Raw genomic sequence first — 57,671 nt, forward strand, 5'->3', positions numbered from 1 at the left:
AGACTATGTGGTTCGCTCAGTAAAAGCTGGTGCAAAGGGTTACGTGTTAAAAGATGTGGGCTCTGAAGAGTTGGTTATGGCCATTAATCAGGTGGCTCAGGGGCGATCGTATTTGTGCCCTCAGGCTTCCGATCGTCTTCTAGAACAAATCAACGACAAGCCAGAGCCAAAAGACAATGAGCTTTCCAAGCGTGAATCTGATGTCCTTAAACTTATTGTCAGTGGCGCATGTAATAAAGATATTGCCGATACTCTGCACATCAGTGTGAGAACTGTTGAAACTCACAGACTGAGAATTAAGAAAAAACTCGGCGCTACCTCTACAGCAGCGCTGGTTAAGCTCGCGTTAGATAAAGGGCTGGTAAGTTGATGACAGGAAAATTGTTGTCCAGTCGCCAACCTATCTTGGATAAGATCGTCTTCTTCTGTGCGGTATTGAGAACAGGTTCATTTCGCGAAGCAGCTCTTCAACAAGGACTCTCTCCTGCAGCGGGAAGCCGCTGGGTGAAAGAGCTTGAAGAAGCCATGTCCGTTGAGCTTATTAAAAGAAGTACCCGACAGCTGGTGGCGACTCAGGCAGGGCAGCTTCTTTATGAACGCTTTTCACCGCTGCTGCCGGATATCAATAACTTGTGCGAAGAGGTACAGAATCTTGCGGCTGAGCAGCAAGGTGAAATCAAGATCTCCTCAACGCCTTTGTTTGCGCGCCAATATCTGACCAAAATTGTGGCGGAATATATGGAGATGCATCCTCAGGTGCATTTTCGCATCTTTATTGAAGCAGGAGACTTTGACCCTCTCACAATCGATTTTGCCTTTAGAGCCACAGCCAATTACGATGGTGATATCTCCCCTGATTCTTTGCTTGTGCGAAAGCGCGTTCTTACTGAGCCGCTTTATCTCTGCGCTTCAAAACAGTATTTGCAGGAACATGGTGTGCCTGAAACCCCTGAGTTTTTAACACAGCATCGTTGCCTGTATGCGAGAACCTTATTGGGGGGAACACGCTGGAGCTTTGAACTCGGTGGCAAGCAAGAGTTTGTCACTATTCAGGACACTCTAGAGTGTGACAACAGCGAAATGCTGCTCGATTTCGCAATGGAACACGCGGGAATTGCCTATCTGCCTCATTCATTGGTGCACAAATGCATTGAAAGCGGCGATTTGATTCAGATCTTGCCTGACTATCGCTGTGCCAGCTTTGATATTGATCTTTTGTATCGTCCTCGTTCGCCCATGCCGGAGCGTTGCGCTCGCTTTAAGCAGTACTTACTTGAGCGTGTTGACTCGATGCGAAATGAGAACATATGAGGTTAAGTATGATTGTTTCAGATTCGAAATTCACAATCTCTATATGTGCAATTATCAAAGTGCTCCTTTATGTCTAACCTGAAATTCATCGAATCAAGGAAGGTGAATTGTGGTTACGAAACTTACAGCAGATCAAGCAGCTCAATGGATTGAAAACGGGCAGTCAGTCATGCTCGGAGGCTTCATTGGTAGCGTGGTGCCAGAAGCCATCGAACGTGCGATTGGTGAACGGTATCAACAGTCAGGTTTGCCGAAAGATCTCACTCTGGTTTTTGCTGCCGGTCAGGGCGATGGTAAATCACGAGCGATTAACCATCTTGCACAGCAAGGTTTGGTGAAAAGAGCCATTGGCGGACACTGGGGGCTTGTACCTAAGCTGCAACAGCTGGTGGTCGATAATCTGATCGAAGGTTACAACCTACCCCAAGGCGTAATTTCTCATTTGTTGCGTGATAGCGCAGCCGGAAAGCCCGGTTTGTTTACCAAAGTTGGATTGGGCACTTTCGTTGACCCGCGTATCGAAGGTGGCAAGCTTAATTCTATTACTTCTCAAGATTGGGTTCGATTGATCGAAATCGACGGTGAAGAATATCTGTTCTATAAAAAGCTTCCTATTGATGTCGCTATTTTACGTGGCACCACCGCTGATGAAAACGGCAATATCACCATGGAAGATGAGTGTCTGATTGTTGAAAGCCTCGCAGCGGCGCAGGCTGCGACCAACAACAATGGCAAAGTGATTGTTCAGGTTAAGCAAATTGTGCCAGCGGGTACGCTAGACCCACATCTGGTCAAAATTCCGGGCATATTCGTTGATGCGGTTGTGGTGTGTGAAGACTTAAGCGAGCACATGCAGACGTTCGCGACCCAAATGAATCCTGAGTTTATCGGACGTGGTAACAAACCATCTCACAACAACATTAACGCCTCGATTGTTGAACCAACGGTTGAACCTGTCATCGACGCGAAAACCATTATTGCCCGACGTGCAGCGTTGGAGCTCAAAGCGAACTCAGTACTTAATCTTGGCATTGGTGCGCCTGAATATATTGCTAAAGTCGCTCAGCAAGCGGGCATTCTGGAGAAATTCACTCTGACGGTGGAACCGGGTGCCGTGGGTGGTTCTCCAGCCAGTGGATTAGATTTTGGTGCTTCCGCATTTCCTGACGCCATTATCGGACAAGATCAAATGTTCGACTTCTATGATGGTGGTGGTGTCGATCAAGCGTTTTTGGGGCTTGCTCAATGTGATGCCAAAGGTGATATCAATGTCTCCCGATTCGGCACCAAAATCGCCGGATGTGGCGGCTTTATCAATATTACGCAAAACGCCAAAGAGGTGTATTTCTGTGGCACTTTCACCGCCAAAGGTTTGGATGTTCAGGTGGAAGGTGGGCAACTGCAAATCACTACTGAAGGTAGCCAAAGCAAGTTCATCTCCAAAGTCGAGCAAATCACCTTCAGTGCCAATCAGGCATTAAAAGCGAATAAGCCAGTGCTTTATATCACTGAAAGGGCGGTATTTAGAATGGTTGCGCAAGGTATAGAGCTGATAGAAGTTGCTCCGGGTATTGATGTAGAGCGCGACATACTTGGTCACATGGCGTTTAAGCCTTTGATTAGCCCTGAGTTAACAACAATGGATGGCGTAATTTTCCAACCTCAATTTTTATTAGATCTGCACTCTGACTAGATATCAGAAGCGGATTAAATCCCTACATTTCAATAAGAAAGATAAAACAAAAGGTCAGCAAATATGTTTCAAAACAAGATATGCATTGTCACAGGTGCCGCACAAGGAATCGGTAAAGCAGTGGTTGAACGTTTTTATACTCAGGGCGCTGAAATGGTCTATGCATTGGACATGAATGATAAGGCGTTGATGGAAGCGTATTCCCATATTGAGCGAGTGGTGCCTGTCACTATTAATATCTGTGACAGAGCGGCGATAGCAGAGCTTATCACCAGTATTCAAGCACAGTTTGGAAGAGTGGATGTATTGGTAAATAACGCAGGTGTCACGCGAGATGCACTTATCGAAAAAATGACAGAAGCGGAATGGGATTTAGTCATTGATGTCAATTTGAAGGGGGTGTTTAACGTTACTCAAGCGGTTGCCCCTTTAATGATGGAAAACAATTATGGTTCGATCGTCACTATGTCTTCTGTTGTTGGTACCGATGGCAACATTGGCCAAAGCAATTACGCAGCAACCAAAGGTGGCGTGATTGCAATGAGCAAAAGCTGGGCGAAAGAGTTTGCACGCAAAGGTGCGCAAGTGAGATCAAACTGTGTTGCACCGGGCTTTATCGAAACACCAATGACGGCGGATCTGCCTGAAAAAGTTCTCAACATGATGAAAGAGAAAACACCGTTAGGGCGTATGGGAACCACCGAGGATATCGCCAATGGCGCAGAGTTTTTGGCAAGTGATAAGTCGAGTTTTATTACCGGACAAGTACTAAAAATCGACGGTGGATTGGTGCTCTGATTGGGGAAATAAAGCTATGAATAACAAAGTTTATATTGTTGCAGCGAAACGCACCGCAATCGGCACTTTTATGGGAAGTTTGTCGCCACTGACAGCGGTAGAACTAGGCTGCGCCACAATTAAAGCGGTGTTGGAACAATCGGGTGTTCAACCTGAGAGCGTGGATGAAGTTATTGCGGCAAATGTGCTCAGTGCAGGGCAAGGACAGGGTGTAGGGCGACAAGCCGCAATGTACGCAGGTATCCCTGCCGAAACACCTGCATACACACTCAACATGATTTGTGGCAGCGGTATGAAGTCCATTTTGAATGCGGTGAACGCTATTCGATCTGGCGACGCAGAGATTGTCGTCGCTACAGGAATGGAGAGCATGAGTAATGCGCCCTTTGTCATGAATGGCAACCTGCGTTCAGGTAATAAAATGGGCGACTTCTCAGCCATCGATACCATATTAAAAGATGGATTAACGGATGCGTTCAGCGGCATTCATATGGGCATTACAGCCGAAAATATTGCTAAGCAGTTTTCTATTAGTCGCGAAGAGCAGGATAAGTTTGCTTTAGCCAGCCAGCATAAAGCCGAAGCTGCAATTAAAGCAGGGCGCTTTAGCCAAGAGATAGTCCCGCTAGAAATCAAGACTCGTAAAGGTTCTTTCACGGTAGAAACTGACGAACACCCTCGCTTTGACGCAACACTTGAAGCGCTTTCTCAGCTTCGCCCCGCGTTTGAAAAAGAGGGGACAGTGACCGCTGGTAATGCTTCAGGTATCAATGATGGCGCGTTTGCTGTTGTCGTTGTTAGTGAGAACGCGGTGAAGCAGCATGGCTTGAAACCGTTAGTAGAAGTTGTCTCGACAGGACAGGGTGGTGTCGCTCCAGAAGTCATGGGTCTAGGTCCAGTTCCAGCGATTAAACAGGCGTTAACTCGCGCCAAATTGAACCTGTCAGATATCGATAAGGTGGAACTCAACGAAGCGTTCGCTGCGCAGGCGATTGGTGTGATGAAGAATCTTTCAGAGCAGCACAATCTGGAGCAATCTTGGTTTGATGAACACGTGAATGTGAATGGCGGTGCTATTGCACTGGGGCATCCTATTGGCGCTTCCGGTGGCCGTATCGTCACAAGCTTGATCTATGAAATGCTGCGTTCCCAATCTAAGTTTGGGCTTGCATCCTTATGTATTGGTGGCGGTATGGGAACTGCGTTGGTGTTGTCTCGCTATCATTAAGCGTTAGTTGCCTGCTCATAAAGCTCCGGTTAGGAGCTTTATGACTTTATATGAATCAGTATTTTCATATTCAAGACTTCAGTTGTGTATGGGTACGGTGTGTTTGCTCAGTATTTATGCCGAAATATATCAATCTAATCCAATATCTCGTTTCATGTGTTCGCTAAGCTCACATTTACTACGTAGATTGATTCTATTCTTGTTGTGGCGAACTCTTAACTCATCACCAAATAACTTAATAAACACTTTTGTATAAAACTGGGTAGCGTTATATAAAAGGTTTAAAGCTTTGTTTCCATTTTTATTATTTATATCTGTATTCATAGTTTGATTTCTCATGGTTAATTGTCCAATGCAGAAATATAGAAAGAATTGTTAGTTTCTTACTATTTATCAGTTTTTCTAAAGCTATACTTAATGGTTTATTAATGGAGTTGCTCTTTATTAAAACTTTAATAAAGTTTTTTAGTTGTAATTTTTTATTATTTAAACCAATGGAGATTGATCTTTTTATTTGTGCGAGAATATTTTTTCTTATAGTGGTTAAATATCCCTTCCATGCTCCGATGAAAGATAGTTATACTAAGTGAGCATTTAAAAGACAACGTGACTCAGAGTTGCAAATAGGTAACAATCATGGAAATGATGAACAATGAATTAATCTGCTTTGCTTCGGTTTGCAAGCATCTTTCCCTGACGGAGGCAGCAAAGGAGCTGGGATTGTCAAAGGCTCAAGTTAGCCGCCAATTAATGACTTTAGAGAAACAGCTTGGCGTCACGCTCGTCCACAGAACGACCAGAAAACTAGTTTTGACGGATCATGGAGAAAGCATTAAAGAGCTTGCGATTGAATCTTTAGATAAATTAAAAGAACTCAACTACAGAGCGAAATCACTGAGTGACTGCATTAGTGGTAAATTTAAAATAACAATGCCTAATTCAATTGCTTCTTCTATTTTTGGTGAAATACTGAAAAGCCTTAAAGAGCGTTATCCAGCTGTTAACTTTGAAATATCTTCAAGTAACAATGTTGAGAATTTATTAGAAAGTAAAGTGGACATGGCAATTAGACTTAATAATATTGTTGATGAGACTCTGATTGCACATAAGGTAGGCAGCTATCACGATATTTTAATATCGAAATCGGATAACGCTAAAAAAAATACACTACTCATCTATAAGAACCACTCTAATAAAGAGGCTATAAAGACCAATTACAGTGATGTTATTGAGGTTGATAATACGTCTATTTTGATGAACTTTGTTGCCAACGGTATCGGCGTGGGTGTTATTCCTAACTATCTGATGAAAGGAAGTAATGTAAATAATCTTCACGTTACTCAAACGTTTGATACGGAAAGGTCGATGTACATCGCTTATCCGTATCAACATCCACTTCCCAGAAAGTTGGCCGAGATATCAACTTTTATTAGAGAGGAACTAACCAGTATCTTAAGCAACAAATAAAGGGTTGTTTCTTATCCATTCAACCTGCTTACTCAGAGCTTAAATTTCTATAACTGGTTGTTCCGTTCAATGTACACACTGCTGAGACCGTTGAAATGATGAGTCTGGTATTAATCGCATGTAGCCCTAATATCTTCGGAAATACGATGCAAGCAACGTTTGGCACTCTCACTTACGCCCGACAACTGATGAAAACCATGTATCACACCTAAGTATCTTTCACAATATGCCTCAACTCCGGAATCCAACAACTGCTTATACAGTTGTTCACCTTCATCCCGCAATGGATCGAATTCTGCGGTGATGATATACGTTGGCGGTAATCCATTTAACTCGGCGCACGCTAAAGGATGGAGATCTGGATTGGTGTTGATTGAGCCTTTATCCATTTCACCCGTGTACATAGAGAAACCAGAAAGCAGCATATTCGCTGTGATGATGTAGTCAGTACCGTTTTGAACATAGCTCTGTGACTTGCCGAAAGGATCAAGCATCGGGTAAAGCAAAATTTGTTTCTTCGGTAGCCATTTTTGATTTTGCTTTAAGCGTAAAGTCGTGGTTAATGCTAATTGTCCACCAGCACTATCACCAACAAAGACGATGTTACTGGTATTGCCACCGTACTGAGTTGCTAACTCTTTTATCGCCACTACTGCGTTGTAAACATCATCGTGTGCAGCTGGATAAACGTTTTCAGGCGCTAAACGATATTGAATACAAATTACGATACTGTGTGACAACTTGGCTATCTGTCTGAGTTGTTGTTCGTGTGTTTTGAATCCACCACTGATAAAACAACCACCATGAAAATAGATGGTAATCGGCAATCCTTCATCGTTGCTCGGTTTGTAAACTTTCAAAGTGATACCGTTGAGTTGATCGACGAACTCGTCAAACATCTCAGGGCTGCTACCCGATAGAATCGTACTGGAAAGGTAGCCAGCTCTTCGATTTTCAATGTCATGTGCCGAGGGGCAAGGTTTTCCGTCTGCAATAAAAGCTTCAACAAGTTCTCTTATTCCTTTTTCTAGTTGATTCATCATCTAAGCCACCGACTTGTTTCATATGTTAGGCTTCAATTGTGCATTTTTACTGTGTATTTGTACAGTGAGATGTTTTTAAAAACACACACACAACAACTGTTTTTTTTGGAATCAACAAGTATAAATACTACTAAGCCTTTGTAGGGAAGGGGCAATGAAGTGATAGGGAAGATACCTGAGTCATTGCGTATTGAACAATCGCTGTTTTTACTAGAGAAAATACCTATGTAAGTAGCTTATGAGTTTTATATCAATAGGTTATGGTTAAATATCTAACACGTCCTTATAGTGTTTATGTGTGTGAGTAACGGCTTCTGTTCGGCGACCACTTATATAATATTAAGTTATTAGTAGTATAAAAAAGTAACAATCAAAATTAGTGAGTCGTTAGAATAAGATTGTAATAAGAATTAATAGTTGATTATTAAAGGAAAATAATTTAATTCTAAAAGTATTTTAAGTAGTTATTTAAAAAATAATCTGTAACTTCATAATAATAAAAGAAATTTAAATTATTGAATGCATGTGTTTGTTAATTATATATTTATTTTTCATGTTGTAGTGTGTTTATATGTTTTTATACCTAACATTATGTTTATTAATGACTTAATTTGTCATTATGCTTATAAGTAATATTGTATGTTAATATTTTATTAACTGATTTACTTTGTTTTACGAGAAATTATATTATAAAACTTGATCTAAATCATAGTAATACTAAAGTGTAAGTGTATGACCAGAAATACCTTGGCTTACGTTTACCATAGAAATTATTTATATTGCTTATAAGTTGCTAAATTTCTTGGTAATAGGAAGGTAAAGCAAGTACCAATACTACTTACGATACTTTCATTGGTTAGTTCATTGTAAGGAAATATTATGAAAGCGTTAATCACCTTAGCATGCTCTATGCTAGTTGCGTTTACCGCTACAGCAGGGCCCCGTGAAACAATCCATAGAGATGCAACTCTGTATTCCGATTCGTTCGCTTCCAAACAAGAAGCAATCGATGCTGGTTTTAACATGTATGAGGCGCTAGAAACGGCAAGCGATAGCGATTTACGATGGAAACTAAATACGACCGGAGATACTGTAATCGGTGGCACTATGGTAGTTGAAAGTGCACAAGTCAAAATTGAGGAGTTCCCTGCAAGCAGAGACACCATGCAATATCGTGCGATTGTAGAAGTCGATTACAACTACGAAGCAATTTCAGATAATTAATTAATTTTTATCTCAACTCTGTTTAATACAGAGAATATAGTTACATCTATATCGATGAGTAAGTTATGGTTAAGCATGAGTTGTTTGATTGCTATGCTGAAATAAAAGGTGATTGTAGTTAATCACCTTTTCAGTATTTATTGTGGGTAATTTTATCGATATACATTAACGATAAACAAAATTCTCTTGTTTGTCGTTTTTTCTTGCAGATTTAAACTGGTCAGAAATTCTATCCAGCTCTAATAAAGCATAGCTATGTTCACTGTAGTTAAATACATTTAGTGATAAAGCAAGTTTATATACACATAGTGCTCTTTTAATATCACCATTAGCCATGTAGCTTTTACCTAAATAAAAGTAAGCCTCGGTGAATTTTTGAGCCATTACTGTATTGTTCGCGGTGCTGTTGACGATATAGTTTGAGATATCCTCTTCATTTACCTGATTTAATATAACGCCTACCAGCATCCATTCCCATTGGTCAGTTTTATTTTCATAAGTCGATTTTAGTCGGGTAAGAGCGGCGTTTTTATCTGACTCAGATTCAATAATATAGAGCCACAATGCGCTGAAAGGATCACTTGGATTACTTTCGTAGTAAGTTTTCATGTCTTCTAACGCGAGATCTGGTCTTTTTCCATAGTACTGAGCAACTGCTCGGTTAAATACGGCACCTAAATTTGAAGGGTCAAGTTCGATGGTTGAATCGAAAGCTTGATAGGCCGTATCAAACTTACCGATTTGCGTGTAGTACATACCAAGTAAGTTATAAACATCGGCTTGTCTTGGATTAATTTCTAATGACTTAAAATAATCCATTCTGGCAAGGTCTCGTAGGCCCATACTGTCGTAAGAACGACCACGATCTAGGTATATCTGGGCTTTATCGGCAGCCTTAACTTTGTCTCCAGACAGGAGTTGGGTCAGCTCTGCGATATTGTTTTCTGCTAATGCATTCGGCTGTAAAGGTACTGCCATTGCAGGATAGCTCTCTTGCTGGGCAGTACTTGCTGTATTAACAGGTGTATCGACTGAACTGACCGGATTACACCCAGCAATAGCAACAATACTTACACACAAAAAGCCGAACTGTTTAAACATAAATCTACTCCTTTTTACTTCCGCATACCCGTTGGAAGTAACTTCGGCACCTTTATAGCACAAAAAGTAACCAGATAGTCAACTGTTGAGTGTTTAATCATTAGTGCAATCACAGTTCCTGGGTTTCTGAACTTAAAAAGGACACCTAACAATATGAAATTAAAGAAAATATTTTAAGTGACTGATATCGCTAGATATTGTGCAGATTGCTAAAAGTGTAGGGTAGATTCATTGTCGTTAGCACAGTCGTTTAGGTGGCTTATCTGTCCACCTAAACGTTCCTTAACGGTCACTTTTTGCTAAGCAGCGACAGCGACCAGTAATGAGACATTAAAAGACGTGTATATGTGCAGAGTAGTTAATCTGCCAAATTTCGATTGTTTTGCTCGATGGAACTTACTCAAACTCTAAACTTCGACACTTGGTTGTTCAGCTCAATGTATACACTATTGAGGTCGTTAAACTGTTGGCGAATCTCTTTAGAAGCTCGGTCAACTCCGTCAGTTTGGTCTTTCATTGAGATTAGATTTTGATTGATCTCATTGGAGACGCTGGATTGTTCTTGTGTAGCCAGTGCGGTCTGCTCGGACAAATCTCGTACTGAACTGAGAGAATTGTTCAGCGCATCGAATACCTGAATAACGCTGTCAAAATTACTCACTGCGCTGTTGGCGTTGTCTTTACTTAGCTTGATTGCGGTAAACGCGTCAGAAACGCTGTCGGTCAATTGGCTAATCATCTTCTCAATCTGGTTGGTACTTTCACCTGTCTGAGTTGCAAGTTTGCGAACTTCATCGGCGACAACTGCAAAGCCTCGTCCAAATTCGCCTGCACGTGCAGCTTCAATTGCAGCATTCAAGGCGAGTAGGTTGGTTTGTTCGGCAATCCCACGAATGACTTCGAGAACAGATGAGATGGCCTCTGAGTTTTTCTCTAGCTCTTCGGCTTTGGTCATCGTCACATCAATATTGTCGACAAGTGAATCAATACTGGCGTGAGAAGACGTCACTACATCTCGGCCACGGTCAATGTGCTCGGCTGCGGATGTGGATTCATCAGACGTATTGGCTGCGACATCCGCCATCTGCGCATTCGCCATCGACATTTCGCTGGCAGCACTAACAATGGAATCGCTCGATTCCACTAATTTTTGCGTGATATTACTAACTGAGTTAGCTACAGCCTCCAAGCGATGAGTCGAGTCACCCAATGCTGAACTTTTTGATTGGATAGTCTTCATTATCGTTTGCAGATTTCCAACGAAGGTATCGAACTCTTGCGCCAAATCTCCCAACTCATCTTTTGCATTAGAGTTGATTCGCGCTGTCAAATCACCATCACCCTCTGAGATTTCACGAATTCGTTGCGAGATATTGTTTACATTTTTCGTAATGTTTTTCGGTATGTAGTAGCTGATCAAGAACGCAATCAGAAAACCGATGACGACTATACCAATGGTGACTTGTTGATAACGTTGAATCTCCTGAGCCGTCTCCTGTTCTTTTATCCGACCCTGATTCTTTACCGCTTCTCCGGCTTTATCGAGCACGTCTCTAATGCGCTCAAACTTCTCGTCGGTAGCGGATAAAACGTCTTTCTGACTGCCAGCTATTTTTATTTCATCAGAATCCATGAGATCTGAACTCTCTTTAAACCAGCCTGAAAAAAGGTCGTCAAATTGTTCATAGGGAGTAACAAATTCAGGTTCGGGAGACATCAAGGTTCTGTAAGATTGAAAACGGTTGTTTGCTTGGAGAGCGTTTTCTTGGAAATCGTTGAGGTTTTTCTCTGCATCACCAATACCAGTGACAAACTTTTGCTGAGCTAAACGTGCTTGATATAAATCGCGGTCAGCATTGAGCACTTCTGCCAGCGCATCGAGGTAGCGTTTAAGTATCTGACGGTCGGTATTATCTTTACTCCAGTCTGACGCATGGGTGCGAAGCTTCGCCTCTGCCTGATCGAGTAAATTACGCATGGTAAAGAAATCTTTATCGATATCAGCCAAACGATCATTCACGAACTGGCTTGCAACATAGATAGAAGAAACATTTTTGCTGCTTTGAAGCCAATCATCGTAGAGGGCGTCAAAGTTATTAAAAGGCTCTACTAATTCTGGTTCATCGACCAGATACTTGCGGAAACTTTGGAAGCGATCATAGACTTGTTGCGCATTCTCATCGAAGTCTTTTTGTTGCTGTTGTTTGTCTCCGTAGTCCGAGAGCATCTCTGCCTGAGCTAAACGCGCTTGATAGATATCCCGATCCGCATTGAGCACGACTGCTATGGCTTCAAAGTAGGACTTGGTTTGTTTCTCCATCGCCCGATCTTCTATCTTGATGATGACCTGCATAAAGACAAAAATTGAAATCACTAGCACAGTGAGCAAGATAATGGGCAACATCATTTTTAATCGAATCGAATGAAGTCTCATACTAACCTCTTAAAGAAATAAATGTTGACCACACTAAAGTGGCACTTTCCGTTAAGATTTAGTGTAGTTCACCGTTGCATATGCGCAAATTTGAATCCAACCAAGAGCATGTAAAAGGCTTACGATTAATTAGAGAGAACACGTAAAGAAAGGAGTTAATATCCCTATTCAAACATCTAATATAGATTTATGACTGAGTAGCAACAACCTGCAATTTAAAGCCTAGTGTGTAATCACGCTGGGTGCGTTTAACGTAGAAATTATGTGAAGTAGTTATAATTCGTCCTCAATGTGTAAACACATTTTCGGCCGAGACATATTTTAAGTTAAGCAAGTCTACAGCTATGCGTTTAGGTGCAAATATATAAAAACGCAAGTATTATCAATCAACATTAATAAATATTAGAGAGCTAGGTGATGAACGGTAGTCGTTGGGTCAGTAACTTTGAAAATCATGCGTTTAGGCAGATCTGGAACCAGATTTTGGAGTATGTAGATGAAGAACCAGAAGCATTTGACAAAACAATTGCTGTAGATGTTCAAGAGATAGCGAGACTGGTAAAAGCCGTTACTTATTTAAATGAGCTACTTGATGGATGTGACCCTGAGCTAATTCCTTTATCAACTTGGGATAATTTTGGAGCTCAGTGTCAAGAGTGTTGGAAGCAAATCAATGCTTACAAAAGTAATAAGAACATTGGTCACATTAGAAACGCAAATAATCATCTCGATAACCTTCTTTCATATCTACGACCATATATGCAAGTTAAGGGGAATCAAGCCAAATCAATGAGTGCCTCTCTAAATGCTTATCAGAAATCTATAGATAACCAACTAGAACAATATCTAAAGAAACTATCTGAGTTGAATAGTGAGATCAACTCTATAAAGAAAGAGGTAGAAGAATCACTTACGATAACAAACTCCGCAAAAAATAGGATATCAGAGTATGAGGAGGAACTATTTGAGGGTGAAGGTAATCTTCGAGATCAAATTAGCTCACTGACTCAACATCTAGAATCTACCAAAGAAAATTTCGATTTATATAAAAAGGAATTGCTTGAAGAACATGGTGGTGATAGTTCAATAGAAGCAAGTATTACCAAAGCTCTAGAGGACGCTAAAAAAGATCGAAAATCGATTAATGAAGATTTGGTGGAAGTCCGTAAAGAAACAGAGTTTCTCTACGATGTATATAAAAAGGTGCATGGAGTAGAAGACGAAAATGGAGAGGTGACTGGAGGATTGCTAAGTGAGATCACCGATAGACAAACTAAGCTGGACGTATTTAGAGATAAGCAAGAGCAAAGATATAAAGCCTTAAACGAACAAATAGAAAAATTATTACCTGGGGCTGCCAGTGCTGGTTTAGCTAGTGCGTATCATGACTTAAAAAAAGGTTGTAAAGGTCCGATAAAGACTTACAGTCTGCTGTTTTATGGGAGCATGGTAGCTCTTGTTGCGGCTGGATTATTGTTGTTAATCAAAGATTTATCTTTTTCACCATTCACAATATCTTTTATGGAAAGCTCGACCGATTGGGTTAGTATTTCTAAAAGTTTGATACGTAAGTTACCTGTAATAGTTCCTATCGTTTGGTTTGCACTGTTCGTATCAAAACGAAGAAATGAGTTTAGCCGTTTACATGAAGAGTATGCTCATAAGGAAGCATTGGCTAAATCTTATCAAGGCTTTAAGCAGCAAATTGAAGAGCTATCAGACAATGATGACAAGCTATTAAAAGAACTACTGTCTGAAGCAATTAAAGCAATATCATTTAATGCATCCACGACTCTTGATAAGAAACATGATGAAGGAACCCCAGCCAAAAGCTTGGTTGATTCGATCTTGAAACTAAAAGATATGGGGGTGCTTAAATAGCGACTGAATACATTAAAAATAGATATTTTTCAGTTACTTGGGAGAGGTTAAGGTGAATGACTGGCATTTTCTATGCGGGCTATCAGCTGCTTTATTTCCTAGGACAAATGGCAATTTATTTATCCCATATCATTCTCTCATTCGTTATTTTGCTGGAAATGTAAGACGAGTTTTAGGTTATATCTTGCTCACTCTTAATATGCAACAGTGCGGGTTCAGTGAGGTTGGCTTGCTTTGCTAACGATGTTATCGATGCGAGTACGGCTTACTAAACGATTTTAAGCGCGATAGAAGAAATAGAAGAAAAAGCGGTTGTGATGTCTACATTTTCAGAAGGAATAAAAGACCACCAGCATTGCGCTGGTGGTCTTTCGGTTACTCGCCGGCGCTGAGTATTTTATTCAGCTCTTGGCGTTCATCGTCGGTCATTTCTGTTTTATTGAGGAACGGCATATCGCCACTGACGACAGCGCGAGCAATAATGCGGGATTTCCAACGTTCTACATCTTGCCATGTATCGAATACCGCGCCACTTGGTGCCACTTTAAACACATCATCTGTAGGTGTTGAACTGTGGCACTGGCTGCAGCGAGCTTCAATAATGCCTAACGCTGAGTGCTGCTGTTCTGTGAGTTGAGGTGCAGCTTCTACGGAAGCAGTCGCCACTGTTTCCGTAAACGCAGATTCAGAACCTTGTACCGCAACCACTTTTGGTGCGTGTAGCTGTGATGTCGCTTGCCAACTAATGGCAACTGCCAGTGCAAACATAGCGCCAGCACCAACATACATCACGCTCGGTTTTGACTGACCAGAGTGCTTGAGGTTGAAGTAATGGCGAATGCAAGCACTGATAAGCATAATTAAAAGCCCAATTAACCAGCTTTGTGCGTGCTGGTAAATCATCGGATAGTGGTTACTGATCATCAAAAAGATGATAGGCAGCGTGAAGTAGTTGTTGTGGATAGAACGGCGTTTGCCTTCTAAGCCCGGAGCTGGATCTACAGGTTCACCGGCGGCCACTTGTTTTACCATTTTGTGTTGGCCAGGAATGATCTTATGGAAAACGTTGTTCACCATTATCGAACCGATCAGCGCACCCATGTGAATGAAAGCTCCACGGCCACTGAACATATGGGCGAAAGCATAGAAGAATAGTGCGCCGAATAGCACTAACACGCCAATAAACAGAGGTGTTGAACGGTTCAATGGAGAACGCATTAATCCTTCGTACACAACCACGCCAAGAAAGATAGTTCCTATTCCTAAACTCACAGCTTGAAGCGTGCTCAGTTCCATAACACGAGGGTCAATAAGGTAAGCTTGCGCGTTGAAGTAGTACATCCAAATTAACAACGCAGTGCCTGTCAGCCAAGTGGAGTAGGCTTCCCATTTAAACCAGTGTAGCTTTTCAGGTATTTGTTCTGGGCCAACTTGATATTTGGCGACTTCATAGAAGCCCCCACCGTGGATCGCCCAAAGATCGCCTTTGATTCCTTTGTCCTGTTTCCACTTTGGCGGCGTTTCTAAAGAGTTATCTAACCAAGTGAAATAGAAACTTGCGCCAATCCATGCAACACCGCAGATTACATGGAACCATTTGATAAATAACGCAATCCATTCGTAGAGTTGTGGCCACATAACATCACATCCTTTTGATAAACTAAATTTCCATGAACATAGGTTTTCTCGATCACTCGCTCGTCACCCATTGTGACCAAAGCGAAAAGCTGCTCTGACAATTCCTGACAACGCAAAATGCGCTGTTTGAGCATCGGAAATGCTGTGAGATCGAGTTCTACGAAATCGGCTTCAGTGCCGATATTAAAATTGCCGATGAGGTGGTCGAGCCCCATGGCTGCCGCAGCTCCCTGAGTGCAGAGATAGAGAGATTCAAACGCATCTAAGCTCACGCCCTGCAGCTGACAAACTTTGTAAGCATCACTTTGGTTGCGCAGCAGACTCAAACTGGTGCCAGCACCGACATCACTGGCGATAGCGACTGGGATTCCAGCCTCTTTTGCTTTTCGATAGTCAAACAAGCCACTACCTAAAAACAGATTCGATGAAGGGCAGAAGGCAATAGAAGCGCCGTTTGCCGCTAAAGACTTAAACTCTCGGTCATTGAGATGCAGAGCATGCCCAAACAGGGCGCGGTCGCGCACAAGGTTGTAGCGCTCATACACGGCTAGGTAATCGTTGTCTTCAGGGAAAAGATCTTTTACCCACGCCATTTCACCGTGGTTTTCACTCAAATGGGTCTGAATGAAAGTGTCCGGATGTTCTTTGGCAAGTTGTCCGGTTTTAGCTAGTTGCTCTGGTGTGCTGGTTGGCGCAAAGCGAGGGGTAATCGCGTACAGTGCACGCCCATTTTTGTGCCAGCGTTCAATCAGCTCTTTGCTGTCTCGATAGCCGGATTCCGGCGTATCTTGCAGCTCGTCAGGACAGAAACGATCCATCATTATTTTGCCGCATATCATCCGCGCATCATGTCGTTCCGCTGCGGCAAAAAGCGCGTTAACCGACTGCGGATGAACGGTGGCAAATACGCTGGCTGTGGTTGTGCCATGAGCAAAAAGTTGCTTGATGAAGAACTCTGCCTGAGCATTACAGTAGTCTTGATTAGCGAACATTAGCTCTGTTGGAAAAGTATATGTGTTTAACCAATCCAACAGTTGCTTACCATAGCTGGCAATCATCTCTATTTGAGGGAAATGCACATGGGCATCAATCATCCCCGGAATAAGCAGCCCGTGATGCTGAGTCACATGTCCTTGAATCAACAACGCTTTATTAGCTGAGATTGAAAAGAATTCTTTGGCATCTCCTACATGGGTAATACGCCCATTTTCCTCCACAAGCACGCCGTCATTCCAATACTGATAGTTCTCAGACGGTGACGATGTCACTTTTGGGAAGTGGAGTAAGCTTCCTCTATGTACCTTTAACGTCATACTAACTACCTCGATAGCTGGAGTATGAGTAGGGCGAAAGAAGTAGCGGTATGTGGTAGTTTCTGTCGTCGCTCACGGTGAAATGCACATCGATCATTGGGAAGAAAGACGCTCCGAATTGTTCTTCACAGTAAGGCTGAACGAGAAAGCGCAAAGTAAAGTTATGTTTATCAAGCGTAATGCCTTCAAAAACGGCACGACCATCTTCGTTTGTGGTTTCCTCAGCAAGGCAATCGAAACTGCCCAAGCGATAAAGTTTTACAACGATATTTGCAGCGGGATGACCATTAGCGGTGTCCAGTACATGGCAACTGAGTTTGTTCATAAATAAGCTTCCATTCTTATCTGACTGATTTTTTGTTGTTCTATTGCGGCTTGTTGCAACTCTTGTCCTCGAGTGTGGTTGATGCGCGCTTTTAACATGCTGAGCATTTCATCTGCGCTTTTGTTTGTAGCGCATACGATGAAGATAAAACCGAATTTCTCTGCGTATTCTTTGTTGAGTGAAAGCAGTTTTTGCAAGGTTTCATTGGAGGCGCCTTTTACGCCACCTTGTTCTTTTTCACTTAACGATTTTCCCTGCGCGTATTTCTTTTGCAGTGTAGAGATATCACCAATCATTGGGTGACCAGCGAACGCCTCCAGCCAATCTTGTTCTTCAAGTTCTGCAAACGCTTCCTCTGCAGCGTTTTTGAGCTCAGAAGGACTACCAAAAGGCATTTGTGCTTTCACCAACGATACCCATTTCTGACTGGTGCAGATTTTGTTCAGTGCTTGATCATCGAGTTCCAAGCTCGTTCGTACTGCTGTCATTGCTTTTCTTCCTTCAAAACCTTACGAGCTTCATTTGCCTGCTTCCATTGCACTTCTTCGCTGTTGCTTTCACGGTTAATGGTGTTGGCTTCTTGTTCACTGAACAAACCAATCAGTTGAGCCGCCACTGAAACAGCAACCTGCATTGGCAATTTGCCTTTCACATCCGGATGACCAATCGGGCAGGTGAGGTTATGAATGAGATCAGCGTCGGTGAGCTGTTCTTTCAAACGGAATTCAAAGCGCTGTTTTTTACCTTGTGAGCCGATAAGACCGACAAACGCGAAGCGGTTTTCTTCCAGTGCCAAACGAGTAATTTCAAAGTCGAGCCCATGATCTTGAGTCATCACAATGACATACGCGTTGTTAGGTAGTTGGCCTAACGCTTCAATTGGATTTTCCAGCAGTTCAACCTTGATGCCTATGTCCTGTAGAGGCGCAAGCCATTCGTGTCGGCTATCAACCACAGTCAACTGACAAGGCAACTCATTTAACACTGTAGTTAATGCTTGGCATACGTGCCCAGCGCCAAAGATAACCACCTGAGGTGTTTGAGTATGGAAATACTCGAACATCACCTGAACCGCGCCGCCACAGCATTGCCCGAGATCCGCCGAAAGGGAGAAACGTTCAATGGCCACTTGGCTTTGATGAGAAGCTAATCCTTCACGAGCCTGAGCGATAACTTGAAACTCAAGGTTCCCACCGCCTAGCGTGTCGAACTGGCACGCTTGCGTAATCACCATTTTTGCACCGCTTGATCTCGGTACCGAGCCAACGTAGGCAACCACAGTTGCGATGCAATAAGCTTCGCCTTGCTGTTCAAGCATCTGACACGCTTTCAGCCAGTGCATGCTTGGGTTGTTGAGCAGTCCATTATTATTGAACTGATCAACATTGAACTGCTCAAAACTTTGAGGATTATGGTGTGACGGCATCTTCGGTCTCCTTCACAACATTGTGTTCAAGCCATTGAAGCTGCTCTTCACACGCTCCCAAAATGGTTTCTCCGGTAGCAGGGGCATGCAAGTGCGGCGCATGTTTGTGACCACTGATAGAAGCCACTGCATCATAGGTTGCACACCAAACGCTGATTGCATGCATAAAAGGCGGTTCACCCACCGCTTTCGAGCGATAAATGCTGTGCTCTGGGTTGGCTTTTTCATACAAATCAATGTGCATCTGTTTTGGATAGTCACCAATCGTCGGGATCTTGTAGTTCATCGGGCTGTTACTGAGCAGGCGACCGTCTTCATGCCACACAAGTTCTTCAGTGGTCAGCCATCCCAAACCTTGCACAAATGCGCCTTCAATCTGACCTCGGTCGATGGCTGGGTTTAAGCTGTTGCCCACATCGTGCAGAATATCCACGCGATCAACACGCATTTCGCCGGTTAGTGTGTCGATGGTAACTTCTGAACAGGACGCGCCTAATGAGAAGTAGAAGAAAGGATGACCCGTCGCGGTTTTTCTGTCGTAACCAATTTTTGGTGTTTGGTAAAAGCCGGTTGCAGAAAGAGATACACGTGCCATATAAGCTTTTTGTACCAACTGAGCCCATGTGACGGTTTCATTCACACCCACTAGTTCACCGTTAACGATATCGACGTCTTCTACTTTGTAGTGGCTACGAGCAAATTCCAGCAAACGCTGTTTAATCTCTAATGCTGCTATGTGCGCTGCCATGCCATTCAAGTCGGCACCAGAAGATGCTGCAGTTGGCGAGGTGTTGGGAACTTTGTCGGTGCGGGTAGAGGTAACCAGCACCTTGTCTAAGCTCACGCCAAAAGTTTGTGCGACGATTTGCTGAATTTTGGTATGCAGACCTTGACCCATTTCGGTACCGCCATGAGAAACCTGCATAGTTCCGTCTGTATACACGTGGATAAGTGCGCCGGCCTGGTTGAGGTGCGTTGCAGTAAACGAAATACCGAATTTAATCGGTGTTAACGACAAGCCTTTCTTTAATACAGAATGGCTTTTGTTCCATTGATTTACCTGTTCACGGCGAGCACGATAGTCACTGCTTTGTTCAAGCTGCTTCATGATTTCAAGCATGGCGTCGTATTGGTCCACCTGCATGCCATAAGGAGTTACATTTTTACCAGCGCGGTAGAGATTTTTAAGGCGAATATCGAGTGGGTCTTGTTTGACGGTTAGCGCCAGCTCTTCCATCGCTTTTTCGATCACGATCATCCCTTGAGGACCACCGAATCCACGATAAGCTGTATGAGAAACCATGTCTGTTTTAAGGCGATTACCTTCAATGCATGCTTTACCAAGGAAATAAGCGTTGTCAGCATGGAACATTGCGCGATCGACAATCGCATCAGACAAGTCAGGGGAGTGACCACAAATACCCTTTACTTGGATATCCGCTGCGATGATTTCACCTTGTTTGTTCGCCGCGATTTGGTAGCGGTTGTAGAACGGGTGACGTTTACCTGTCGCCGTCATATCAATACCGCGAGGCAGGCGTATTTTAACGGCTCGTTTTGTGTGATAAGCCCCTAATGAGGCTAAACATGCCCATTGTGCCGCTTGGCTTTCTTTACCACCAAAGCCACCACCCATGCGTCGCATATCAACGGTGACTCGGTTGAAATCAACATGCAAAACTTCAGCTATCAGTTTTTGAATTTCAGAAGGGTTTTGCGTTGATGAACGTACAAAAATTCCGCCATCCTCGGTGATTTCTGCAAGGCTGACTTGTCCTTCCAGATAAAAATGCTCCTGACCGCCGACGTGCATATCGCTGTCTATGGCGATATCCGCATTATCAAACACGTTCTGTTCAATGTGTTTGCCCATTTGGTGCGAAGGGAGCAGCTCACTGGCGTTTTCGTGGCTTAGCACAACTTCATCTTGTTGGTATTCAACAGAAGCTAAACGCGCGGCTTTCCATGCTTGGTCGTGAGTGGTTGCCAATACTAGCGCGATAGGCTGACCGAAATAGCGAATTTCATTGTCCAAAGCCAGCAGTGGGTCGCCTTTGAAAATAGTACCAATGTCTTTCTCACCGGGAATCGCATCCGCAGTAAAAACCTTAACCACACCTTCGGCATTCTCAACAGAAGAAAGATCCAGCTTGGTAATTTTACCTTTGGCAATCGATGAAATCACAACCGCAGCATGAAGGCAGTTTCTTGGAGTTACATAATCATCAACAAACAGGGCTTCGCCACTGACTTGTTTATCCGCACTTTCATGTTTGTAGGGGTTGCCTACAACACCAGTTGCCGATTGTTGAGCAGGTGTTTGTTTATCAACAGCAGTTTGTTTAAAAACGGAAGTTAATTTACGCATGTTGCACCAACCTTGTTTCAACTTGCTGTGATTCTAGGTAAAAGCGTTGCAGCAGGTTTTGTACCAGTTTTACCCGATACTCCGCAGAGCCGCGAACGTCACTTAACGGATGAATCACCTGAGTAACCTTTTGACGTGCTTTGTTCACGATAGGTTGGGTGAGTGAATGACCGACAAAGACTTCTTCCAGTTCAAATAAACGTACAGATTTAGCGGCCACACCGCCTGCTGAAATAATGCAGCTCTTAACGCGTTTGTCTGAACCGATTGTCATGTTGATAGCCAGAGTTACGGTAGCAATGTCGTCCTCGTAACGCTTACTGACTTTGTAGATGGCATGAAGCTGGTTTGGTGCTAAACGCGGTAGGTGAATCGCACTGATCCACTGATTCGGTTTAATTAAGGTTTCGCGATAGCCAGTAATGTAATCTTCTGGTGCATAAAGGGTTTTGTTTACGCCATCATCCAGTTCAATTTTGCCCTGAAGACTCATCAATAGTGGTGCAATATCACCAATAGGAGAGGCGTGACCAAGGCTTCCGCCAAGTGTTGCTCGGTGGCGAATGGTCAAACTGCCCAAACGTTCAATCACTTCATCCGTGGTTGGGAAGTGTTTCTTCATAAATTCATGAACAATGTTCATCGGTACCGCAGCGCCAACTCGCCAGCCGGAGGTGGTTTCGGTAATACCAAGCAGGTCATCAACGTGTGAAATATCAATCAGTTCGGGAATGGATTTCAGTTGTTGCGTGACTTCCAGCGACAAGTCAGTACCGCCAGCGATCAGTTTTGCATTCGGATGTTCAGCGCGTGCTTTTGCCAGAGCTTGACGAGTGGTTGGCTTAATATACTGAGCACTTTCGAGTGGCTGAACAGATTTCATCCATGCTTTAACGCTTTCGATTTCAGCGCTGAGTGGATCTTCAATTTCAGTGGTTGCAATGGTGTTGGCGGCTTCAATCAGCGGACCATAACCCGTACAACGGCATAAGTTACCTGCTAAGAAATCGGCAGGGTGTTGTGGTTTTTCGGTTTGTTTGGAAAGTGCGTACAACGACATCACAAAACCCGGTGTGCAGAAGCCACATTGTGTACCGTGTTTATCTACCACTATTTGTTGAACAGGGTGGAGTTGGTTGCCCTGTTTCAGGTGTTCTACCGTAACGACTTGTTTGCCATGCAGTGAGTGGATTGGCGTGATACAGGCGTTTATTTGGCGATAATTGACGTTATCACCCTCTAAGCTGACTATAACGACAGTACAAGCTCCGCAGTCGCCGCTTGCGCATCCTTCTTTAGAGCCCGTCATCTGCTTTTGTTCGCGCAGGTAGTTCAGCAGCATGGTATCTGCTTTGGCAGACGCCACTTTGACGACCTCGCTATTAATCATTAGCTCTAACATAACTTCCTCTCTCCCTTTCTAATTGTAGCTTTAGCCTTACTTTCTGCGCTTCCTTGCTTCAATGAGTACGGGTTTTTGTTATTAAACTTGTCCAACTGGTCAACTATTGGGTTAAAAAAAGACTCGTCGGCTGTGAGCTAGCAGACGAGTCCCGACGTGATTAATTAGGAATTTTTGCGTCGATACCTTCAACGTACCAGTTCAATGCTGCTAGCTCTTTGTCTGTTAAAGAGTGACCTGCTGGTATAACTTCCTTGCCTTGGTTGTCTTTCATAGGCCCTGTAAATGGAACGATATCGCCTGAAATGATCTTCGCTTCTGTGTCAGAAATTGCAGTTTTGATCTCTTCAGGAAGGCTAGGGTTGATAGCAACAATTTGTAGCAACTCATCTTTTAGACCACCCCAGTAGTCTTCTGGTTTCCAATTACCGTCCATAACCGCTTGCACAGTTTTGATGTAATGTGGTGCCCAATGGTCACGTACAGAGAACATGTGAGCTTTCGGTGCAAAGTGGCTCATATCAGAGGCTTGACCAATAGCCATCATGCCGCGTTTTTCAGCTGCAATCAGTGGTGCTGGGCTGTCAGTGTGTTGAAGAATAATGTCTGCGCCTTGATCCATAAGTGCGTTCGCAGCATCCGATTCTTTACCTGGATCGTACCAAGTGTTCACCCAAACGATTTTTAGTTTGATATCTGGGTTTACGCTTTTCGCGCCAAGATAAACGGCGTTGATATCACGAATAACTTCAGGGATTGGGAACGTTGCAATGTAGCCAAGCGTGTTTGATTTTGTTGCCATACCCGCTGCAACACCAGATACATAACGACCTTCGTAAGTACGAAGTACGTAAGTACCTAGGTTTTTATCCATTTTGTAACCTGTCGCGTGTTCAAACGTTACTTTAGGGAAGCGTTTAGCTGCTTTCGCGGTTGGGTTCATAAAGCCGAATGACGTTGTGAAGATAACTTCATTGCCTGACTTGGCGAGCTGAGTGATAACGCGCTCTGCATCCGCACCTTCTGGTACGTTTTCCACGAAAGTAGTTTGCACTTTGCCGTTGAAGTGTTTTTCCATTTCCAGACGGCCTTGGTCGTGCTCATAGCTCCAACCGTGATCGCCAACAGGACCCACGTATACAAAACCGACTTTCATCGGATCTTCCGCAAGGGTAGAAGTTGAAAACACTGCAGACACTGAAAGTGCTGCAACCGTCATCCACTGATTTATTTTCATGAAATTCTCCATTTCAAAGATATCGCTATTTTAAGATAGCTATTTGGTTGTCCATTTTTGCTCGCAAAAGTGTATTGATAGGGAGTTGCTTGCAAAAATTCGTGATACGAGATTGTTAGCAAAAAGTTGACCAACTGGTCGTGTTTTGAATAATTATTTTAGAATGGGCTTGTAAGCATTGTGCACAAAGGGGTTAGATATATTGTATACAGTCAGTATAGACACTGATGGGAATTTAACTTTAAGTGGATGTTTTACAATGGTGCTTACATGTATACAAAATGCACCATTTTGATGCGTAAGTGTGGGCTGAAAAGCTTGGGTAAATGCAGCTAAATAGAGAAGCCTTTTCGAACAAATGCAGCGATATACCAAACAAAAAGCCCGCAATAGCGGGCTGATTTGTATCTGTTGTTATTGACGTTTAGGGTCAAACGGTTTGCCTAAACTCATTGGCGTTGCCAGTTTCTGGCGCAACTCATTTGAGCTCAGTAAAACCATGACAACGACCGTTGCTACATAAGGGGTCATCGCGAGCAGGTTAGGAGAGATGTCGATTCCTGCTCCCTGCATCATCAAATGCATGATGGAAGTAAAACCGAATAAGTATGCACCCAACACCAGATAACCAATGCGCCATGAAGCAAACACAACCAGTGCTAACGCGATCCATCCGCGTCCCGCGGTCATGTTTTCCATCCACATCGGTGTATACGATAACGACATGTAAGCTCCCGCAAGACCAGCCAATGCTCCGCCAAGCAATGTGACCATGTAACGAACTTTAATCACTTTAATACCTAATGCGTTCGCCGAGTGCGGGTTTTCACCCACAGCGCGAATAACAAGACCAATACGTGTTTTGTGCAGCGTCCACCAAGCTGTGCCGACAAGAATAAAACTCGCGTACACCAAGATGTCATGGTTAAACAGCAACGGACCAAAGAATGGAATATCACTGAGTAAGGGAATCGCGATTGGCTTAAACCCTTGAATGGTGCTGCCAACTAAGCTTCCGCCTAAGAACGCACTAAGCCCTGTGCCAAAGATAGTTAGAGCCAAGCCGGTTGCTACCTGATTTGAGCTAAGTGTGAGCGTTAATACACCAAATAACCAAGCCATCATCATACCTGCGAACATGGCAACCAAGACGCCGACGAGCAAGCTGCCCGAGACCATAGCACCAGCAAAACCGGCCATTGCACCCATCAGCATCATGCCTTCCTGACCAAGGTTAAGTACCCCAGTCTTCTCACAAATTAACTCGCCCAAAGCGATGATAAGCAAAGGGGTACCTGTCTTTAGTGCCGCGATAAACAGCGACTGAATTAGCATTGCATCCATTATGCGGCTCCTTTCTCATTAACCAGTGAACTAGCGGTTTTCTTGCTTAAAGCACGATTCGGCACGAATCGGTAGTAGATTAAAAAATCACACGCTAATAAGAAGAAGAGCAAAGTGCCTTGGAACAAACCAGTGACTGCTGTTGGCAGGTTAAGTTCAATTTGTGCAAGGTCACTTCCCATGTAAAGAGCGCCCATAAACAGGGCAGCGATAATCACGCCTATTGGATTCAAGCGACCAAGATAAGCGACAATAATCGCCGCATAGCCATAACCGGGAGACACCGAAGGAACTAGCTGACCAATTGGGCCCATCACTTCAGCAGCGCCGGCAAGTCCTGCCATTGCACCCGCGAATAACATTACGCCCCAGACCAATTTGTTTTCTGAAAAACCTGCGTATTTTGCGGCTGCACGCTCTGAACCCATTACTCGTAACTTAAAACCGGGCAATGTTTTGAACAGCATTAATCCTGCTGCTATTGCGACGATCACCGCAATCACAATTGACATGGTTGCTCGTCCAGATTCCGTCAGAGGTGACATCATGACCGCATCGACAAACATGGACGATTCAGGAAAACCAAAGCCTGAAGGATCACGCAACGGGCCATGCACCGCCCAAAGCAGAATATACAAGCCAATGTAGTTAAGCATGATGGTGGTAAGAATAATGTTGGTGTGAAAACGACGGTTTAACCAAGTAGGAATACCTGCCCATAATGCCCCCGCGATAACACCAGCACCAACGGTTAGCAGGAAGGTACCAAAGCCGGAATCGTCAGTAGCAGTTACCGCTACGGCACTACTGGCTACTGCACCGATTAAGAGTTGGCCTTCAGCGCCGATGTTCCACATGTTTGCGCGGTAACACAGTGCCAAACCAATCGCACATAACATCAGAGGTGCGGATTTGACCAGCAGCTCGCCTAAGTTGTAGCTGTCAGAAAATGGCATGATGACAAACACTTGAAAGGCTTTGAGCGGGTCAACATCTAACCAGACAAACATCAGACTGGAGACAACCATAGTGAGTGCTACAGCGATGAATGGAGAAAGCCAAGACATCAGTTTAGAGCTTTCTAAACGAGGTTGAACCTTAAGCATTTGCGACCTCCACATGAGAAACGAAACCACCGGCTATCCATTCCCCAATTTGATCGATAGAGGTATTGCTGGTTTTGACTGCATCTGACACTTGGCCTTCATAAATTGCGGCTAGGCGGTCACACAGAATAAACAGTTCGTCGATATCTTCAGAGACAACCAGAACCGCTGTGCCAGCATCACGCAATGCGATAAGCTGACGGTGAATGGCACTCGCAGCGCCGATGTCCACGCCCCATGTTGGATGTGCACAAATAATAACTTTGGGTTGCTGAGCGACTTCACGTCCCATAATAAACTTCTGTAAATTACCGCCTGAAAGGCTCTTAGCTTGAGAGTTTTCATTGCGGCATTTCACTTGGTTGTTGCTGATAAGCTGCTTGGCAAGTTGTTTGAGCTTAGGAAAGTTAATGACACCACGAGAGCTCAGAGCACGAGAGTGAGTGAGTAGGGTGTTTTCTTCTAAACTCATTTCGGGAACGGCTCCCTGGCCAAGGCGGTTTGCTGGAACATAAGCAAGGCCAAGCTCGCGTCGTTTACCTGCGTCCCAATCCCCGATGTTGATATCCTGCCACTGAATACTTTCAGCGATGCTACGTGTGTCTTCACCACTGAGGACCGCAAGCAAATCTTCCTGACCGTTACCAGCCACACCTGCGAGGCCGAAAATTTCGCCAGCGCGGAGTTGCAGATTTACTTTCTCTAGACCACAACCGAAAGGGTGAGAAGGAGAGAGTGTCAGATTGTTTGTTTGCAGAATGACATCGCTGGTTTCGGTTTTGGGGTAGCTTTCCGATAGCTGGGTTTCATCACCCACCATCATTCGCGCAATCGAGTTTGGCGTCTCTTGGCTCGGGTCACATTCACCTGTAACTTTTCCGCCACGCAAAATCACTGCGCGATGGCATAAAGAGGTGACTTCCTTAAGCTTGTGGCTGATGAATAAAATGGCGCAACCTTCGCTGGAAAGCTGGTTCAGCACTTCAAATAAGCCTTCGATTTCTTGAGGCGCAAGCACTGACGTAGGCTCATCGAGGATTAAAAGCTTAACGTCCTGAATCAAGCAGCGAAGAATTTCAACACGTTGCCTTTCTCCGATACTCAGACTGTGTACATATCTGTCTGGGTCTACATGCAGTTTGTATTGTTCACTTTTGGCGATGATAAGTTTGCGTAAATCCGAAACTGAGTTGAGAAATTCCTTATCCAAACCCAGTTGAATGTTTTCCAGTACGGTGAGTGTTTCAAAAACGGAAAAGTGTTGAAACACCATGCCGATACCCATCGCTCTTGCTTGGTTTGGCGAGTTGATCGTGACTTCGTGGTTATTCCACATAATAGCGCCTTCACTTGGGCTATTAACGCCATATATCATTTTTACTAGCGTTGATTTTCCTGCGCCGTTTTCCCCTAGCAGAGCAAGGATCTCTCCTTGATGGAGTTTTAAATTTACTTTGTCATTGGCCACGACGCCGGGGAAGAACTTACTGATGTTCCACAGCTCGAGTAGTGGTGTGTCCATGTTGAGCAGATTCCTTTCCAATTATTTTTATGGCTATTTTGGTTTAATTATTTGTTCTTCTATTGAATTTATAAAAGCCAAATGCAAAAACCTGACCAAGTGTTCAACATCAACAAGCGTAAGGCTTCGCATTGAGAACTCTCATTTGCTTCGCTTTATATTGGTGCAGAGTGTTGAAAATGGTGCAAAAAATAGATACTTGACAACAACAGGCTATCCATTGATTACTTTAAATATAAGCCTAAATCGAAAGGAGTTCTTTTGGATACTGAACTTGCGCATCACAAGCGTTCTATTTCTGGAGAAATACGCAGGCGTAACGAAACGCTAATCCTGCAAGCGGCGGCTGATGAATTTGTAAAACATGGATATAAAGGAACGTCGGTTCAAGCGATAGCGGACAGAATCAACTTACCCAAAGCGAACATTCTGTACTACTTCAAGTCGAAAGCAGGGCTTTATAAGGCTCTGCTGAGAGACATTTTAAATTTATGGAATGAAGGTTTTTCAGAAGACGCGGCCAATATGTCGCCAGAGGCGGTTTTACGGAATTATATTGTTGGCAAAATGCGCTATAGCCGTACACATCCGCAGGAATCGAAGATCTTTGCTCAGGAGATCATTCAAGGAGCGCCGAATATTCGAGATGAAATCCAGTTCCCAGTGGTGGAGTGGACCGCGGGTAAATCATCGGTAATTCAGACATGGGTGGATAAAGGATTGATTCGGCCAGTCGAGCCTTTGTATCTGCTGTTTTTGATTTGGAGTTCAACCCAATTCTATGCAGATTTTGATACTGAGATTCAGTTGATCAAAGGTTCGTCTATGTCAGAAAGCGAATTTGAAGATGCAGAGAATTTTTTGGTTAACATCATCATCCGCGGTTTAGCGGTAACAACGTCATAAGGAAGTGAGGGAAACTTGAGCCAGCCAATGTTTGAAATACCTATCTTTGGTATTGGAATAGCAGGAAATTTTGCAGGACATCTGCAACAAACAGGTGAAGAAAAGGGTTTACAGGGAAGCGTTGATACACAAAGCCCGCAGGCTCTATTTCCGTTTTATGTCGCTGGTGCTAGTGATGCTTATCTCAACGTTAATCCGTACTCATTTGACGTTCTCATGTTACCTACTAATCCCTCAGCTAAAGTGCAAATGGAACCTGAGATTGCTCTGATTGCCAAGGTAAAATATTTGGGAACGTCAGTGCTTGGTTTTGAAGCTGAAGGGATGACCTTGTTTAATGATGCAACTCACCGCAACGCAGTGGTAGATAAGTTGGCTCAGAAGAAGAACTGGGGTGCAGCGTCTAAAGGTATTGCAAGTAAAGTCATTCCACTTGCAGACTTCAGCAAAAATTCTGACTTGGATAAGTATCGCTTTTGCAGCTTTCTTGGCAGAAATGAACAGTGGAACCTGTGCTGTAATGATGTTTCATTGGGTGATTACAGCTACAGTTACGAGCAGTTAATCGCGTGGCTAGTCAGTCAGAGCAATGCACAGAAAAACGAAGGTGCTTTGCATTCTATTCAAGAGTTATTAGGTCAGGCGGGTTATCCCGAACGTATTTTGATCTCTCTTGGTTCTTCTCGCTACACACCATTTGGTGAATGCCATCAACTTGGTGCAAAAGACAAAGTTTGCGCGGTGTTGTATGACTCTACACGTATTGATGTTGATGAGATTCAGTCGTTTGTTGAGCGCGGAGAAGTGCAGAAGTTGAAACGCAATCACGTGGTGTTATGGCAAGAGTGCCAATAAAGTAGTTCACTTGGTCAAAGTGAATATTTAGAACGGCTTATCTGATGCAGGTAAGCCGCTTTTCTATGAGGGTTAAATGCTCGTTTTAGAAAACGCATTAGCGTTTTTGTTGAGATACATAGCGTGGTCAGCTTTAGTGATCAGCGTTTCAATATCGATGTTTTTATCGTTATAAATCGCGTAACCAATACTTAAGCTTGGCTTGATTTCTTTGTTGTTGTGGAAAAATGATTCACTTTCGATTTTGTTTTTAATCGATTGGGTAACGCTGTTGACCTTCTCTGGAAGGTAGATGTTGTTCAAAATAACAAGGAACTCATCACCACCAATTCTTGCTACTGTATCTGTACTGCGAACATTTTCTTGGAGCTTTATGCTGATGAATTGCAAGAATCTATCGCCTACATCATGACCATAATTGTCGTTTACTAACTTAAAGTCGTTAACATCAACGCTTAACAGGGTAAAAAAGCTATTGCCCTCTTTTTTGGTGGACATTTTCTTGAGCAATTTCTTAATGTAACGTCGGTTTGGAAGATGAGTTAACTCATCCTGCATCGCAGCTTTATGAATGGTTTTATAGTTCTTATAAATTAAGAAAAATAACGCATAGATAAGACTCACCGAGATAAGAGCCATTGATAAAATTGTTCTTTCAATGAATGTCAGATGAGCACTGTCACTGAGTTTATATTTAGCCGCTAATTGCCAACGTCCATAAGGTAAATTGATGAAATGCTGAATGTCTGGGTTATCAAAGATTTCGATATCACCATAGAGCACTTTTGGGGTGTTTGTGATGTTTCTAATTGCAACTTCAGCATCAAAAATGTCGTAAATACCGCTGTACGTCAGTAACTTGTTGTAATCAATAACCACACTTACGGTGCCCCAATAGGCTTTGTTGTATGGGAAATCTGAATAAATCGGATAGCGAGCAATCAGGCCTTGTCCACCTTGTACTAGATTGACTGGACCATCGATATAAATGTGTTGTTTTTGCTTTGCTAATTGGATGGCTTTGTACTGTTCAGGTATACGTGATAGGTCAACACCTAACGCTGACTCGTTACCTTCGAGTGGATAGATATAGGTAATGATATTGTTCGGTGAAGCGGTCACATTTCGTACGTGTTGAGATTTGCTCAGAAGCTGGCTTGCGACAACATCCCATTTTTTAAATGCGGCATCCGGATCAATGGTGATTAAGGTTGCCAAACTATCAGCAAGAAAAGTATCCATAAAAATGGACGCTTCAAAGTTGGAACGCACAAGAGAGATGTTGTTTGCAACAACCATTTCCACTTTTTTCGACTCCAAACTGACATAATGATTTTTTATCGCTATTGAAATTGGAGTGGCAATCGCAAAAAAAGCAATGGAAATTAGGGCAAAAATGAAATCTGTTTTCTTGTTATATGACACGTAGTTATGTATCCAGAGTATTGAAAAGCTGTGTAACTTATCTTCTAGGCATACGTCTTCGAAACGAAAACTACCAATTAGCAAAATATATTTTTGGCTACAAATATATTTATAGTTCTATTTATATAAATGCATCAATTGATGGCTAAAAAATATTTTTGCTGTGAATGAAATATACAGTTTGAGCAAATATTTGTGAAGTAACTCGTAAAAAAATTGTGGATTACCTTAGCTTCTTATAAGCATCAGGATTCGTAATTTAGATAGAACAACCGAGATTGTTTTTGGCATTTTTATAACGGTTCAAGAACAGAAAATCTGTATTGTTATTGTTTTTAAATGATATCCGACCAGTTCATTCGTGAGATTTGCAACTATAACAGTATCTTCTCATAGACTTTTTTCATTAGGCGTGGTGATATCTAGTGAGTAAAGTATTATTAAATTCGATGTAATTAACGTTACTAGACAAGGAAGTAAAACGTTAAATGATCTCTCCCCAATATTCTTCTACCCGTCGCTTTATTATTTTCATTATTTTGGGAGTGCTTGCGCCTGTCTTTGCTTGGGCAAAAGCGAGCCTTATGACGCCCAACTCACTCTCTGATTACTACGTTGATACTTGGACATCTACAGAAGGTTTACCTCATAACAGCATTAATGCGATTGCTCAAACTCAGGATGGGTATCTTTGGTTTGCTACATGGGAAGGTGTTGCAAGATACAACGGTTTAGAGTTTAGACTTTTCGACCGTGGTCCCATCACACATATGCTAGATTCGGGTACCCGCGCCTTGGTTTCCGACCAAAACAATTCGTTATGGGTGGGAGGTGCGAGAGGAAGCTTAAGTTTAAGATCAGGGTTTACCTGGCATCCTCAGGAAGCTGCGCCAAGCATGGTCAACCATGTGCTGATTGATCACTCTGGCAATCAATGGCTGGCGATAGAAGGACAGGGCGTTGTACGCAGGCAAAAAAATGCGGACGGTTCCTATGTAGAGAGTGTCTGGATATTAGAAAATATTAGTGCTTACAGACTGATCAAAAACAGTGCGAATGAGATATTTGTCGGTACTGAGAGCGGCTTATATCAACTTTCGGAGCACTCCTCTGCGAGAATTGAAACTACCCAATTTGATAAAGTTTACTACCTTTCTCTGTCCCATAATGGCGATCTTCTTTTAGGTACAAACCGTGGAGCATGGCGCTATGATGGAAAAGAGTTATCCCTGATTGACCCGAGAATAAATAACACGGTTGTGACGGTTGTCGAGCAGGATTCTGCAGGAAACATCTGGTTGGGTACCATCAATAAAGGATTAGCGCGTTTAACGGAAAATACTCTTGAGTTTTTGGATGCCAGTAAAGGCTTACCGAATAATCGCGTGCTTTCTTGGTATCAGGATATTGAAAGTAGTATCTGGGTTGGGACTAATGGCGGTTTGATTCGCCTTCGTAATGCGCCTTTTATGTCTATTACTCAAGATAAAGGCTTAGTTGGCAATTATGTCCGCACGGTTTTGTCTATTGACGACGAGACGCTTTTAGTGGGTACAAGTAATGGCTTAAGTATTATCAAACAGAGCTGTCCAGAACCTGCTTTAAATGATGATATTTCCTTATCGATATTGAGCTTGGCCAACGCGTCAGATGGTGGTGCTTGGGTGGGTACTTATCAAAATGGCTTGATGAAATGGAATAACAGGTCGATTGAACCGATTCTAACCGATAAAGAAGGTTTGCCAACTAACGAAGTTCGAGCGATTTTAGAAGACAGTCAACACAATCTTTGGATAGGAACTCCGTTTGGTGTCGTGAAGAAGCAGCCTGACGGAACAATGCAACACTTTACTCAACAGAATGGCCTTAGTGACGATTATGTCATGGCACTGGCTGAAGATGAGTTGGGGCATATTTGGGTTGGTACAGGAGTGGGCGTTGGCTATTGGGATAACGACAAGTTCGAAAATTTGGAGTTAGACCAACTAGAACAGGCTCAATATGCTTTTGGATTCTATATTGAACCCGGATATGTGTGGATTGCGACAGACAGGGGTATCGTCCGCTATCGATTGTCTGACCAATCTTCTGCACTTGTCGGGCGTCCTCAGGGATTGCCAATCGATAAGTTTTTCCAGATTCAAAAGGATGATGATGGCTACTTCTGGCTGTCGAGTAATCGTGGTATCTGGAAGATCAATGCAGACAGAGCTCATGATGTCGCCGACGGAAAAGAATCAAGCGTTGTGTTTGAGCACTTTGATGAAACTGACGGTATGGCAAGTAGCCAAGCGAATGGCGGTTCGAACCCTGCTTCTGCAAAACTCAGCAGTGGTTCAATTTATATCGCAACAGCGAAAGGTGTGGCATCTATTCATCCCAATAAACTTCATACTTTAAGCAGTAATCCACTGCCTCTTGTATTGCAGTCTGTTCGTTTTGATTCGAATTACATTAACCCAGAAGCGATGCCTATAGTGCCTGCCGGAACGAGCAGAGTATCCATTAACTATGTTGGATTGGGTTATGTGATGTCTGAACGAATAGAGTATCGTACCAAGTTGGAAGGATTTGATAACACATGGTCCGAACGCAGAAATACTCGCAGCGCAGAGTTCACTAATTTACGTCCCGGTCACTACAAGTTTCTGGTCAGCGCCCGTTATCCTTATGGTAACTGGACTGAAGCCAAAGTGCTTTATGAGTTTGACGTCGAACCTCTATTTTGGCAGAGAAAAGAAGTCATCGTTTTTATCATTCTTTCGTTACTGGCGCTGATTGGTTCCGGCGTTTTCTGGCGCATTCAGAGCTTGAAGCGAAGTGAGCTGCGCTTGAAGCAACAAGTCGCTCTTCAAACGCACGAGTTACGCTCTCAGGCGACCATGTTTGAAAAGTTGTCTCATGAAGATGAATTAACAGGTTTAGCCAACCGAAGAGCATTTGACTCAAAGCTTAAAGAGCTATTCGATAAGGCGAGAGAAAGTGGAGAGGTATTGCAACTGGCGGTACTGGATATCGACCACTTTAAACGTATTAATGACAAATATTCACATTTAGTAGGTGATCACGCCATTGTGGAAGTGGTCGATGTTCTGAAACGTCATATTGAGTCGGATACATTGCTGGCCAGATGGGGCGGAGAAGAGTTTACTCTTTTGTTTGTCAGTGATACTCATCAATCAGACGACTATTTAGAACGTTTACGTTCGGCAATAGAAGCGCACAGCTTTGACGATGTAGCTTCGCAGTTAAGAATCACTGTAAGTATTGGTGTTTCAAGTAGTGAATATCTTTCAGATTATGAAGACCTGCTGAAACTCGCAGACCATGCATTGCTAAAGGCAAAACGTAATGGCCGAAACAGAGTCGAAAGAATAAGCGTTTAAAGAAATAAAAAACGGTCGCAATTAGCGACCGTTTTACATGGCGTCTTATTTGTTTTCCGCTATCAGAAAACCTTACATGCAAACCCTTTAAGATAGAAACCTTCTGGATACGCGGTATCAGTTGGGTGGTCTGCGGCTTGTTCAAAACGCTCTACGAACTTCACGTCACGACCAGCATCCAAAGCCGCATCTGCAATGATTTTTTGGAACAGAGCTTGATCCATTAAACCTGAACATGAGTAAGTCAGCAGCGTACCGCCCGGTTTTAAAATTTGCATCGCTAGCATGTTGATGTCTTTATAGCCACGGCATGCACCGTTCAGTTGAGCTTTTGACTCCGCAAACTTTGGTGGGTCCATAATAACCACATCAAACTGGGTACCTTGATCGCGATATTCACGAAGTAGTTTGAATACGTCTGCGTTGAGGAATACAGCACGTTTTTTCGAGATATCAAATTCATTGAGCTCTGCGTTGAATTTGGCCGTATCAAGAGCAGGTTGAGAAACGTCAGCGTTGATCACGCGTTTTGCTCCGCCTTTCAGTGCGTATAAGCCAAATCCACCAGTGTAAGAGAAGCAGTTAAGAACTTCTTTATCTTTCACATATTTCATTGACTGGAAACGGCTGTCACGTTGGTCAAGGTAGAAACCAGTCTTATGGCCGTTAACGATATCAACATTAATTTTGATACCGTTTTCTTCGATCACAACAGACTTAGGTGGCAATTCACCATGAAGAACACCAACACGCTCTTCCAACCCTTCTTTTTTGCGTACAGCAACGTCAGAACGCTCGTAAATATGGCATTCAGGGAAACAGGTATTAAGGGCTTTAACTAACGTTTCTTTCTGGTACTCAGCACCAGCACTTAAAAGTTGGCATACAAGGTAGTTATCGTATTTGTCGATAGTAATACCCGGCAGACCATCAGATTCCGCTGCAATCAAACGATAGCCAGTTAAGCCATCACGTTCGATGAAATCGTCACGAAGCATTTGGGCTTGTTGAATTCGTTTGATGAAAAATGCGCTATCAATCTCTTCTTTATCGAAGCTCCAAACACGAGCACGAATTTGCGAATGCGGAGAGTAGGCGGCTTTTGCTAACCACTGACCGTCGTTTGAATAAACATCGACGGTTTCACCTAAACTTGGTTCACCTTCGATGCGTTGAATACCACGGGAGAAAACCCATGGGTGTTTACGACGTAATGATTTATCGCGGCCTTTGACCAAATAGATTGCAGAAGTCATTGCTCTACTCTGAAGAATGATAGAAAAGGTCGGGTATTGTCGTGGAACTGAGCTTGAAAAGCAACTCGACTTAATGATGTTCGTTATCGAGTGAGCTGAGCCTAATTCCAAACGAACTTGGTTTCGAAAATAAGATCATTATCCAATAGTGAGTGCTAGGTAAAACAATGAGCTAACTATTGGCTATCCTTAAAGGAAGTCGATAAATAGGGAAGATTTCGAATGGCGACAAAGTGCGACAAATTTATTGTTTCCGGTGTGGTTCAGGGGGTAGGGTTTCGCTATCACACTTCTCATCAGGGATTAAAGCTTGGGTTAACGGGTTACGCTAAAAATCTGAACAATGGGGATGTTGAGGTAATCGCCTGTGGCCCAGTTGAGCAGGTTGATGAATTTTACGAATGGTTAAAAGAGGGGCCAAGAACGGCGTCAGTCGATAAAATCGTGCGCACAACCTGTACGATTGAGAAAAGTTACCGCGGATTTGAAATTCTGTAGGCCTATATTTGCCTAGTCTAATAAGCAAGACCTACAGAAAGAGATACTCAATGAAAGATTAAAGGCACTTAGCCGGTTTTGGTAAACCTGCTAATTTTGTCGCCTGTTTTGCCGGACCTTTAGGGAACAGTTTAAATAGATACTTACTGTTGCCTTTTTCAGGGCCGTGTTCTTTTTCCATCGCTTTTACCAGCATTCGAATTGCTGGAGAAGTATTAAACTCCTCGTAGAATTTGCGAACAAAAAGTACCACTTCAATATGTGCATCAGTCAGTTGAATGCCTTCTTGCTCAGCCAAAATGTCCATCATACCTTCAACCCATTCCGTTGAATTAAGCAGATAGCCCTGAGCGTCAGTTTCGATTGTGTTTCCGTTGTATTCAAACATTGCGTTTAACAGTGAGTTGTTTAACTAATTGCGCATAGGGTAGCGAAGGGAGTGGCTTTGCTCAAGAAGAAAAAAGCCCGAAATAATCTCGGGCTCTTGTATTCAATCAGTTTGAAGACTTATTAGTCGTCGTTCATGATGCCTAGGATGCTTAGTAGGCTAGTGAACAGGTTCAGAATGTTCAGGTACATAGAGATTGTTGCGCTAACGTAGTTAGTCTCTTCACCGCGAACAATACGGCTAGTATCGAACAGAATGAAACCAGAAAACACAAGTGCTGACATGCTGCTAATTGCTAGTTGACCCATTGTAGAACCAACAAAGATGTTGATGATTGCTGCAACGATAACAATGATTAGGCCAGCAACTAGGAAGTTGCGCATGAATGAGAAGTCTTTCTTAGTGCTTACTGTGTATGCAGAAAGACCTAGGAACACCATACCAGTCAAACCAAGAGCTTGAGCAATAATAGATGGACCATTTGGAATTGCTGCGTAGTAGTTAAGCATTGGACCCAGAGCACCACCCATTAGAGTTGTGAACACGAATGTCCAAACAATACCCATAGATGAGTTGATTGCTTTAGGTAGAGCGAAGAATAGAACACCGATTGCTGCTACTTGCATTACAAGCGCCATGATTGGTGAGATACCCATCGCCATTGTCACTACAGCTGCGATAGCACTTGTCACTAGCGTCATCGACAGTAGGAAATAAGTGTTCTTTAGCGTTTTGTTTATCTCAAGTGTGCTTAATCCACTTGCAGAACGAGAATACATTGGAGTGTTCATACTTTTACTCTTCCTCATTGAAAGGTGTTTCTTGTTTATATAGACATTAATGAGGCTAATAGTTCCGTTTTTCAAGCCTCTGCCTTGTACTGACATTAAAAATAATAAACAAAAACGGTTTAAATAAGCGTGACAAGTTGTAACACAATATTTCCGTTCATCTAAGTTTATATCTAGGCCAATACTAACACTAAATCATTCATATTTTTGTAAGTTATTGTTGAAATAAACCATTAGTTACAAAAGAAAAAGAGGCGATGATATCGCCTCTTCAAATTATGCATGATTCACACGGTTTACCGATGCAACATTAGTGATGAAGAATCTGCGCCAAGAAGTTTTGTGTGCGATCAGATTGCGGATTTTCAAAGAAATCTTTTGGATTGTTTTCCTCAATGATTTCACCTGCGTCCATAAAGATCACTCGGTCAGCAACTTCTTTTGCAAAACCCATTTCGTGAGTTACACAAAGCATCGTCATACCTTCACCAGCAAGTTCAACCATTACGTCTAGTACTTCGCGAACCATTTCTGGGTCAAGTGCTGATGTCGGTTCATCGAACAACATCACTTGTGGGTTCATACATAGAGAACGCGCAATAGCTACACGTTGTTGTTGACCACCAGAAAGCTGACCAGGGTATTTGTCTGCTTGGTCTGGGATCTTAACGCGCTTCAAATACTTCATTGCAATCGCTTCAGCTTCGTCTTTAGGCATTTTCTTTACCCAAATAGGAGCAAGCGTACAGTTCTCTAAAACCGTTAGGTGAGGGAAGAGGTTAAAGTGCTGGAAACACATACCGACTTCACGGCGTACCGCTTCGATGTTTTTTAAGTCTTCAGTAAGTTCTGTGCCTGCCACTAGAATCTGACCTTTTTGGTGTTCTTCTAAGTGGTTGATACAACGAATCATGGTTGATTTGCCCGAGCCTGAAGGGCCACAAATAACGATCTTTTCGCCTTTTTTAACATCCAGGTTGATGTTTTTTAGTACGTGAAACTCACCGTACCATTTGTTCATGTCCTTAATTTGAATCATGAAATCTTCTGCAGTTTGTTGCGTCATAATACGTTCCCTGAATTATTGTTTATCGTTTGTGACCGGTATGGAGTTTGTTTTCTAGCCATATCGAGTATCTCGACATGCTAAAACAGAACACCCAGAACACTAACGCGACAAATACGTAACTTTCTGTAGCAAAACCTAACCATTCAGGGTCGGTGTTTGCTGATTGACCAATACCAAGTACGTCGAACATACCGATAATCAGAACCAGACTGGTATCTTTAAACAGGCCAATAAATGTGTTTACGATAGATGGAATAGTAATTTTCAGTGCTTGCGGAAGAATGATTAAACCCATTTTCTTCCAGTACGACAGACCGAGTGCGTCAGCTGCTTCATACTGACCCTTAGGTATCGCCTGCAAACCACCACGAATAACTTCTGCCATGTAGGCTGAGCTGAACATCACCACACCGATAAGAGCACGGATGAGTTTGTCCGTTTCAGAACCTTCAGATAAGAACAGAGGTAGCATAACGGAAGCCATGAACAGGACAGTGATTAGCGGAACACCACGCCAAACTTCAATATATACCGTACATAGGCTGCGGATGATTGGCATATTAGAACGACGTCCCAAAGCCAGAACCACACCGATTGGCAGAGATACAACAATACCTACTAACGCAATGATAAGAGTAACTAACAAGCCACCCCATTTGTGTGTCTCTACGACTTCTAAACCAAACACGCCGCCGTATAACAAACCAGCGATTAGGAATGGATAGATGTTAACGAAAAACAGCCAGATCCAAGTTCTTTTTGGTGTTTTATCGTAAGCAATTGCAGCGACGAACATGGCTAAGGTAATAAAGAATAGGCGAGGGCGCCAAAGTTCAGCTTCAGGGTAGAAGCCGTACATGTATTGTTGCCAACGTACACTAATAAATACCCAACATGCCCCTTCACGGCTACAAGCATCACGAGTGGCACCCACCCAGTCAGCGTTTATAAACGCCCAATCGATAACGTTCCAAAGTCCCATAAAGGCAAAATACGCCAGAATGACAGTGACAATGGAGTTTGCCGGACTGTTAAACAGGTTCTTTCTAAACCAGCCAACGACACCAGTGGTATTTTCTGGCGGCGGGAGACTTGGTTGAAATTGATGTACTTTCATCTTATCTCTCCACCAATGCTACTTTGTGGTTGTAAATGTTCATAAATAGTGATGTGAGCAAGCTAAGTGTTAAGTAAACGCCCATGGTCATTGCAATGATTTCAATTGCTTGACCAGTCTGGTTCAACGTTGTACCAGCAAACACAGAAACTAAGTCTGGATAACCAATCGCCATTGCAAGTGAAGAGTTCTTGGTTAAGTTCAAGAATTGACTGGTTAAAGGCGGAATGATGATTCGCAATGCTTGCGGAATAACCACCAGTTTCAAAGTCTTAGAGCGTGGTAGGCCCAAAGACATCGCCGCTTCAGTTTGGCCATGGCTAACTGCATTGATACCAGAACGAACAATTTCAGCAATAAAGGAAGCTGTATAGATACTGAGAGCTAACAGCAATGCTGCGAGTTCAGGAATAATACTGATACCGCCTTTGAAGTTGAATCCTTTCAATACTGGGTATTCCGCAGAAATCGGCATGCCCATGATGAAATAAACAACCAGTGGTAAACCAACACACAAGCCTAACCCGATACGGAACATAGGTGTTTGTTGACCAGTCAAACGCTGTTTATTTTTGGCCCAGATACCCACACTGATTGTCGCAATGACACCAACAATGAAGCAGGCAACAACAATGCCGCTTCCAGCTTCAAAAACTGGCGCTGGGAAATAAAGACCGCGAACGTTCAGAAATATAGCTTCGCCCAGGCTCATACTTTCTCTGGCAGACGGTAGCGCTTGAAGCACGGCCACATACCAGAAAAATATTTGTAGAAGTAGGGGGATATTTCGAAAGGTCTCAATGTAAACGGCGGCTAAACGACTCACTAGCCAGTTTGAAGAGAGTCGGGCGATACCCAAAACAAAACCAATAACGGTTGCTAAGATAATACCCAAGAATGAAACAAGAGCTGTGTTAAGCAAACCCACCACAAACGTACGACCGTACGAAAAGGTTTCGTTGTACTCAATTAGGCTCAAACCAATCCCAAAACCTGCAGGTTGGCTCAGAAAATCAAAACCAGTTGCAATACCTCGCGCGCTAAGGTTATTCAGTGCATTGTTTATTATCGTATAAAAGAATAAAGCGAGAGCAGCCAGTGCTATGAACTGAAAAACGACAGAGCGAAAAGTGGGATTATAAAGAAGATTTGTGCTTTTAGCCGGAGCTGATTCCGACATTTGCACTGAATTATTTGTAGGCTTCATACAGCGATAACCTCTTTATCCATTTAGACAAAGGGCGGCCTAGACCGCCCATTTCAATTAGATATCTATTAACGGATAGGTGGAGCGTACATAAAGCCACCCGCATTCCATAATGCGTTTACACCACGTGCAATTTGGAGTGGAGAGCCTTTACCTACAGTACGTTCAAAGCTTTCACCGTAGTTACCAACTTGTTTAACAACTTGGTAGCTCCAGTCATCACGAATGCCTAGGCCAGAACCTTTTGGACCGTCAACACCAAGAATACGTTTGATTTCTGGGTTGTCAGACTTCAGCATTTCGTCTGCATTTTTAGATGTGATGCCATACTCTTCTGCGTTGATCATCGCATTTAGAGTCCATTTCGCAATGTTGAACCATTTGTCGTCGTCTTGACGAACAACTGGACCTAGAGGCTCTTTAGAGATGATTTCTGGAAGTACTACTGCTGAATCTGGATTTGTTAAGTTCAGACGTAGTGCGTATAGACCTGATTGGTCTGTAGTTAGAACGTCACAACGACCAGAGTCGAAACCTTTAGAGGTTTGTGCCGCTGTATCAAATACCACTGGTTTGTAGCTCATACCGCTTGCACGGAAGTAGTCAGCTAGGTTTAGCTCAGTTGTTGTACCTGATTGTACACATACTGACGCACCGTCAAGTTCTTTAGCGCTTGAAATACCTAGGTCTTTTTTAACCATGAAGCCTTGACCATCGTAGTAGTTCACACCAACGAAGTTCAAACCAAGTGCTGTATCACGTTGTAGCGTCCATGTTGTGTTGCGAGATAAAACATCTATCTCACCAGATTGTAGAGCTGTAAAACGTTCTTTAGCAGTAAGTGGTACGTATTTAACTTTAGTTTTGTCGCCAAGAACCGCTGCAGCAACTGCTTGACAGTATTCTACGTCAATCCCTTCCCATTCGCCTTTAGAGTTAGGGTTAGAAAAGCCAGGTAGACCTGTACTTACACCACAAGACAAAACACCAGCAGCCATAACTTTATCTAAAGTACTTTCTGCTGCTGAAGCTGAAGTCGCTGCAAAGGCAGAAGATGCCGCTACAACTGTGGCAAGAAGTGTGAGTTTATTCGCCATTTGTATCCTTCCTGTATGATCCATGTTTGACCAGGTGACACCTGATACAAGCTTTATATATGTTGTGTTTTATAGTTAGTTTCCTAATGGGTTGCACTTTTAAGGTGCTTCTCATCAGTTATTTAAAAGCGTAGATATAAATTCTGGATTTCTCAAATACATAATTTAAATAGACTTTCGAGGGAAATCACATACCTAAGCTTGGTTTAGAATGGCTAAATGTTGTGCCAATGTAAATAGTGCAACTAGGCTCACCCTTGGTGCAACAGGATGTCTTCGGGATAATTGACTGAATGCTTGATATATTAACATGCTGTTAACGAATGAAACTTATATGATCATCTAATAATGGATTAAAATTTAGTCATTAATTATTTGATGAGTATTGGCTAGTGATTTTATTGCACCTTTTTTGTTAGCATTACCGAATAGTTATTTACATTGTGATGAAATTTAAATGCAATATTTTCCTCTGTTCCTGGATCTCTCAAATAAAGCTGTTTTAGTCGTTGGTGGAGGCGAGGTTGCATGCCGTAAAATTGACGCTCTATTACGTGCTGGTGCTCGTGTTACTATCGTTTCCCCTCAGATTGCTAAGTACCTGTATAAGCTTGTAGAACAAGGGAAATGTGAGTGGATACAGAACTTCTACTCGCCTAGTGTTTTAAGCAATCGCTTCGTGCAGGTATGGGCGACTACGGATAACCCAGACCTCAATCACCAAGTGCATAAAGATGCAAAAAAGATTGGTGTTTTAGTCAATGTGGTGGACGATTTACCCTATTGCGATTTCATCACCCCTTCGATGATAGATAGAGGCCGAATTCAGATAGCGATTTCAAGCGGAGGCGCGTCCCCCGTGCTTGTGCGCAATGTTCGTGAAACTTTAGAGTCGGTATTGCCGCAAAATTTAGGTCTACTCGCAGAGTTTGGTGCTTCTAAACGAACTTCGATTAAAGAGCGCCTGCCAACAGTTGATCTACGTCGCAAGTTTTGGGAAATGTTTTTTGCCATTAGAGAAGTTAAAGAAGCAACTTCGCGAGAACAGTTGGAAGTTCTATACCGCGCAACTCTAGAAAAAGATATCGAAAACCTCGGTGAAGTCACATGGATAGAATACGGTTCCGACGTTGAACTTCTGCCAATGAAAGCCATGCGATATATGCAACAGGCAGAATTGGTGTTGTTTGAAAAAGGTTGTTCATATGATGTGATTGATCTTTGTCGCCGAGATGCAGAAAGGGAAGAGTTCTCAAGCTCTGCTCAATTGGGCGAGCGTTTAAAACAGGCGAAAAAGGACAGGCAACGAATTTGTGTCTTAGTCTCTCAGCTAACCCAAGAGTTTTCTTTGTTACACAGTCAACAAAGAGTGATAAAGCCGGGCAGTGAAAAGAAATAGCCGAGTAGGCATGGATAAGCTGTTTTTATTCAAAGTCACTATCAATGAAAAGGGCTGACTTCATATATTGAAATCAGCCCTTTTTGATCTTGTTGCGGATGTTACCAGAAATGGCTACAGAACAAATTTCTCGATAGCAGCCGCTACGCCATCTTCATCGTTACTGAGCGTGATGTAATCTGCGATGCGTTTGGTTTCTTCCATCGCATTAGCCATCGCAATACCCATTCCTGCGTACTCAATCATATGGTGATCATTCTCAGCATCACCCATACACATCACCTGGCTTGCTGGCACACCAAGGTGGTCTGCAATCGCTTTAACACCCACACCTTTATTACTTTGTGTGTTCAAAAACTCTAGAAAGTGCGGGGCACTTTGCACCACAGTAAATTGTTGATGCAAATGTGCAGGGATTTTCTTGATCGCTTCAGAGAGCAGGCTTGGTTCAGCGACAATCATGGTTTTGATGATAGGGTGATCGTCTTCTAGCTCAGAAAAGTCCATCTCAGTGATCTTTAAGCCGTCGTTGATTTTCGACTCAAGTTCTGTGAATTCGCTGATACGAGGAGTTATAAGCCCGTGAACTTGGCTGAATGCATGCGTATTTACACCTAGCTCAGCGGCCAATTTGGCGATGGTTTTCGCGGCTTTGCCGTCAATGATTTGCTTGTAGATAACTTCACCAGTCGCGACGTTTTGCACCATTGAGCCATTGTAGTGAAGGACATAATCTTGATCTGAGGTTAATTCCAGCTCTTCAAGTTTGCTACGCATACCATCAATTGGGCGACCTGAAGCAAGAACTACTCGTACACCTTGCTCTTTTGCCAGAGCAATAGCTTGTTTTGTGCGTGGCGTAATTTGTTTTTGGCTATTAAGAAGAGTGCCATCCATATCAAGGGCGATGATTTTGTACATGTGATACCTAGAATGCTTAAATTAATTCGGAAAAGAATATCTATAATTTATGACAGTTTGCTCGTTTGTGATGCAAAGAGCAAAACAAATTGCATGATTAGTTTGAGCCGGAATGCGGATAATTCATTTAGTTCAATGATGATTTTTGTGATTCAGGCGAGGTTTTAAATTGACCTGAAGCAGACCTTCTATTAAGGTCTGCGGCTGCGATTTTTCGGAAATTTGAATTAGGCAAAATACTTTGTACAAAGTTAACGAAATGTTTGAAACGATACAGGGTGAGGGCGTATTTACAGGCGTTCCTGCCGTTTTCGTTCGTTTACAAGAATGCCCTGTGGGTTGCGCTTGGTGTGACACTAAGCAGACGTGGGAAGCCAATGAGCAAGACCAGCAGTCTTTCGATCAGGTTATTGTAAAGACTGGCGACTCACCGAACTGGTGCTCCGCTTCCGCACAACAGATCATTGCGATGTATCAGTCGCAGGGATACACCGCGAAGCATATTGTTATTACTGGCGGTGAGCCTTGTATCTATGATTTAGTTCCTCTTACTCAGGCGTTTGAAGAGATTGGCTGCCAATGCCAAATCGAAACCAGCGGGACCTTTGAAGTTAGAGCAACTAAAGATACTTGGGTGACAGTGTCACCAAAAGTAGCAATGAAAGGTAAGCTACCGGTTATTGAATCGGCATTGTTACGTGCGAACGAGATTAAACATCCAGTTGCGACAGACAAAGATATTGAGAACTTGGATCAGTTGCTCCAGTCTGCCAATGTTCCCGAGTCAACCGTGATTGCTCTGCAGCCTATTAGTCAGAAGCCGAGAGCAACACAATTGTGTATTGATACTTGCGTGGCGCGTAACTGGCGTTTGTCTATTCAAACACATAAGTATCTCAGTATTGCCTAAAGGATTTACCCATGAAAAAAGCGGTTGTTGTATTTAGTGGTGGTCAGGATTCAACGACATGTTTGGTCCAAGCGCTACAAGAGTTTGATGAAGTTCATGCCATTACCTTCGATTATGGGCAGAGACACAAACTTGAAATAGAAGTGGCCCAAGCGTTAACCAAGAAGTTAGGCGTAACTGCACACAAAGTGCTAGACGTTGGTCTGCTTAATGAACTCGCTATTAGTTCACTGACGCGTGACGATATCCCAGTTTCCCATGAACTCCAGGAAAACGGCCTTCCAAACTCATTTGTACCTGGTCGAAACATTCTGTTTTTAACGCTAGCGGGTATTTACGCATACCAAATTGGCGCGCAAACGGTCATTACGGGTGTATGTGAAACCGACTTTTCAGGTTATCCCGATTGCCGAAACGATTTCATCAAAGCGATGAACAGTGCTCTTGTCAAAGGGATGGACCGTGAACTCGAAATCCGCACTCCGCTTATGTGGTTAAATAAAGCCGAAACTTGGGCATTGGCTGATCAATACCAATCGCTTGATCTCGTGCGCAAAGAAACTCTGACATGTTATAACGGAATCATCGGTGACGGATGTGGTGATTGCCCTGCCTGTCATTTACGTAAAGCAGGGCTAAACGATTACTTGGATAATCGCGCCGCGGTTATTGAGTCTTTAAAGCAAAAGAACAATCAATAGAGTCGCTGCAAGCATCGAAAATACAGTTTTGTCCTTTTTGTTTGGTTTTGAATAACGCCTGATCTAAGACGGAATAAAGCTGATTGAAGTCGCTGATTTGTCCTGCCGTTGCCATAAATGCAAAGCTGGTGGACAAATACAGCGGCTTTTTATTACCTGACTCGTTAGTGTGATACCAATAAGGCCTAGAGGTTAGTGCCTTGTGTAATGATTCAACCCGCTGTTGCACTTCGTACTGATCTACATTGGTTAATACGGTGATAAACTCATCGCCACCCAAACGCCCCCAGAAATCGTCTGTCTTTAAACACTTTTTCATCATATTTGAGATTGTTCTTAGAGCTTTGTTGCCAACTCCGTACCCGTATCTGTCATTAATCAATTTAAGATTGTCGATATCAAAGAGTATTACCACGTTTCTGGTTTCCAATGTTTGAGGCTTTTCGACTGTTTTCAAATGATTAATGAAGACTGTTCGATGAAGAGCATCAGTAAGGCCGTCCATTTTCTGGTTACTTTTTAAATGCCCCGATTTGTGAACAAGATATGCGATGGATAGCAGCAACAATACAATAAGCAACAGCAAGTAACGTCGTTCCTGCTTCATTAACTCGACATGGTTGTTTAGCTGTTCATTCTGCGTTAGCAGTTCTGATCTTAAGTTTTTCTGTTGGAGTGAAGATGTCGATTGATCTAAAGCTTCCAAAGCTTTGAAGTGTTCTTGGTCGCGAATAGTAATCTCATTTTCAACGTATTCGCGGTAATACGACAGCGCCAACTCGTACTTTCCACTCTTGTCTGCAATCTTTGCTAACTGACGCAATGCTTGTGTTAGCGTACGGGCGTTTTGTGATTCTTCAGCAAGAGTTTTCGCTTTTAACCCGTAATATTCGGCTTGTCTGTAATACTTTTTCTGAACATAGGAATTAGACAGTGCAAGTACGATGTCGCTTTTTAAACCGATATCTTTGTATTGAATAGCGTAGTCTAGCCCTTTAAGTAGCTCATTGATGCCTTCGTGAAATGCACCTAATTCATTATGTGATTTACCCAAACCAAGATGAACATAAGCCAACCCTCTGAGATCGTTCTTCTTCAGGTGAATCAAACGGGCTTTATTAAAGTGGGCAATACTTTGGTGCAGTTCCCCTTTGTGATGATATACCTCACCCAAGCTGTGTTCTGTTTGTGCAATGCCATCGTCGTTATGGTTTTCTATGTGAAGGGTCAGAGCACGGTAGAGATATTCTAGCGCTTGTTGATATTGTCCCAAGGTACAAAGTAACAGGCCGATATCATTGAATATTTCAGCGGTGTCCGTTCCTTCTGGAATTTCGTCTAACAAACGTTTGTAGTAGTCCAGAGCGCCTTTGTAGTCACCGATAAGTTCGAGATTCTTAGCTATAACAATGAAAGCACGATATCGAGGTAGAACAGGGTTGCCGCTGTGCTCGAGTGAATGCTGAAGCTGGTCGCAGAAGTTTTGGTTGTGTAAATAGTTCCCTTGCAGGTTTAGCAAGCGGCACAGATGGTACTCAAACAAGAAAATGCCATCACTATCTTGTCGCTGCTTCATTCGTGAATACAGCTCTTGGTAAATTTCACCGGCTTCAAAGAATTGCTCGTTTTCCTCTTTATTGAGCGCTTCTATAAATTGTTTCTCTTCTTTGCTGTAAGCAAGCTGAGTGGCGTTGTCACTACCGAAATAATGCAGTCCATGCCTTGTCATATAATCGTGGATACGGCTAGCTATGTAGAGCTTTTCTGAACTCGGTGGGAGTGAGGTATACCTGTCCTTGAGAAGTTGAAGCACAGAGTTGGGATTGCGACTTAGGGTTTTGTTAACCACCGCTTCCCATTCAGCTCTTTCACTCGCTTGGCTGATAGGGTTGAAAAAAAATAATGAGAAGAGAAGAATGGCAGTGTAAATATTAAGCATTTCAAGCACTGTAAGCTGAGGAACCTGACAACTATATGCTTGTAGAAAGAGGCTCTCAATTCGTTATTTTTGCCAGATGATAATCTGTGAAATGCGCCGAAGTTCACTCCAAATAAGTTGCATTTTCAGGACAAAATCAGAGCTAACCAGCTAACTTAAAATAAGAAAATACGTGTAGGTTCGAAATTACTAACACTATTTGAAAACTAAGTAGATAATGCCGCGCACAATATCAGGTCAATCGATCTTAGACGTCTTTATTTTTTGTTTTCGAGAGGGAATACCTTGAACGCAGCTGAAATCATGACTCAGTTTAACTGCTATGAGCGTATGCATATTGAAATACCCGGTTGGGAGGTTTATTCGGACACTACGCTTGTCAGAGTGGTCTCTCCTGATGAATATGGGAGCTTTATTGCCTATTTCAATTTAGATAGCTCAAAGGCGTCTGAAGTCATTGATCAGCAAATGGAGTATTTCTACCGCTTAGGTAGAAACTTTGAATGGAAGGTCTACGATTTCGATAAGCCAAGCGATATCGACAGGACGCTTCTCAACAAAGGCTTTTACGAACAAGATCCAGAGTCCTTCATGGTTTTGGATCTCCGTGTCTATGATTCAGTCCCGGAACTTCAGACTCAGTGCGTTGAGGTGTTTGATGAACGTGGAATCCGTGATGCAATTGCAGTCAAGCAATCTCAAACAGGTGAAGATTGCAGTGGTTATTTTTTGCATCTGTTGAACCTCAAACAAACTCGTCCTGAGAACATCCGTATTTATGTTATCTATGATGGTAACCAGCCAGTTTCTTCTGCGTGGGTGATCTTCAACAGTGACACGTCACCATTTGCTGGGATTTGGGGCGGAAGTACGGTTCAAACTCACCGTGGGCGAGGGCATTATCAAGCATTGCTCAAGCAGCGGATCAGAGATTCAATCCTCGCGGGTAAGCAATACCTGTATATTGACGCTTCTGAGATGAGTCGACCTATTGTTGAGCGATACGGTTTTAAAGTGATCGCTAAAACCACACCGTATTTCTATCGACACCCAGATCTTAACTAATCTATTTAAAACAAATATTTACTACATGAATAATTAAGGATCCTTAAAGATCATGAAGTAAGAGCTAAAGCACAATTACTGTGTTAATAACCAGTGTTTTATTGACAATTGTGTAACCTTATCTATACTGTACACATAAACAGTGCTAGAGGAGGTAACTTATGTTGTTAGAAACATTAGAACGCATTAACCGCCTACGCCAAGAGGCGATGTCTAACCCTGAGTTTATAGAAATGGCTAAGGAACACGAAGCCACACTCAAACATGTCGAGCAAGAATTTGAACCGAAACGGTCTCGACGTCATGCCACAAAGCACAAAAACAAATCCCTTGCCGATATCTATCAACAATCTGATTTCGGCTCTAATCCATCTGGCGTTCAACACTGATCAAACAAAAGCTTGAACGTATAATTAGTTAAAAGCAAAAAGGCTCATGTGAATTCACATGAGCCTTAAATATTTTAGAGCTAAGCTTCGTTTGTTTGCAGATAAACAAGAGCTAAAAATCGGCTTTCTTTACAAAGTATGGATTAGAGTATTTGCGCTCTGGCCCAAACTGAGAGATCACCAGCTTGTTCCATAGATTCTTATCAAATTCTGCTTTAGGGATAGAAGGGTAAAGAGTCTCTACTTCCTCCCAAGCGTGAACCATTAACTCTTTTTTCTTTATCTTATTGTATTTGTTGACGATATCGTTGTACTTACGCATCCATTCTATTTTGTACTGGCGTAAAGCGGGCTCTGCCTGCTCAAGGGGTACACGAGACAAATAAACACGTTTGTACGAAACTTTCTTGTCAATCATGGTGAGCATAGTTGTTTGAATGTATTTGCCATGGTGAGTGATAGAAATATCGTCTTCAGAGAAAGGTGTCAGGCACCAACCTCTGGGTAGAAAATCTGGTTTTTGGAATTGCTTGTTTCGAACAATGAGCGCATCGTGCAAAACAATATCCGAGGTGCCACGAAATGTCGCTTGCCATTTGGCAATACGAACTTGAATAGAACCCGGCAGACGATAAACGTTAGTAAACTTATCTTGATTCATTGGCTTTCACGATCTTTAAGTAATGCTGTAAGAAGTTAATACGAAAGTTATTGCCATTTCGAATATAAGGTATCGAAAACGATTTACACCTTGGGCTGAACTCATTTGAGTGTAAATCAACTTATACTCTTCTCAACTGAATCTGCAATAAGGTTGATGGTATTCACTTAGGCAAATCACATTCGCTAAGCAATTTAATTCAGCAACGTCTCTATGGTTTGCAAATTCAATTTGAGCAGAGAATTTCTCGCCGCTTACAGTGAGTTAGCCACTCGGGCTGCGAGGGCGCACATTCTACAACGGTTCATAGCTCAAATGCGAGTCTAAAAATGCGCATTTTTTCGTCTAATTGAAAGAAAATATATATAGAAATGAACGATGAAAGAGAGTTTGAGCATAGTTCGTTTTAACGAAGAGGGAATTTTCAAAAAACTGAAGCCGCTTAACGAGACGTTTAAGACGGCTTCAGTTTAGATTTTCTTAGTGAGAAATGAGCGTTAAACCATGGGGTAAGGCATCACCAAAAATACGCTTAGACTCCGTCTCGCTGAGTTCACTGACATTTTCGACCAGCTGTATCCAAGCTTCAGGGGCTCGGCTTTGTTTGAGTTTCTCAAGTACCAAAGTTCTAAAATCATCTGAGATATCCAGTGTTCTATCACCAGTTTTACGGCAAATCATCACTGCTGCAAAAGCGATCATTGGTTCTTTCAGCCAGTCTTTCTCTAGCAGTTTTGGTAACCATTGCTGAACTTGCTCACGAGCAACGACATTATGTGCACTGCCATACAGAGGTGTACGAGACAACAGACGACCGACTGCCCACCAATGAGCTTGCTCAAACTGAGTTTGGTTAAGGGCTTTGTTGATAAACCAAGTTGCCAGTAGAACTTTATCTTCCACATCCAGATGCTCTAACGAAGCAGCTAAGCGAACCATGGCTTCGTAACCTTTATCTTGCGCTTCTTGCTGAGATTTCGGATTTCGTGAAGCACCGGGGTGCAGATACTTAGCAATATCCGCCAGCAGTGTTTCTTGCTGTTCTTGGTTTAACCCGCCCGCGATACGACGCCAGAATACCCACCAGTCGCTCCAGCCTTGGTGGTTTTGGAACTGAATGCCTTGTTGGTATAAGCCCCAAATCTGTTCGATTCGCCAACTGTCTGTGGCATCACCAAAACCTGGGCGCAATGCAAAACCCGCTAATCGTAACCAGTTCTTTTCATGTTGTTCAGTGCGACGACGACGTTTTCTTCCCTGTGCCAAAGTATCAAATAGGGAACGCAAAACGGAAAAATCCCACTCGTCGCGTTTACCCAGCAACTTCTCCAGATCTTTGTTCAAGGTTTTCACTGCTTTGCTATCAGCGCTGTTTTTATTGCCGCTGTATATTTGCGTGACAAGTGTTTTCGCCTGTTCAAGTTTTGGATTCGGCTTTTCTGATTCTTCATTGCTCTGAGCTTGGCTGCTGTTACGTACTTCAAACTCCATCAGCCAGCGTTTGCTCTCATCTCTGGTGGATACACACTCCATTTTCAGTGTGCCGACTTCGGTCAACTGGCAAGCAATAAATACCTCTTCGCGTTGCTTTTGGTTTGCCTGTAATTGAATGTTATCGTCACCCTGTAACGTAGTGATGTAAGGTGGCAAAGGCTGGAACTTATCTGCATCAATCTCAACGAGCACACCATTTTGTATTTTGGTGTTGTCAGCGATTTGATCGTGCGTTGAGGTAAGCAGGTTAAATCGAACGGGCATACCTAGCGTTAGCGAGAAACGACGACTGCTAAGACGAATTTCTTGACCTTCTTCCGTTCCTTTCGCCAACAGGCATAGCGCTTTGCCCATGCTGTTTTTTTCTTGCAAATGAAGGAAATAAGAACGGGCAGAGCCACCACCGATTTTCAGTTGTGCGCCACGGCGTGCTTTGGCAAAAGCCACCGCGCCCAAAGCAACCGACCAGTCTGGATGAGGGTTGTCCAATTGGGTAATGGCTTCACCACGCCAGTGACCCAGCAGACTCAACATGCGTTCTGTGATTAAGTCACTGTTGAAAACACCGCCGTTTAGCAACAGACCAACAGGGATTGAAGGGGAGCTAAGCTCTGTTTCGTTTAGTGCCGCTTTGGACACTTGCTGATGCTGAGTAAGAAACTCTGCTACGTGTTTACTGACAGCAGGGTCGGCGACATAAGGCAGACCAAACTCCATCATCGCGCTACGACGTTTGTTTGGCAGTTCAGAGAAATCAGACACAGGGAAGAAACCATCTAATGCAATCTGGTGAACTTCCTGTTTGGTTAAGCTGACGCTCTTTGTACCGCCAAGCAGTTTTGAACCGCTGCCCAACATGGTGATTTTCACTGTCTCTGGTGCGTTACCGGAGAGCAAGTTTTCTTTCGCTTGTCGGGTTTGCTGAATAAGCTTTGTTAATCCCGCGGCTGTTAGCTTCTTACTTTGATTAAATCGGCTTTCTGCTAAATGAGCGAGTGCTAGGTCGAGGTTGTCTCCACCAAGCATTAGGTGTTCACCAACGCCAATACGGTTTAAAGTCAGCTCTCCGCTTTCAAACTTCGCTTCAATCAAACTTAAGTCGGTGGTACCACCGCCCACATCACAAACCAAAATTAGTGGAATTTCTGACAGCTGTTCATTAGCAGAATCTTTATGGCGTGAATACCAGTCATAGCAGACCGCTTGTGGCTCTTCTAACAGAATTATGTTGTTTAAACCAGCCAGCTTCGCCGCTTCTAAGGTCAGGTTTCGCGCGGTTTCATCAAATGAAGCCGGAACGGTGACGACCACTTCCTGAGCTTCCAGAGGATTACTTGGATGTCGGTAGTTCCACGCTTGGCGGATATGGTTGAGGTAACTGGCGCTTGCTACTACAGGGGAGACTTTTTCGACATCAGCTGCACCAGCCCAAGGAAGAATGGCTTTAGAGCGATCCACACTTGGATGAGACAACCAGCTTTTTGCACTTGAGACTTGTCGCCCTTCGACCTTTGCTCCTAAATCTCTTGCCCACTGGCCAATAATAGCGAGTTCGGTGTCGCATTCGACGGGGTGGTTATCCCAAGGCAAGGTTAAATCGCTTGCCGCAATTTGACCCGGTGCAGGGTGGTATCTAAATGAAGGTAACAGTGGTCTACGAACCACTTCACCGGGGCCTATTAACTGATCAATAGGAAAGAGTTCTACAGCGGCATGTTCGAGATCATCCATCAGTTCACAGAATGCGACCACTGTATTAGTGGTACCTAAATCGATCCCGACAAGAAAACGCGGTGCTGCCATAATAATAGAAACCTCGTTATATATTCAGATAGATAAACGGCATCGCTAGGGATGCCGTTTAAAGATTAATGTTGCTGCTGAGAATCTTCGCCTGATTCTCTTACATCGAATTCAACATGCCACTTTTGGCCGTTGTCCGCTGCAATCGCTTCGAGATAAAGAGTTCCCAACTCAGTCACTCGTGAAGCAAGAGTCACAGGAACCACTTCTCCTTCACGACGTCCTTCTGAAACAGGCAGTGTAACTTGAATTTCAGGCAATTCTTCCAGCTCCTCTGGTGCCCAATAATCAAGGTGAGTACCTGCAACATCATCTCGGCGAGTGGTTGAACCAAAGAACTGGAAGTGAACCGGTTGACCAATCACAAGACCAAACTGTTGGCTTGGAACTTCAACATGTGAACCTTCTTCCATGCCAAATGGTGCAACACAAAGAGCTTCCATTGGCGGAGCCATTCCCGGAATAGCAGGCATCGCACTTTCAATACCGACGTAATAAGCGGAAGCAATACCACCACGAATTCGAACACCTTGTCCACGACGCACGTTACCGTAGTATGCTGCGCCGCTTGCAACAGCGAGATCTAGGTCAAGACCAGTAAGGCTCTTCGCCTGAGTAGCTTGTGCGCCGCTTAGCCATTGGTTAATGGTAGTGAACAGTCGGTTCGCTAACAGATCAGACTTAAGCACACCACCGTTAAACAAAACCGCGTTTGGCTTGATAAAATTTGCCACCGGTGCAGACATGCCCGGAATCCCCGCCATATTGAATGGCGCAGGCTCACCATAGTTCTGACCGCTGTTATCACTGTGGCCTTGAGCATCGGCTTGCTTTGACAAGAAAGCCGCGATGTGACGAGTAATACCGGCATCTTGTGCATACGGCAGACCCATATGAGTCAAAGCGCCACGAGGTTTTTGCACAGGGTGATCTGTGATAGCAACTTGCGGGAAGAAACCATCAACCAATGTTTGCTGTACTTCTTCTTTGGTTAATTCCGTTTTTAACGTCGCGCCCAATAGTTTAGAACCGCGGCTTGGCACCACAATCGGTACAGATTGTAGTTCAGAGTCTTTCAGAAGCGCTTCTTTAGCATCGCGACAAGCGTGCGTCATTGCCTGTACTTGCCACGGTTGGAGTTCTTTGCCTTCTTGAGCAAGCTTCATTTTCAGACGGTAGGCAAGCGCTAGATCCATGTTGTCGCCACCTAGCAAAATATGTTCACCAACCGCAATACGGTTCAGTGAAAGATTGCCCTGATCTTCCGTGACTTCCACCAAAGATAAGTCGGTTGTACCGCCACCGATATCAACCACCAAAATCACTTCACCGACGGACACTTCATTGCGCCAAGCATCACTGCTGTTGTTAATCCAGCTATAAAGCGCTGCTTGTGGCTCTTCTAACAGAGTTAAATGGGTGAACCCCACATTACGAGCCGCTTCAGCGGTAAGATCACGAGCTGCTGGGTCGAAAGATGCAGGTACAGTAATGGTGACATCTTGTTCTGAAATTGGGTGAGCAGGGTGCTCATGGTCCCAAGCTTGCTTAATATGCTCTAAGTAAAGCTCAGTCGCACGCAGTGGCGAAACTTTTGCCACATCTTCAGGGCTACCTTGAGGTAGAAACGCATCGCGACGATTCACGCCACCATGACACAACCAAGATTTCGCACTGGCAATAAGACGAATCGGCGTTTTCACACCAAGATTACGCGCAATTGCGCCAACCAAGGCTGGTGGTGTATCTGTCCAAGGAAGCTTTCTGGAAGCCTCTGACATTTCATGTTCATGAGGCTGGTATAAAAACGAACCGAGCTGATCGCGAGTTTCAACAGTACCCGGTGCTGTCATCTGAGCTATGCCCATGACTTTAACTGCTGGGTTTTCCGCTTGCGTATCAACATAAGCGAGAACGCTGTGCGTGGTTCCTAGGTCAATACCAATACTGAATTTTGCGTTTTGTTCCATTACAGCTCAACCTCTGCCGGAGCAATAATTGAAGCATCGTAGTTTTCAGCAAGTTTTGGCAGCGTCATAGAGTCCGCTTTCCAACCTTTATGAATCAGAGTGCCAGTGAACGGCGCAGAGCCAGAAACATTGCCTACCAATCTAACTTGCTGAGCATTGAAGCCTTCTTCCAACGTGATACGACTTTCTTCGTCTTCACTGCGTACAGGAGAAAGAGAAACATACTCTTTTAACACTTTTTGACCACCAGCGTGGATTACACGAGCAGCGGCACCGACTTCTTCGTCAGAAAAACCAGCTACGTCTTCTTTTAGGAAATCAATGAGACGCGCTTCTTGTTGGAATAGAGAAAGCAATTGCATTGCAGAGTCTGTGTTGGCTGTTGCCAGTTTTGATTCAACTTCGACCACTTTCTCGACGATTTTTTCTACTTCGACAACTTTTTCCACTTCGACGATCTTTTCAACCGGCTTTTCCACTTCCACAATTTTTTCTACTGGTTTCTCAACCACTTTCTCGACCACTTTGGATTTACGAGATACGGCAATAAGTAGAAGCAGAACGCTAGACGCGGCTAAACCAGCATGAAGGATATCGAAAGTGGTTGGAATGGCGTTTAAATCGAAGTTCATGATGAATTCTCTATAGATGGATGAATGCAGAAAATGTTGAGTAAAATTACTGCACGACTAGATAAAAGTTAGCAAAAAAATAGGGGCGAATCTTACCATATTCAAGGATTAAGGCTTACAGAAATGCGGTTTTCTCACTATTAATCTCGTTCAATAGACTATCTTTTAAACACTGTTGAAGAATAAGTAGGCAAATGAGTTCGCTGTGCGTGGCTGACGCGGGCTAAATTACGTTTGAGCGTCGAGTTTTCACTTTTGTTCAGGTAACATAGCTGCTTTTCTGTTTTAGATTTTCAGCTTTAAAAGAAAGGGACCAGATTTACCAATGAACTATAACCGTGTTGTTTGCTTCGATTTAGAAATGTGCTGTTGGAATGAAAACGGAGTGGGCACGACTGGTGAGATCATTGAAATAGGGCTGGCTGAAATTGATTTATCGGCAGGAGAGATCGTAAAACGCGCTCAGTATTACGTTAAACCTGAACATGACGAAATTTCGCTGTTTTGTACCGAGCTAACGGGTATCACACCGAAAAAAATAGAGAAGCAAGGTCGCCCATTGGCTGAAGTGTTAAAGTCGATGGTGAAGAATTTTGGTGGTCCACATAAGATTTACGCGTCTTGGGGAAGAGATGATCAAATCTTGATCAGTGAGTGCCAGCAAAAGGGGATTGATGTTCCGTTTAAAGAGTTCCTTAATCTCGCCACCCTATACCGCATTCAAAATCGCCTGAAAGATAAGCGTATTGGGCATCGAGCTGCTCAAGAAGGGAAAGGAATTGAGTGGGAAGGTCGACAGCATTCAGGGTACGTGGATGCTTACAACTTAGCGAAGCTCGCATTAACTATGCTTTAAAAATTGCTCATCAAAACAGTTGAGCATCAAAACCGCTGGTTATCAAAGTAAGGGGCACTGAAGTGCCCTTTGTTGTATCTGTCGCGGTTTATTGCTTATTTGCCGTCATCAGTTTCGCGCGAATAAACTGGTGGTGGTCTACGTAAAGTAGCTCTGATGCTTTACGAATGACGGCATCTTCCAATGGGTCAATTTCGCCGTCAGCGTGGGCAACTTCCCACATCGCTTTTATCAGTTCAAAACGTGTTTCTTGTGAAAGCTCACGTAACTGAGAAGTGAAATCGTACAGTGAGGCAGACTGTTTAATTTGTTCTTCCGCTTTGATAATTAAAGATTCAGCCTCGGCTTCATTTAAACCTAATAAGCGTTGAACCAGATGCAGTTTGGCTTCCTGCTCCTTGCTATCTGTTTGGTAGTCAGCGCCCGCAACTTCACTCAATAAGCATGCGATCGCAAGGTTTGGGCTCTGTTTTTGCTGGCTTAGGTCTTGGCCATCGAGCAACTGTTTGAACAAAGAGGTAATTGCGTTGAACATAATGAAATCTCACTCACTTATATATTTCATCTATTAATTTTAAAGACCGATTTTAAGCCAAACAGTTCAATCGGGTTTAGCTATATCAGCGAGAAAGGGAAGACTAGTAATCATCATCGGAGACAAAAGGTTCAATCAATTCAATAAATTCTGAGCTGGTACGCTCATGAGCCATCACCAGTAAGGTCAGCAACATTTCTGCTTTGGTTTTGATGCCTTTTTCTTCTTCACGCAAAAGGCCTTCAATTTGGCTGCGAATCATCTCTATTTCATGTTCGACAAATCCTCGGCCTTCTTCTTCGCCTTGATCTTCTTCTGGTGCATTGTCGAATTCCAGAAACAAGAAATCGTCATTAATATGCGTATTAATCAGGCGTTCTGGCAGCCAATCTTCACCCATCACGATATCTGGGTCGAAGTCTTGCGGAAGTGAGTCTAATAACGCTTTAAGTTCTGATGCTTTCAAAATGTGGTCTTATTGGTATTCCAGTCTGCGTATATTAACGGCCAAACGTCATGAAAACTAAGTATTCTTAACCT

The 57,671-nt window shown here is 43.2% G+C and carries 48 protein-coding genes (1 of these 48 only partly in view); 18 read left to right on the forward strand and 30 right to left on the reverse strand.

Features of this window, described 5'->3' with window-relative positions:
* From L3V23_RS17045 to L3V23_RS17070, 6 genes are all read left to right on the forward strand, one after another.
* A protein-coding gene (locus L3V23_RS17045) for a response regulator transcription factor (protein ID WP_042482636.1) crosses the window boundary here: on the forward strand, positions 1 to 370 show its 3' portion. The gene continues 260 nt to the left of window position 1, outside the view; 370 of the gene's 630 nt are visible here — the last part of the coding sequence; its start codon lies beyond the left edge, outside the window; it ends in the stop codon at positions 368 to 370.
* The gene (locus L3V23_RS17050; RefSeq protein ID WP_237292621.1) at positions 370 to 1,311 is read left to right on the forward strand and encodes a LysR family transcriptional regulator; all 942 of its coding nucleotides are present in this window, start codon (positions 370 to 372) and stop codon (positions 1,309 to 1,311) included. Before L3V23_RS17045 ends, L3V23_RS17050 begins: the two co-directional genes overlap by 1 nt.
* A gap of 109 nt (positions 1,312 to 1,420) precedes the next feature.
* A complete protein-coding gene (locus tag L3V23_RS17055) occupies positions 1,421 to 3,004 on the forward strand; it encodes a CoA-transferase (protein ID WP_237292623.1) in 1,584 nt (527 codons plus the stop codon).
* Positions 3,005 to 3,067: 63 nt separating this feature from the next.
* Positions 3,068 to 3,802, forward strand: a complete 735-nt coding sequence (gene fabG, locus L3V23_RS17060; RefSeq protein WP_237292625.1) for a 3-oxoacyl-ACP reductase FabG — start codon at positions 3,068 to 3,070, stop codon at positions 3,800 to 3,802.
* Between the two features lie 16 nt (positions 3,803 to 3,818).
* Positions 3,819 to 5,030: an acetyl-CoA C-acetyltransferase gene (locus tag L3V23_RS17065; protein ID WP_237292626.1), complete on the forward strand. Its 1,212-nt coding sequence runs from the start codon at positions 3,819 to 3,821 to the stop codon at positions 5,028 to 5,030.
* Positions 5,031 to 5,666: 636 nt separating this feature from the next.
* Positions 5,667 to 6,497: a LysR family transcriptional regulator gene (locus L3V23_RS17070; protein ID WP_237292628.1), complete on the forward strand. Its 831-nt coding sequence runs from the start codon at positions 5,667 to 5,669 to the stop codon at positions 6,495 to 6,497.
* 110 nt (positions 6,498 to 6,607) lie between these two features.
* Here the strand turns inward: L3V23_RS17070 and L3V23_RS17075 are convergent, their stop codons facing one another.
* Positions 6,608 to 7,540, reverse strand: a complete 933-nt coding sequence (locus L3V23_RS17075; protein ID WP_237292630.1) for an alpha/beta hydrolase — start codon at positions 7,538 to 7,540, stop codon at positions 6,608 to 6,610.
* 879 nt (positions 7,541 to 8,419) lie between these two features.
* Here L3V23_RS17075 and L3V23_RS17080 point away from each other — a divergent pair.
* Positions 8,420 to 8,764 (forward strand): DUF3316 domain-containing protein, encoded by a 345-nt coding sequence (locus L3V23_RS17080; RefSeq protein ID WP_102966612.1) that lies wholly within the window; start codon positions 8,420 to 8,422, stop codon positions 8,762 to 8,764.
* A gap of 165 nt (positions 8,765 to 8,929) precedes the next feature.
* Here L3V23_RS17080 and nlpI read toward each other — a convergent pair whose 3' ends face one another.
* Both nlpI and L3V23_RS17090 read right to left on the reverse strand, forming a co-directional pair.
* Entirely contained in the window at positions 8,930 to 9,865 is a 936-nt protein-coding gene (nlpI, locus tag L3V23_RS17085) for a lipoprotein NlpI (protein WP_237292632.1), read from the reverse strand.
* 400 nt (positions 9,866 to 10,265) lie between these two features.
* The gene (locus L3V23_RS17090) at positions 10,266 to 12,299 is read right to left on the reverse strand and encodes a methyl-accepting chemotaxis protein (protein WP_237292633.1); all 2,034 of its coding nucleotides are present in this window, start codon (positions 12,297 to 12,299) and stop codon (positions 10,266 to 10,268) included.
* 417 nt (positions 12,300 to 12,716) lie between these two features.
* On the opposite strand from L3V23_RS17090, the gene L3V23_RS17095 reads away from it, so the two are divergent.
* Positions 12,717 to 14,180 (forward strand): hypothetical protein, encoded by a 1,464-nt coding sequence (locus L3V23_RS17095; protein WP_237292635.1) that lies wholly within the window; start codon positions 12,717 to 12,719, stop codon positions 14,178 to 14,180.
* 375 nt (positions 14,181 to 14,555) lie between these two features.
* On the opposite strand, the gene L3V23_RS17100 is transcribed toward L3V23_RS17095, so the two are convergent.
* The 11 genes from L3V23_RS17100 to L3V23_RS17150 all read right to left on the reverse strand — a co-directional run bounded on the left by L3V23_RS17100 (position 14,556) and on the right by L3V23_RS17150 (position 27,861).
* The gene (locus L3V23_RS17100) at positions 14,556 to 15,818 is read right to left on the reverse strand and encodes a urate hydroxylase PuuD (RefSeq protein WP_237292637.1); all 1,263 of its coding nucleotides are present in this window, start codon (positions 15,816 to 15,818) and stop codon (positions 14,556 to 14,558) included.
* The gene (gene guaD / locus L3V23_RS17105) at positions 15,764 to 17,131 is read right to left on the reverse strand and encodes a guanine deaminase (protein WP_237292639.1); all 1,368 of its coding nucleotides are present in this window, start codon (positions 17,129 to 17,131) and stop codon (positions 15,764 to 15,766) included. The genes L3V23_RS17100 and guaD overlap by 55 nt, the downstream gene beginning before the upstream one ends.
* Position 17,132: 1 nt before the next feature.
* A complete protein-coding gene (gene uraH / locus L3V23_RS17110) occupies positions 17,133 to 17,456 on the reverse strand; it encodes a hydroxyisourate hydrolase (RefSeq protein WP_042482607.1) in 324 nt (107 codons plus the stop codon).
* The gene (uraD, locus tag L3V23_RS17115) at positions 17,453 to 17,944 is read right to left on the reverse strand and encodes a 2-oxo-4-hydroxy-4-carboxy-5-ureidoimidazoline decarboxylase (RefSeq protein ID WP_102966608.1); all 492 of its coding nucleotides are present in this window, start codon (positions 17,942 to 17,944) and stop codon (positions 17,453 to 17,455) included. Before uraD ends, uraH begins: the two co-directional genes overlap by 4 nt.
* Positions 17,941 to 18,882 carry a xanthine dehydrogenase accessory protein XdhC gene (xdhC, locus tag L3V23_RS17120; protein WP_102966607.1) on the reverse strand — a complete coding sequence of 314 codons (942 nt, stop codon included), beginning with the start codon at positions 18,880 to 18,882 and terminating at the stop codon, positions 17,941 to 17,943. The genes uraD and xdhC overlap by 4 nt, the downstream gene beginning before the upstream one ends.
* Complete coding sequence (xdhB, locus tag L3V23_RS17125) at positions 18,866 to 21,250, reverse strand: xanthine dehydrogenase molybdopterin binding subunit (RefSeq protein ID WP_102966606.1); 2,385 nt, start codon at positions 21,248 to 21,250, stop codon at positions 18,866 to 18,868. Before xdhB ends, xdhC begins: the two co-directional genes overlap by 17 nt.
* Complete coding sequence (gene xdhA / locus L3V23_RS17130) at positions 21,243 to 22,652, reverse strand: xanthine dehydrogenase small subunit (RefSeq protein ID WP_102966605.1); 1,410 nt, start codon at positions 22,650 to 22,652, stop codon at positions 21,243 to 21,245. The genes xdhB and xdhA overlap by 8 nt, the downstream gene beginning before the upstream one ends.
* 160 nt (positions 22,653 to 22,812) lie before the next feature.
* The gene (locus L3V23_RS17135; RefSeq protein WP_102966604.1) at positions 22,813 to 23,889 is read right to left on the reverse strand and encodes a BMP family ABC transporter substrate-binding protein; all 1,077 of its coding nucleotides are present in this window, start codon (positions 23,887 to 23,889) and stop codon (positions 22,813 to 22,815) included.
* A gap of 414 nt (positions 23,890 to 24,303) precedes the next feature.
* A complete protein-coding gene (locus tag L3V23_RS17140) occupies positions 24,304 to 25,233 on the reverse strand; it encodes an ABC transporter permease (RefSeq protein ID WP_102942098.1) in 930 nt (309 codons plus the stop codon).
* A complete protein-coding gene (locus L3V23_RS17145; protein WP_102966603.1) occupies positions 25,233 to 26,339 on the reverse strand; it encodes an ABC transporter permease in 1,107 nt (368 codons plus the stop codon). The genes L3V23_RS17140 and L3V23_RS17145 overlap by 1 nt, the downstream gene beginning before the upstream one ends.
* Positions 26,332 to 27,861: an ABC transporter ATP-binding protein gene (locus tag L3V23_RS17150; RefSeq protein WP_102966602.1), complete on the reverse strand. Its 1,530-nt coding sequence runs from the start codon at positions 27,859 to 27,861 to the stop codon at positions 26,332 to 26,334. Before L3V23_RS17150 ends, L3V23_RS17145 begins: the two co-directional genes overlap by 8 nt.
* 261 nt (positions 27,862 to 28,122) lie before the next feature.
* On the opposite strand from L3V23_RS17150, the gene L3V23_RS17155 reads away from it, so the two are divergent.
* Entirely contained in the window at positions 28,123 to 28,767 is a 645-nt protein-coding gene (locus tag L3V23_RS17155; protein WP_102966601.1) for a TetR family transcriptional regulator C-terminal domain-containing protein, read from the forward strand.
* A 15-nt stretch (positions 28,768 to 28,782) separates the two neighbouring features.
* Positions 28,783 to 29,622, forward strand: coding sequence for a DUF5718 family protein (locus L3V23_RS17160; protein WP_237292641.1), 840 nt, complete (start codon positions 28,783 to 28,785; stop codon positions 29,620 to 29,622).
* 72 nt (positions 29,623 to 29,694) lie between these two features.
* Here L3V23_RS17160 and L3V23_RS17165 read toward each other — a convergent pair whose 3' ends face one another.
* Positions 29,695 to 30,921, reverse strand: a complete 1,227-nt coding sequence (locus L3V23_RS17165; RefSeq protein WP_237292668.1) for a diguanylate cyclase — start codon at positions 30,919 to 30,921, stop codon at positions 29,695 to 29,697.
* A gap of 614 nt (positions 30,922 to 31,535) precedes the next feature.
* Between L3V23_RS17165 and L3V23_RS17170 the strand changes: the two genes are divergently transcribed.
* On the forward strand, positions 31,536 to 34,433 hold the full coding sequence (locus L3V23_RS17170) for a ligand-binding sensor domain-containing diguanylate cyclase (protein WP_237292642.1): 2,898 nt from the start codon (positions 31,536 to 31,538) through the stop codon (positions 34,431 to 34,433).
* Between the two features lie 62 nt (positions 34,434 to 34,495).
* On the opposite strand, the gene L3V23_RS17175 is transcribed toward L3V23_RS17170, so the two are convergent.
* Positions 34,496 to 35,689 (reverse strand): class I SAM-dependent methyltransferase, encoded by a 1,194-nt coding sequence (locus tag L3V23_RS17175; RefSeq protein ID WP_102987061.1) that lies wholly within the window; start codon positions 35,687 to 35,689, stop codon positions 34,496 to 34,498.
* A 222-nt stretch (positions 35,690 to 35,911) separates the two neighbouring features.
* On the opposite strand from L3V23_RS17175, the gene yccX reads away from it, so the two are divergent.
* A complete protein-coding gene (yccX, locus tag L3V23_RS17180) occupies positions 35,912 to 36,187 on the forward strand; it encodes an acylphosphatase (RefSeq protein WP_042482584.1) in 276 nt (91 codons plus the stop codon).
* A gap of 58 nt (positions 36,188 to 36,245) precedes the next feature.
* Here yccX and L3V23_RS17185 read toward each other — a convergent pair whose 3' ends face one another.
* The 6 genes from L3V23_RS17185 to L3V23_RS17210 form a co-directional block, all read right to left on the reverse strand.
* Positions 36,246 to 36,575: a TusE/DsrC/DsvC family sulfur relay protein gene (locus tag L3V23_RS17185; RefSeq protein ID WP_102966598.1), complete on the reverse strand. Its 330-nt coding sequence runs from the start codon at positions 36,573 to 36,575 to the stop codon at positions 36,246 to 36,248.
* A 122-nt stretch (positions 36,576 to 36,697) separates the two neighbouring features.
* On the reverse strand, positions 36,698 to 37,366 hold the full coding sequence (locus tag L3V23_RS17190; protein WP_102942106.1) for a Bax inhibitor-1/YccA family protein: 669 nt from the start codon (positions 37,364 to 37,366) through the stop codon (positions 36,698 to 36,700).
* 310 nt (positions 37,367 to 37,676) lie between these two features.
* On the reverse strand, positions 37,677 to 38,432 hold the full coding sequence (locus L3V23_RS17195; protein ID WP_102955055.1) for an amino acid ABC transporter ATP-binding protein: 756 nt from the start codon (positions 38,430 to 38,432) through the stop codon (positions 37,677 to 37,679).
* 22 nt (positions 38,433 to 38,454) lie between these two features.
* Positions 38,455 to 39,552: an amino acid ABC transporter permease gene (locus tag L3V23_RS17200; RefSeq protein WP_042482572.1), complete on the reverse strand. Its 1,098-nt coding sequence runs from the start codon at positions 39,550 to 39,552 to the stop codon at positions 38,455 to 38,457.
* Position 39,553: 1 nt separating this feature from the next.
* Positions 39,554 to 40,759: an amino acid ABC transporter permease gene (locus L3V23_RS17205; RefSeq protein ID WP_102955056.1), complete on the reverse strand. Its 1,206-nt coding sequence runs from the start codon at positions 40,757 to 40,759 to the stop codon at positions 39,554 to 39,556.
* Positions 40,760 to 40,827: 68 nt separating this feature from the next.
* Positions 40,828 to 41,856, reverse strand: coding sequence for an amino acid ABC transporter substrate-binding protein (locus tag L3V23_RS17210; RefSeq protein WP_042482566.1), 1,029 nt, complete (start codon positions 41,854 to 41,856; stop codon positions 40,828 to 40,830).
* 457 nt (positions 41,857 to 42,313) lie between these two features.
* Here L3V23_RS17210 and L3V23_RS17215 point away from each other — a divergent pair, with 457 nt between their 5' ends.
* A complete protein-coding gene (locus L3V23_RS17215; RefSeq protein WP_102966597.1) occupies positions 42,314 to 43,255 on the forward strand; it encodes a bifunctional precorrin-2 dehydrogenase/sirohydrochlorin ferrochelatase in 942 nt (313 codons plus the stop codon).
* Positions 43,256 to 43,369: 114 nt separating this feature from the next.
* On the opposite strand, the gene yidA is transcribed toward L3V23_RS17215, so the two are convergent.
* On the reverse strand, positions 43,370 to 44,176 hold the full coding sequence (gene yidA, locus L3V23_RS17220; RefSeq protein ID WP_102966596.1) for a sugar-phosphatase: 807 nt from the start codon (positions 44,174 to 44,176) through the stop codon (positions 43,370 to 43,372).
* A gap of 241 nt (positions 44,177 to 44,417) precedes the next feature.
* Here yidA and queE point away from each other — a divergent pair, with 241 nt between their 5' ends.
* Both queE and queC read left to right on the forward strand, forming a co-directional pair.
* Positions 44,418 to 45,086, forward strand: coding sequence for a 7-carboxy-7-deazaguanine synthase QueE (gene queE, locus L3V23_RS17225; protein WP_237292644.1), 669 nt, complete (start codon positions 44,418 to 44,420; stop codon positions 45,084 to 45,086).
* A gap of 11 nt (positions 45,087 to 45,097) precedes the next feature.
* Positions 45,098 to 45,787, forward strand: coding sequence for a 7-cyano-7-deazaguanine synthase QueC (gene queC / locus L3V23_RS17230; RefSeq protein WP_102966594.1), 690 nt, complete (start codon positions 45,098 to 45,100; stop codon positions 45,785 to 45,787).
* Here queC and L3V23_RS17235 read toward each other — a convergent pair.
* On the reverse strand, positions 45,753 to 47,726 hold the full coding sequence (locus L3V23_RS17235) for a diguanylate cyclase (protein WP_237292646.1): 1,974 nt from the start codon (positions 47,724 to 47,726) through the stop codon (positions 45,753 to 45,755). The genes queC and L3V23_RS17235 overlap by 35 nt on opposite strands.
* A 285-nt stretch (positions 47,727 to 48,011) precedes the next feature.
* Here L3V23_RS17235 and L3V23_RS17240 point away from each other — a divergent pair, with 285 nt between their 5' ends.
* Together L3V23_RS17240 and L3V23_RS17245 are read left to right on the forward strand one after the other, a co-directional pair.
* Positions 48,012 to 48,791 carry a GNAT family N-acetyltransferase gene (locus L3V23_RS17240; protein WP_237292648.1) on the forward strand — a complete coding sequence of 260 codons (780 nt, stop codon included), beginning with the start codon at positions 48,012 to 48,014 and terminating at the stop codon, positions 48,789 to 48,791.
* Between the two features lie 161 nt (positions 48,792 to 48,952).
* On the forward strand, positions 48,953 to 49,180 hold the full coding sequence (locus L3V23_RS17245) for a hypothetical protein (protein WP_042482548.1): 228 nt from the start codon (positions 48,953 to 48,955) through the stop codon (positions 49,178 to 49,180).
* A gap of 112 nt (positions 49,181 to 49,292) precedes the next feature.
* On the opposite strand, the gene L3V23_RS17250 is transcribed toward L3V23_RS17245, so the two are convergent.
* From L3V23_RS17250 to L3V23_RS17265, 4 genes are all read right to left on the reverse strand, one after another.
* Positions 49,293 to 49,841: a hypothetical protein gene (locus tag L3V23_RS17250; protein ID WP_042482545.1), complete on the reverse strand. Its 549-nt coding sequence runs from the start codon at positions 49,839 to 49,841 to the stop codon at positions 49,293 to 49,295.
* Positions 49,842 to 50,321: 480 nt separating this feature from the next.
* On the reverse strand, positions 50,322 to 53,138 hold the full coding sequence (locus L3V23_RS17255; RefSeq protein WP_102966592.1) for an Hsp70 family protein: 2,817 nt from the start codon (positions 53,136 to 53,138) through the stop codon (positions 50,322 to 50,324).
* A 65-nt stretch (positions 53,139 to 53,203) separates the two neighbouring features.
* Positions 53,204 to 55,108 (reverse strand): Hsp70 family protein, encoded by a 1,905-nt coding sequence (locus L3V23_RS17260; protein ID WP_102966591.1) that lies wholly within the window; start codon positions 55,106 to 55,108, stop codon positions 53,204 to 53,206.
* Positions 55,108 to 55,740: a DUF2760 domain-containing protein gene (locus L3V23_RS17265; RefSeq protein ID WP_102966590.1), complete on the reverse strand. Its 633-nt coding sequence runs from the start codon at positions 55,738 to 55,740 to the stop codon at positions 55,108 to 55,110. The genes L3V23_RS17260 and L3V23_RS17265 overlap by 1 nt, the downstream gene beginning before the upstream one ends.
* A gap of 325 nt (positions 55,741 to 56,065) precedes the next feature.
* Here L3V23_RS17265 and L3V23_RS17270 point away from each other — a divergent pair, with 325 nt between their 5' ends.
* On the forward strand, positions 56,066 to 56,596 hold the full coding sequence (locus L3V23_RS17270) for a 3'-5' exonuclease (protein WP_102964334.1): 531 nt from the start codon (positions 56,066 to 56,068) through the stop codon (positions 56,594 to 56,596).
* Positions 56,597 to 56,684: 88 nt separating this feature from the next.
* On the opposite strand, the gene L3V23_RS17275 is transcribed toward L3V23_RS17270, so the two are convergent.
* Positions 56,685 to 57,131, reverse strand: a complete 447-nt coding sequence (locus tag L3V23_RS17275; RefSeq protein ID WP_042482532.1) for a TerB family tellurite resistance protein — start codon at positions 57,129 to 57,131, stop codon at positions 56,685 to 56,687.
* A 103-nt stretch (positions 57,132 to 57,234) separates the two neighbouring features.
* Positions 57,235 to 57,597 carry a hypothetical protein gene (locus tag L3V23_RS17280; protein ID WP_102966589.1) on the reverse strand — a complete coding sequence of 121 codons (363 nt, stop codon included), beginning with the start codon at positions 57,595 to 57,597 and terminating at the stop codon, positions 57,235 to 57,237.
* Between the last annotated feature and the right edge of the window lie 74 nt (positions 57,598 to 57,671).

This window comes from Vibrio sp. A1-b2 (assembly GCF_021726015.1).
In the GTDB taxonomy this organism is placed as follows: domain Bacteria; phylum Pseudomonadota; class Gammaproteobacteria; order Enterobacterales; family Vibrionaceae; genus Vibrio; species Vibrio diazotrophicus.

Excerpts from the sequence above, each read along its gene's own strand:
- L3V23_RS17050 (WP_237292621.1), top strand. The coding sequence starts at position 370 with ATGACAGGAAAATTGTTGTCCAGTCGCCAACCTATCTTGGATAAGATC.
- fabG (WP_237292625.1), top strand. The coding sequence starts at position 3,068 with ATGTTTCAAAACAAGATATGCATTGTCACAGGTGCCGCACAAGGAATC.
- L3V23_RS17065 (WP_237292626.1), top strand. The coding sequence starts at position 3,819 with ATGAATAACAAAGTTTATATTGTTGCAGCGAAACGCACCGCAATCGGC.
- L3V23_RS17070 (WP_237292628.1), top strand. The coding sequence starts at position 5,667 with ATGGAAATGATGAACAATGAATTAATCTGCTTTGCTTCGGTTTGCAAG.
- L3V23_RS17075 (WP_237292630.1), bottom strand. The coding sequence starts at position 7,540 with ATGATGAATCAACTAGAAAAAGGAATAAGAGAACTTGTTGAAGCTTTT.
- L3V23_RS17080 (WP_102966612.1), top strand. The coding sequence starts at position 8,420 with ATGAAAGCGTTAATCACCTTAGCATGCTCTATGCTAGTTGCGTTTACC.
- nlpI (WP_237292632.1), bottom strand. The coding sequence starts at position 9,865 with ATGTTTAAACAGTTCGGCTTTTTGTGTGTAAGTATTGTTGCTATTGCT.
- L3V23_RS17090 (WP_237292633.1), bottom strand. The coding sequence starts at position 12,299 with ATGAGACTTCATTCGATTCGATTAAAAATGATGTTGCCCATTATCTTG.
- L3V23_RS17095 (WP_237292635.1), top strand. The coding sequence starts at position 12,717 with ATGAACGGTAGTCGTTGGGTCAGTAACTTTGAAAATCATGCGTTTAGG.
- L3V23_RS17100 (WP_237292637.1), bottom strand. The coding sequence starts at position 15,818 with ATGTGGCCACAACTCTACGAATGGATTGCGTTATTTATCAAATGGTTC.
- guaD (WP_237292639.1), bottom strand. The coding sequence starts at position 17,131 with ATGACGTTAAAGGTACATAGAGGAAGCTTACTCCACTTCCCAAAAGTG.
- uraH (WP_042482607.1), bottom strand. The coding sequence starts at position 17,456 with ATGAACAAACTCAGTTGCCATGTACTGGACACCGCTAATGGTCATCCC.
- uraD (WP_102966608.1), bottom strand. The coding sequence starts at position 17,944 with ATGACAGCAGTACGAACGAGCTTGGAACTCGATGATCAAGCACTGAAC.
- xdhC (WP_102966607.1), bottom strand. The coding sequence starts at position 18,882 with ATGCCGTCACACCATAATCCTCAAAGTTTTGAGCAGTTCAATGTTGAT.
- xdhB (WP_102966606.1), bottom strand. The coding sequence starts at position 21,250 with ATGCGTAAATTAACTTCCGTTTTTAAACAAACTGCTGTTGATAAACAA.
- xdhA (WP_102966605.1), bottom strand. The coding sequence starts at position 22,652 with ATGTTAGAGCTAATGATTAATAGCGAGGTCGTCAAAGTGGCGTCTGCC.
- L3V23_RS17135 (WP_102966604.1), bottom strand. The coding sequence starts at position 23,889 with ATGAAAATAAATCAGTGGATGACGGTTGCAGCACTTTCAGTGTCTGCA.
- L3V23_RS17140 (WP_102942098.1), bottom strand. The coding sequence starts at position 25,233 with ATGGATGCAATGCTAATTCAGTCGCTGTTTATCGCGGCACTAAAGACA.
- L3V23_RS17145 (WP_102966603.1), bottom strand. The coding sequence starts at position 26,339 with ATGCTTAAGGTTCAACCTCGTTTAGAAAGCTCTAAACTGATGTCTTGG.
- L3V23_RS17150 (WP_102966602.1), bottom strand. The coding sequence starts at position 27,861 with ATGGACACACCACTACTCGAGCTGTGGAACATCAGTAAGTTCTTCCCC.
- L3V23_RS17165 (WP_237292668.1), bottom strand. The coding sequence starts at position 30,921 with ATGGTTGTTGCAAACAACATCTCTCTTGTGCGTTCCAACTTTGAAGCG.
- L3V23_RS17170 (WP_237292642.1), top strand. The coding sequence starts at position 31,536 with ATGATCTCTCCCCAATATTCTTCTACCCGTCGCTTTATTATTTTCATT.
- L3V23_RS17175 (WP_102987061.1), bottom strand. The coding sequence starts at position 35,689 with ATGACTTCTGCAATCTATTTGGTCAAAGGCCGCGATAAATCATTACGT.
- yccX (WP_042482584.1), top strand. The coding sequence starts at position 35,912 with ATGGCGACAAAGTGCGACAAATTTATTGTTTCCGGTGTGGTTCAGGGG.
- L3V23_RS17185 (WP_102966598.1), bottom strand. The coding sequence starts at position 36,575 with ATGTTTGAATACAACGGAAACACAATCGAAACTGACGCTCAGGGCTAT.
- L3V23_RS17190 (WP_102942106.1), bottom strand. The coding sequence starts at position 37,366 with ATGAACACTCCAATGTATTCTCGTTCTGCAAGTGGATTAAGCACACTT.
- L3V23_RS17195 (WP_102955055.1), bottom strand. The coding sequence starts at position 38,432 with ATGACGCAACAAACTGCAGAAGATTTCATGATTCAAATTAAGGACATG.
- L3V23_RS17200 (WP_042482572.1), bottom strand. The coding sequence starts at position 39,552 with ATGAAAGTACATCAATTTCAACCAAGTCTCCCGCCGCCAGAAAATACC.
- L3V23_RS17205 (WP_102955056.1), bottom strand. The coding sequence starts at position 40,759 with ATGAAGCCTACAAATAATTCAGTGCAAATGTCGGAATCAGCTCCGGCT.
- L3V23_RS17210 (WP_042482566.1), bottom strand. The coding sequence starts at position 41,856 with ATGGCGAATAAACTCACACTTCTTGCCACAGTTGTAGCGGCATCTTCT.
- L3V23_RS17215 (WP_102966597.1), top strand. The coding sequence starts at position 42,314 with ATGCAATATTTTCCTCTGTTCCTGGATCTCTCAAATAAAGCTGTTTTA.
- yidA (WP_102966596.1), bottom strand. The coding sequence starts at position 44,176 with ATGTACAAAATCATCGCCCTTGATATGGATGGCACTCTTCTTAATAGC.
- queC (WP_102966594.1), top strand. The coding sequence starts at position 45,098 with ATGAAAAAAGCGGTTGTTGTATTTAGTGGTGGTCAGGATTCAACGACA.
- L3V23_RS17235 (WP_237292646.1), bottom strand. The coding sequence starts at position 47,726 with ATGCTTAATATTTACACTGCCATTCTTCTCTTCTCATTATTTTTTTTC.
- L3V23_RS17245 (WP_042482548.1), top strand. The coding sequence starts at position 48,953 with ATGTTGTTAGAAACATTAGAACGCATTAACCGCCTACGCCAAGAGGCG.
- L3V23_RS17250 (WP_042482545.1), bottom strand. The coding sequence starts at position 49,841 with ATGAATCAAGATAAGTTTACTAACGTTTATCGTCTGCCGGGTTCTATT.
- L3V23_RS17255 (WP_102966592.1), bottom strand. The coding sequence starts at position 53,138 with ATGGCAGCACCGCGTTTTCTTGTCGGGATCGATTTAGGTACCACTAAT.
- L3V23_RS17260 (WP_102966591.1), bottom strand. The coding sequence starts at position 55,108 with ATGGAACAAAACGCAAAATTCAGTATTGGTATTGACCTAGGAACCACG.
- L3V23_RS17265 (WP_102966590.1), bottom strand. The coding sequence starts at position 55,740 with ATGAACTTCGATTTAAACGCCATTCCAACCACTTTCGATATCCTTCAT.
- L3V23_RS17270 (WP_102964334.1), top strand. The coding sequence starts at position 56,066 with ATGAACTATAACCGTGTTGTTTGCTTCGATTTAGAAATGTGCTGTTGG.
- L3V23_RS17275 (WP_042482532.1), bottom strand. The coding sequence starts at position 57,131 with ATGTTCAACGCAATTACCTCTTTGTTCAAACAGTTGCTCGATGGCCAA.